The sequence below is a fragment of the Nocardia sp. NPDC059195 genome (assembly GCF_042754695.1).
Classification (GTDB): domain Bacteria; phylum Actinomycetota; class Actinomycetes; order Mycobacteriales; family Mycobacteriaceae; genus Nocardia.
In genome coordinates this window covers 71,778-129,448 of the sequence record NZ_JBHZBG010000002.1, presented here as the reverse complement: position 1 = coordinate 129,448, position 57,671 = coordinate 71,778, and the positions used below count along the sequence as shown (strand labels likewise).

Below are 57,671 nucleotides of genomic sequence, written 5' to 3'. Positions count from 1 at the left end.
CTGTCGCGCCCGATCGAGGCGGCGTCGATCGACGTCGGCTGATAGGCATTGCCCGCGATGACGGCTTGGGTGACCTCGTCGGGGTCGACATCGAGTTCGGCGGCGATCTCCTTGGCGGTGGGGGAGCGCCCCAATCGCTGCGACAGCTGATCCACCGCCGCGCCGATGCGCAGATGCGTTTCCTTGACGCGCCGCGGAACCCGCATCGCCCAGGTGTTGTCACGGAAGTATCGCCGGACCTCACCCATGATCGTCGGCACCGCGAAGGACAGGAAATTCGAGCCGCGGCTCAGATCGAACCGATCCACCGCGTGCACCAGACCGACCCGCGCCACCTGCGACAGATCGTCGAACGGCTCACCGCGCCCGCTGAACTTGCGCGCGATGTGGTCGGCCAGCGGTATGCAGCGGTTGATCAGCGCGTCGCGCGCCACCGCGTGCGCGACGCTGCCCGGCTCGGTCGCCGCGAGGCGCTCGAACAGGGCGCTGACATCGTCGTACCCGGACACCGGTTCGGGTGTTTCGGTCTCCTCCTCGAGAGTTTCCTGCTCGGGGGCTTCCTTCTCCGGTTCAGCGGTCTTGTCCGAATCCGCGGTAGGGGAGTCGGTTTTGCCGGGTTCGCTGAGATCGTGTCGGTCGGGCTTGTTGTCTTCGCCGTGCACTACGCCTTCCCCCGGACCCGTCGGAATCGGACCGTCGTCGGAAACCCGGACACGCCCGCGTCGAAATCCTGCTGCTCGGCAGTCACCTCGTCGCACAGTGTGCGCAGCACATGCCACCCGAAGCTGCGCTGGTCCGGCATGCCCTGCGCCGCCGCGACACCGTCGACGGCCACCTGCAATTCGGTGTCACCGACCAGGAATTCGCAGGTGAGCAGCGAATCCGGGGCGGCGATCGCGATGAGCGTCGAGCACACTTCGTCCACGGCGAGGCGCACATCGGCTACCTCGTCGAGGGTGAAATCGCTGAGTAGTACCAGTGTTTCGGCCAGTCCGCGCACGATTGGCAGCTGCGTCAGCTGTGCTGCCACACGAATCTCCACCGGGGCGCCGAAGGGCCCTTGTTCCGCCGAAAAATTGGTCACCCTGAGAAGGCTACCCATATCCCGGCAGGCCAATCACCATTGCCGTCGCTACACTGGCGCGCTGTGTCCACTCCGACGTTCTCCCGTCCGTCCCAGCCGATGATCGCCCCGTCAATCCTGTCCGCGGACTTCGCGAACCTGGCCGCCGAGGCCGCGGCTGTCGAAGGATGCGACTGGCTCCACGTCGACGTCATGGACGGCCACTTCGTGCCGAACCTCACACTGGGTCTGCCGATCGTGCAGAGCCTGCTCAAGGCCACCGACATCCCGTTCGATTGCCATCTGATGATCGACGATCCGGGCCGCTGGGCCCCGAGCTATGCCGAGGCGGGTGCCTACAACGTCACCATCCACGCCGAGGCGGCCGACGATCCGATCGCGGTGGCGCGCGATATCCGCGCCGCGGGTGGCCGGGCCGGGCTGTCGGTGAAGCCGAACACTCCGATCGAGCCGTACCTGGAAATCCTGCGCGAATTCGACACCCTGCTGGTGATGAGCGTGGAACCGGGTTTCGGCGGGCAGTCGTTCATTCCCAGCGTGCTGGAGAAGGCGCGGATCGTGCGCAACCTGGTCGACTCGGGTGAGCTGCACCTGGTCGTCGAAATCGATGGCGGCATCAACGATGACACCATCGAGCAGGCCGCCGCGGCAGGCATCGATTGTTTCGTTGCCGGGTCGGCCGTCTACAACACCGCCGATCCCGGTGCCGCCGTGCAGAAGCTGCGCAACCTGGCCGCGTCGGTCTGGCTGCCCTAGCTACAGGGAGCGGAGTTTGCGGGTGCCGAGCGCCCGCGCCGCGTCGATGACTGCCTGCACCGGCGGCCGATGGTCGCCGGATACGGGTTCCTGCACCCAGGTGCGATAGCCGGTGCGCTCGTCGTCGGGGGAGGGCAGCACGATCTGGCTACCCGCGCAGGCGACGGTCGCGTAGAGGCGGAACAGTTCGGCCGAGGCGGTCGCGGTGAGGGAATCGGGTCGGCACGGGCCGGTGAGGAACGTCCAACGCCGGGCGCGGGGGTGATCGACGACCGGGCCCGCGATGGCGGCCTCGCGCAATCGGGCCTGCACTCGCTCGCCCAGGTCGCCGGGCATGGTCACCGCGCCGTAGTGCGCGCCGATCTGGAGCAGAATGCGGCGGGAGTCGAAATCGATCTTGGCAGGCAGATGCAACTCTCGCCGATAACGCACGCAGCGCATTTCCAGCGTCGAATCGATCAATGTGCTCACGCGACACCCCCACATATAGCGAACCCGTTGTAACCCACAGTGTTGTCTTCCTGGAGTGGTGGACTATCCCTGGGGCGAACTCCCGGTAGCCGCAGTGCTCCGGGCGATGATGTCGGGAGAACCCGCAGTTCCAGGCCCCGGCATCTGGTTGAACAGCAGGAATCGTTGACGTAACAATATTGCGTCAATGGCGCGGCGGGCGCAAGCATTCCACTCACCGTGTTTCCAGTTCGTAATGGCGGGTAATACCAGGTTAAGACTGCCGGATGAATGCAGGGGGCCGGTTCGTCGAAAATTGGATTGAACGACAACCGCCGGGCTGATTAACGGCGGTGTTTCGTCATGTCGATACACCTTTGCCGTCGAATCGATGCCGCGACGATCGCTTTCGGTGACCCAGTGCTGCCTGTGGTCGGGTTCGGCCCCCGCCCCGGGCTCACCGGCCGCGCTACTAGGCTGTGCGACGAGCTGGGCGGCCGCGCGGGAATAGCGGCCACCCACCTGCTGTTGGGCCCAACGGGTACGAATGACGCGACAAGGGAGTCAGGCATGTTCACAGGGATCGTCGAAGAGCTCGGCGAGATCGTGGCCACCGAAGCGCTGACCGACGCCGCCCGGTTGACGATCCGCGGCAAGCTGGTGACTTCCGATGCCGGACACGGCGATTCGATCGCTGTCAACGGCGTCTGCCTCACCGTCGTCGACGTCGTCGACGGCGACAGCTTCACCGTCGATGTCATGGATGAGACGTTGCAGCGTTCGAGCATCGGCGGCCTGGTCGCCGGTTCGCCGGTCAACCTCGAACGCGCGGCCGCACTGAACAGCCGCCTCGGCGGGCACCTCGTGCAGGGTCACGTCGACGGCACCGGCACCGTCCTGCGCCGCAGCCCGTCGGAGAACTGGGAGGTCGTGCGCATCTCGCTGCCGGATGCCATCGCACGCTATGTAGTGGAGAAGGGCTCGATCACCGTCGACGGTGTCTCCCTCACCGTCTCGGCTCTCGGAATCGAGGACGAGCCGAGCGCGGACGGAACCCGTGATTGGTTCGAGGTCTCCCTGATCCCGACCACCCTCGCCCTGACCGTCCTCGGCACCGCCCCGGTGGGCGCCACCGTCAACCTCGAGGTAGACGTCATCGCGAAGTACGTAGAACGCCTCGCCCAGCGAGGCTGAAACCGATCGGTGGCGGGCCTCACAGAACACCAGAGGACCACGCCGTAATGTAGGAAGTCATTGCCATCCCACGGAGGGTTTCTCGGCCGCCTCGATCTGGACTGACCAGAGGGTGTGACGAAGGAGCACCCGCCGGGAGGGAAGATCGAGGCCTCAGGGCCGAGAACCCAGCGGCCCCGGCCGCCGAAAATACGGAGCTAGCAGACGTGACCAGGTTGGACAGCATCGAGCGCGCGGTCGCCGATATCGCGGCCGGCAAGGCTGTTGTCGTCATCGACGACGAGGACCGGGAGAACGAAGGCGATCTCATCTTCGCGGCCGAGAAGGCCACCCCGGAGCTGGTCGCGTTCATGATCCGCTACACCTCCGGCTACATCTGCGTGCCGCTCACCGCCGACGACTGCGACCGACTCGGTCTCCCGCCGGCGTACGCGATGAACCAGGACAAGCACGGCACCGCCTACACCGTCTCGGTGGACGCGCGCGAGGGCATCACCACCGGCATCTCCGGCGCCGACCGGGCCGTCACCATGCGCTTGCTGGCCAGTGCCCAGGCCAAGGCCGACGAATTCACCCGCCCCGGCCACGTGGTGCCGCTGCGCGCCAAGGACGGCGGCGTGCTGCGCAGGCCCGGCCACACCGAGGCCGCGGTCGACCTGGCCCGGATGGCCGGACTGCGTCCCGCGGGCGTGATCTGCGAGATCGTCAGCCAGAAGGACGACGGGCACATGGCGCGCACCGACGAGCTGCGCGTGTTCGCCGACGAGCACAACCTGGCGATGATCTCGATCGCCGACATGATCGCCTGGCGGCGCAAGCACGAGAAGCATGTCGTGCGGGTGGCCGAGGCCCGTATTCCGACCGCGCACGGCGACTTCAAGGCCGTGGGCTACCAGAGCATCTTCGACGACGCCGAGCATGTCGCCCTGGTGCGCGGCGACATCGGCGACGGCGAGGACGTGCTGGTGCGCGTGCACTCGGAATGCCTGACCGGCGATGTCTTCGGCTCGCTGCGCTGCGATTGCGGCCCGCAGCTGGACGCGGCGCTCGAGATGGTCGATCAGGAGGGTCGCGGCGTAGTCCTCTACATGCGTGGACACGAGGGCCGTGGCATCGGCCTGATGCACAAGCTGCAGGCCTACCAGTTGCAGGACACCGGCCGCGACACCGTCGACGCCAACCTGGATCTCGGTCTGCCCGCCGACGCCCGTGATTACGGCACCGGCGCGCAGATCCTGGTCGATCTCGGTATCCGCTCGATGCGCTTGCTCACCAACAATCCGGCCAAGCGGGTCGGCCTCGACGGCTACGGCCTCGCGATCACCGAGCGTGTCCCGATGCCGTTGCGCGCCAATGCCGAGAATTTGCACTACTTGCGCACCAAGCGGGATCGGATGGGCCACGTCCTGGTCGGCCTCGACGATCTCGACCTGGGCGAAACCGCGCAGTGATCACTACTTCCGAAAGGCGGCAACGATGAGCGGCACGGGTGTTCCGACCTTCGCCTTGGCACAGGCCAAAGACGTCAAACTCGGCATCGTCGCCTCGCGCTGGCACACCGAGATCTGCGACACCCTCGTGGCCAATGCCGAACGGGTGGCCAAGGAAGCCGGCGTCGAACACGTGACCGTGGTGCGCTGCGCCGGCGCGATGGAGCTGCCGGTCGTCGCGCAGGAGCTGGCGCGCACCCACGATGCCGTGGTGGCGCTCGGTGTCGTGATCCGTGGTGGCACACCGCATTTCGAGTACGTCTGTGATGCGGTGACGGCCGGGCTGACCCGGGTGTCGCTGGATGCGGCGACACCCGTCACCAACGGTGTGCTCACCACGAACGACGAGGAGCAGGCGCGCGATCGGGCCGGGCTGCCCGGTTCGGCGGAGGACAAGGGCGAGCAGGCATGTGCCGCCGCCCTCGACGCCGCGCTCACCCTGCGCGCGCTGCGATCGGTGTGACCGTGCCGGTGGTGCGGACATGGCGTCGCAGTGCTCCCGAGCCCGACACGGGTTGGGAGTTCGAGGTGCGGCCGCGCCGGGCGATCCGCACCGCCATCGTGGTCGCCGTCGTCATCGTGGTCGCCTTCACCGCAGGTGGGTTGCTGCTGCGAACCGGGTCGACCGGGGTGAACTTCCGGGTCGCCGATCAGGTCGCGATGATCCTGATCGGGGTGGTCGGTGCGGGTGCGGTGCTGATGCTGACCCGACCACGCGTGCGCGCGGGTAGCCAGGGTGTCGGGGTACGCAACATCCTGGGCGAGCAGGTGTACCCGTGGGCGTACATCCGCGGTGTGTCCTTCCCCGACCGCAAGTCGTGGGCCCGCCTCGAACTGGCCGATGACGACTACGTCCCGATGCTCGCAATCCGTTCCAACGACAAGACCCACGCCGCCGACGCCATCGAGCGCGTCCGCGAACTCGGCGCCCGCTACGCCCCGCAGGACTGAACGTCGCTGACCGTTGGCACTTGGAGCCGACTGATTGCCTGCACCGCAACCGCCTGTGCGCCACCCGGTGGTGACGCACAGGCAGGCGCGTCAGCGGGTGTCGCCGAGGACCGCTCCCTCGCGGCGCGGATCCGCACCGCCGATCCAGCCGTCCTTGCCGTTGTTTTGCAGGGCGCTGAGCCCACTGGACTGCGGCGCAACAGAGACCTGATGACCCATCGCCCGCAGCTTCTCGACCAGCGGATCATGGTCGCCGTTGTCGGTGGCATCGATGTCGGGGTGCTCGCCGCCTACCCCGGTGACCGGGGTGTTGCCTGCGCCGAACGACACCCCGGAGACCGCCTGTTGCGGGTCGAGTCCCCAATCCAGCACGTTGACAAGCGTTTTCACGACGAACTGGATGATCACCGAACCGCCGGGTGAACCCGTGACGAGCTTCAGTTCGCCCCGGTCGCCCTTGTCGTCGCGCTCGAACACCAGGGTCGGGGCCATCGAACTGCGCGGGCGCTTATTGGGCTGGAGGCGGTTGGCCACCGGGGTGCCGTCGGGGTCGAGCGGGTCGGCGGCGAAGTCGGTGAGCTGATTGTTGAGCACGAACCCATCGACGAGATGGAACGAACCGAACGCCGATTCGACCGTGGTGGTCATCGCGGCGGCATTGCCGTACTTGTCGACGACCGAGATGTGGCTGGTGCCGTGCTCGGGCGGCTGCGGGCCGTTGCCGAGCGGGACCGGTCCGAGATTGCCGGGCTTGGCGGTACCCATGCTGCGCTGGGGGTCGATCAGCGTCGACCGCTCCTTCAGGTACTGCGGGTGGACCAGCGAGAGGGCCGAATTGCCCGGCAGTGGAACGAAATCCGGGTCGGCGACGTACTTGTTGCGGTCGGCGTAGGCCAGCCGCTCGGCCTCGGCGATCAGGTGCACGGCCTGCGCGTCGGGGCGCCCGCCGTTGGCATCGATCTCCTGGGGGCGCAACGCGGGGATGTCGAAGTTGGCGAGGATGCCCAGCGTCGCGGCGACGGTGCTGCCACCCGAGGACGGTGCGGGCATGCCGCACAGTTCGTACTTGCGATACCCGGTGCACAGCGCCGTGCGCTTCTTTGCCTCGTAATCGGCCAGGTCGGTGGTGGTCAGCGCACTGGGGGTGCGTCCACCTGCCGTGCTGCCGGCCGCTTCGACGATGTCCTCGGCGATAGCACCGTTGTAGAAGGCTTTCGCGCCGTCGGTCGCGATCGTCGAGAGCGTTTTCGCCAGCGCCGGATTGGTGAGGACGGTCCCGGACTTCTTGGGCGAACCGTCGGGTTCGAGGAAGTAGCCGCGTGCGGCTTCGTCGACGGCCAGGTCCTTCGCGGATTCGGCGATCTGCCCGGCCAGCCGCGGACTGATCTCGAAACCGCTGTCGGACAGGCTGATCGCGGGGTCGAACAGTTCCTTCCAGGCGCTCATCCCGTGCTCGGAATGCGCGAGTTCGAGCATCCGCAGCACTCCGGGAACGCCGATCGAGCGGCCGCTGGCCCGGGTGTTCGGCGCGGGTTCGGTGCGGTCGGTGTCGCTGACCCAGCGCAGATAGTTCTCGGTCGCCGCGGCGGGCGCGGTCTCGCGGCCGTCGTAGGTGTCGACCGTGCGCGACTTCGCGTCGTAGTGCACCAGGAACGCGCCACCGCCGATTCCGGACGCCTGCGGTTCGACCAACCCGAGCACCGCTTGCGCGGTGACCAGCGCGTCGGTCGCGGTGCCACCCGCCCGCAGCACCCGGCACGCGGCCTCGGTGGCGATCGGATTGGCGGTCGACACCGCGTAGGTGCTGGTGCGCACCGCCGTCATATCCGCGCGATACCCCGACGCGATCTCAGGATTGGTGCTGAGATTCTGCGTGGTCGGCGCACCCCCGCCGGTCGCGGGCGCCGCGGACACCGCAGTCCCGTTGGGCGTGCTCGTGCACTCCGCTGCCGTCTTCTCGTCTGTCGAACAACCGGCCAGTACCCCCACCGCGAGCACTGCGGCCGTCGTGGCCCCGATCCACGTCCGTCGCCTTGGCGTCATGTAGGCAGCGTAACTCGCCGGTCCGACACGATTCGATCTTTTTCGGCCCGGCCCGCATGCCATCGACCTGCTCGACGATGTCGACACCCGGATGACGTGTACGCGAATCTTGGGTTCCCCGTCCGATTTCCGCGAGGTGCGCGGTCGCCGTCTGGCTACCCTGGCTGACATGGATATCGATGCGGTGTTATTCGACTACTCGGGTACGGTCTTCCGTTTGGAGGACGACCGGACCTGGGCCGACGAACTCGTCGGCGACGACGGAACGCCGTTCGACATCGCGGCGAAAGCCGAAGTACTGCGTCGGATGACAGCCCCGGTCGAGCAGTTCATGACCTTCGACGCGGCAGGCCAACATGCCTGGGACAACCGCGATCTCGACCCCGCCCTGCACCGTCACGCCTACCTCGAGGTGCTGCGCGGCTCCGGCGTCCCCGACACCCAGGCAACGCGCCTCTACGAACGCCTCATCGACCCACTCACCTGGACGCCGTACCCCGACACTGGCACGGTCCTGAAATCCCTTGCTGCCCAGGGAATCCTGGTCGGCATCGTCAGCAATATCGCCTTCGACATCCGCCCCGCCTTCGCGAAGCACGGCTGGACGGATCTGATCGGTTCGATGACCCTGTCCTATGAAGTAGGCGCCATCAAACCGAGCGCCCAGATCTTCCGCGACGCGACCGATCGCCTCGGCGTCGACCCTGAACGCGTGCTCATGATCGGCGACAGCACCGAAGCCGACGGCGGCGCCACCACCCTCGGCGCCCGCTTCGCCCTCGTCGACGCGGTCCCCACCGTCGATCGCCCTCGCGCCCTCATCGACGCACTCGCCGAACACGGCATCCGGGCAGCCGACTGACCGGCTGCCCACCGTCGGCGCGCCCGCTCGAGCCAGCCGATACGCGGGTCAGCGCTCGCGGGTGAACCAGGTACGGGCCGAGGGGCGAAGCAGGAGACCGGCGACGGCCCCGTTGGCAACAACGCCGACCACGCCGGGCGGCAGTCCGGTGAGAATGCCCGTCGACGACACCAGCAGCGCCAGCACCGCGATCCCGATCGCCACCTTGCGCACCAGGTCACTGCCCTGCCGGAACAGCAGCACCAACGGGACCAGCGCGAAGGACGGCAGATATCCGGCGAGCAGCGCGCCGAGCGAGCCACCGAGCGCCACCGTGATCGCGATCAGCACCACACCCACAGCGGCAGCGACCGCCGCGATCAGCCGTGCTCCGCGCACAGTGCCGGGCATGACCCCGAACGGGGTCACCTCGTCGTCGTACCGGTCATCAACAGTTCGCGGCAGGGCGGCAGCGTTGCTCATCGTCGTCCTTTCGGGCACATCATCCGAACACTCACGCTACACAGGCGGGTATTCGGCCGGTCCCGGCGCGCCGCCGCAGTCCGTCGACCGGCGGACTATCGACGGCGCCTCGGTCCGTGTGACCGCCTCGGGGGGTGCGGACATGTCGGAGGTGGGCGAAACCTCCGGCCGTGCGGACCTGTCGGGGCCCCTCGCTAGGCTTGACAGGTGGCAGATCCCGCGACGTACCGGCCGGCGCCGGGCACGATCCCCGTCGAACCCGGTGTGTACAAGTTCCGGGACGTGCACGGGCGGGTCATCTATGTCGGCAAGGCCAAGAGCCTGCGGAGTCGGCTGAATTCCTACTTCGCGGATGTGTACTCGCTGCATCCGCGCACCAAGCAGATGGTGACCACGGCGGCCGCTGTCGAGTGGACGGTGGTGTCCACCGAGGTGGAGGCGCTGCAGCTCGAGTACAACTGGATCAAGGAATTCGATCCGCGGTTCAATGTGCGTTACCGCGACGACAAGACCTACCCGGTGCTCGCGGTGACCCTCAACGAGGAGTACCCGCGGCTGTTCGTCTATCGCGGTGCCCGCAAGAAGGGCGTGCGCTACTTCGGCCCGTACGCCCACGCCTGGGCGATTCGGGAAACCCTCGACCTGCTGCTGCGGGTGTTCCCGGCGCGCACCTGCTCCAACGGAGTCTTCAAGCGGCACAGCCAGATCGGGCGCCCCTGCCTGCTCGGCTACATCGACAAGTGTTCCGCGCCGTGCGTGGGCCGGGTCGACGCCGACGAACACCGCCAGATCGTCGAGGACTTCTGCGACTTCCTCTCCGGCAAGACCGACAAGATGGTGCGCGCACTCGAACGCCGCATGCACGAGGCCGCCGAAGACCTCGACTTCGAGAACGCCGCCCGTTTGCGCGACGATGTGCAGGCGCTGCGCCGCGCACTCGAGAAGCAGGCCGTGGTGCTCGGCACCGGCACCGATGCCGATGTGATCGCCTTCGCCACCGACGAACTCGAAGCCGCGGTCCAGATCTTCCATGTCCGCGACGGACGCGTGCGCGGCCAGCGCGGCTGGGTCGTCGACAAAGCAGGCGACGCGCTCGACGTCGCGGAATCGGGAACCGAACTCGCCGCGCTGGTCGAACAGTTCCTCACGCAGTTCTACGGCGAACAGGCTTCCGTGGCAGACCAGAACGGCGACGCGGCCATCGTCGTCCCGCGTGAGGTACTGGTGCCCGAGCTGCCCGCCGACGCCGTGGAGATCGGCGAGTGGCTCAGCGAGATGCGCGGCTCCGCGGTCTCGCTGCGCATCCCGCAGCGCGGTGACAAGAAGGCGCTTGCCGAGATGGTGCAGCGCAACGCCGCTGAGGCACTGGCCCAGCACAAGCTCCGCCGCGCCGGTGATCTCACCTCGAGATCGCAAGCGCTGCAAGATATTCAAGACGCTCTCGAACTCGACAGTGCCCCACTGCGGATCGAATGTGTCGACATCAGCCACGTGCAGGGCACCGACGTGGTCGCCTCGCTGGTGGTTTTCGAAGACGGCCTGGCCCGCAAGTCCGACTACCGCCACTACGCGATCAAGGAAGCCGCGGGCGACGGCCGCTCCGACGACGTCGGCAGCATCGCGGAGGTAACCCGCCGCCGGTTCGCCCGGCTTGCCCGCGACCGCGAACAACCTGTCGAGATCGAACCCGACGAGGTCGACGAACCAGCCTCACGCCCCGGCATCGACCCCACCACCGGCCGACCGCGCCGCTTCGCCTACCCGCCCAACCTCTACGTCGTCGACGGCGGTGCACCCCAGGTCGCCGCTGCCGCCGAGGTCCTGGATGACCTCGGCATCACCGATGTCGCGGTGATCGGCCTGGCCAAACGCCTCGAAGAGGTCTGGGTGCCCGGCGAGGCCGACCCGGTGATCATGCCGCGCAACAGTGAGGCACTTTTCCTGCTGCAACGGGTGCGCGACGAGGCCCATCGCTTCGCCATCACCTTCCATCGCAGCAAACGCTCCCGCCGGATGACAGCATCGGCGCTGGACTCGGTGCCGGGCCTCGGCGAGACGAGGCGGACCGCCTTGGTCACCCACTTCGGCTCGGTCGCCAGGATCAAGGACGCGACTGTCGAAGAAATCACCTCGGTGCCCGGAATCGGGGTCTCGACGGCAAAAGCAGTGCTCGCCGCACTCAACAGCCCGTAACCGCACGGCCGGGATCGCAGCACGCAACATTGCGTGTGCCGTACGTTGTGTGTCTGCGCCCGATACCCGAACCGGTGCGGGATGATCGAAAGGCACCCAGAAACGGATCCGGTAGGACATGACACGCGTCGAATCGAATAACAAGGCGGGGGCGGCACCCGAGCAATCCGGGACGGTCACCGACACACAGCAACCAGTCGAAGTGGTTATCGTGACCGGCTTGTCCGGCGCGGGCCGCGGCACTGCCGCGCGCGTGCTGGAGGATCTCGGCTGGTACGTGACCGACAACCTACCGCCCGAACTGATCGGGCGGATGATCGAACTAGGCGCCGCGGCCGATCCACCGATCCGGCGGCTCGCGCTGGTCATGGACGTGCGCAGCCGATTCTTCACCGGCGAGCTGTCCGGTGTCACCGAGCAGTTGCGCGGCGCGGGCATCCGCACCAGGGTGCTGTTTCTCGAGGCGTCCGACGATGTGCTGATCCGGCGCTTCGGCTTCGCCCGGCGTCGTCATCCGCTGCAGAGCGACAGCCCCGACGGGACGCTCTCGGCCGGTCTGACCGCCGAACGCGCCAGGCTCGCCCCGGTCAAGGGCGCCGCCGACCTCGTGATCGACACCACCGAGCTGTCGATCCACCAGCTGCACCGCAAGCTGGAGGAGGCATACGGCGCGGGCGCGCCAGCCGCACTGCAACTGACCGTGCAATCGTTCGGCTTCAAGTACGGTGTTCCCCTCGACGCCGACATGGTGTTGGACGTGCGATTCCTGCCCAACCCGCATTGGATTCCGGAATTGCGGGAACACACCGGACAGGAGTCGGTGGTCAGCGATTACGTGCTGTCCAGGCCGGGTGCGCGGGACTACCTGCAGACCGGCAAACACCTGGTCGACCTGACGACGACCGGATACCGCCAAGAGGGGAAGCGATACATGACCGTGGCAGTGGGGTGCACCGGCGGCAAACATCGCAGCGTCGCTATCGCCGAGGCACTGGGTGAGCGCATCGGTGCCGATACCGGGCACGTGGCGGTGGACGTCGTTCGCGTCGTGCACCGGGATCTGGGGCGCGAATGAGTCGAACCGAAGCCGACCCAGCCGTCGTCGCGCTGGGCGGCGGACATGGGCTGTACGCGACATTGACGGCGGTACGCAGGCTGACCAGGCGGATCACCGCGGTGGTCACTGTCGCCGACGACGGCGGATCCTCCGGGCGGCTACGCGCCGAGCTGGGCATGCTCCCGCCGGGCGATCTGCGGATGGCCCTGGCAGCGCTGTCCGACGACGCCGACGGTGTGTGGACCACGACGGTGCAGCACCGCTTCGGCGGCACCGGCGCCCTTGCCGGGCACTCGGTGGGCAATCTGATCCTGGCCGGGCTCACCGACATCCTCGGTGATCCGGTGGCCGCGCTCGACGAGGTGGGCAGACTGCTGCGGATCACCGGCCGGGTGCTGCCGATGTCGCCGATTCCGCTCGATATCGAGGCCGAAGTGTCGGGCCTGGAATCGGATCCGCGGATCGGCCGGTGCGTGCGTGGTCAGGTTGCGGTGGCGACCACGCCGGGTAAGGTCCGGCGGGTGCGGCTGATTCCGTCCGATCCGCCTGCCAGCCCCGAGGCGACCGCCGCTATCGACGACGCGGATGTTGTTGTGCTGGGACCTGGTTCGTGGTTCACCAGCGTCATTCCGCATGTCCTGGTGCCGCAGTTGCACGCGGCACTGGTACGCACCGGGGCACGTAAAGTATTGGTTCTGAATCTGGCCGCGGAGCCGGGCGAGACCGCCGGCTTTTCCGCGGAGCGACATCTGCATGTATTGTCCCAGCACGCACCGGATTTCGCGGTCGACGACGTGCTCGTCGACTCGGCGTCGGTGCCCGAGGGGCGGCAACGGGAACATGTGGCAAGAGCCGCCGAACAGTTGCGTGCACGGGTAACGTTCTGCGATGTCGCCGAGCCGGGAACGGATCGGCATCATCCTGGAAAACTCGCCGCCGCACTGGATCAGCTGATCCAGTCGCCGCGGCCGCAACTGGCAGGGCTTCGAGTCGAGGGACGGCACAGTGTGGCAGATGTGCGTTCCGGGTCGGTGGGAAAGGAGCGCGTCTCGTGGCGATGACAGCCGAAGTGAAGGACGAGCTGAGCAGGCTCGTGGTATCGCAGGTCAGCTCGCGCAAAGCGGAACTGTCGGCGTTGCTGCGGTTTGCGGGCGGTCTGCACATCGTGGGGGGCAGGGTGATCGTGGAAGCCGAGGTGGACATGGGGTCCATCGCCCGGCGACTGCGTAGAGAGATTTTCGAGCTGTACGGATACGGCTCCGACGTCCATGTGCTCGGCGCGGGTGGACTACGCAAGACCTCCCGCTACGTCGTGCGGGTGTCGAAGGAAGGCGAGGCGCTGGCGCGCCAGACCGGATTGCTCGACGTGCGCGGACGCCCCGTTCGCGGGCTGCCCGCGCAGGTGGTCGGCGGCAGCATCGGTGACGCCGAAGCGGCGTGGCGTGGCGCGTTTCTCGCGCACGGTTCGCTCACCGAGCCAGGTCGTTCCTCGGCGCTCGAGGTGAGCTGCCCAGGTCCGGAGGCGGCACTGGCTCTGGTCGGTGCGGCGCGCAGGCTCGGCATCACCGCGAAGGCGCGGGAGGTGCGCGGCACAGATCGTGTCGTGGTGCGTGACGGTGAGGCGATCGGCGCCCTGCTCACCCGGATGGGCGCGCAGGACACCAGGCTCACCTGGGAAGAACGGCGGATGCGCCGTGAGGTGCGGGCCACCGCCAACCGGCTCGCCAACTTCGACGACGCGAACCTGCGTCGTTCGGCGCGCGCGGCCGTCGCGGCGGCAGCTCGGGTGGAGCGGGCGCTCGAGATCCTCGCCGACGATGTTCCCGAGCATCTCGCCGCGGCGGGCAGGCTGCGGGTGCAGCACCGGCAGGCCTCGCTCGAGGAACTCGGTCAGCTGGCCGAGCCGCCGATGACCAAAGACGCTGTCGCGGGCCGGATCCGGCGCTTGCTGTCGATGGCCGACCGCCGCGCCAAGGACCTCGGTATCCCCGATACCGAGTCCGCGGTGACCGCGGAACTCCTCGACGACGCGTAGTCGGAGAACCGCGACAGACTCCTCGCGCCGAAAGGTGTGGCGAATCCGACGATTAGGGCAGAGCGGTCATGAATGACCGCTCTGCCCTTTATTCTGGTGGCTCCTGGAGGTGTGGGGCCCGGGGGTGCAATAAACCGCAGGTGGCTGTCGGTGGGGTGGTGGTGGCCACTACTGTGGTTGTGGTCGGAATGAATCCGCTTGAAAGCTGAGGAGCGATAACGTGACAGTCCGGGTAGGTATCAACGGCTTCGGTCGTATCGGACGTAATTTCTTCCGTGCGGTGGAGGCGCTGAAGGCCGTCGGCGAAACCGATATCGAGATCGTCGCGGTCAACGACCTCACCGACATCAACACCCTCGCTACCCTGCTGAAGTACGACTCGATCCTGGGTCGTCTGCCGCAGGACGTCTCCGTCGAGGGCGACACCATCGTGGTCGGCGAGCAGCGCATCAAGGCGCTCGCGATCAAGGAAGGCCCCTCCGCACTGCCGTGGGCAGACCTGGGTGTCGACGTCGTCGTCGAGTCGACCGGCATCTTCACCGCCGCCGAGAAGGCCAAGGGCCACCTGTCCGCCGGTGCCAAGAAGGTCATCATCTCCGCGCCTGCCACCGGCGACGACATCACCATCGTGATGGGCGTCAACGACGACAAGTACGACGGCAGCCAGAACATCATCTCCAACGCCTCGTGCACCACCAACTGCCTCGGTCCGATCGCCAAGGTGCTCAACGACTCGTTCGGCATCGTGAACGGTCTGATGACCACCATTCACGCCTACACCCAGGACCAGAACCTGCAGGACGCGCCGCACAAGGATCTGCGTCGCGCCCGCGCCGCGGCCCTGAACATCGTCCCCACCGGCACCGGTGCCGCCAAGGCCATCGGCCTGGTGCTGCCCGAGCTGCAGGGCAAGCTCGACGGCTACGCGCTGCGCGTTCCGGTCCCGACGGGCTCGGTCACCGACCTCACCGCGACCCTGGCGAAGCCGGCCACCATCGAGGAGATCAACGCCGCGATGAAGGCCGCCGCCGAGGGCCCGATGAAGGGCATTCTCAAGTACAACGAGGACCCGATCGTGTCGAGCGACATCGTCACCGACCCGCACTCGTCGATCTACGACGCGCCGCTGACCAAGGTCATCGACAACCAGGTCAAGGTCGTCTCCTGGTACGACAACGAGTGGGGCTACTCGAACCGGCTGGCCAACCTGGTCGATCTCGTCGGCAAGTCGCTCTGACCATGACAGTTCAGACGCTTCGAGATCTCCTGTCCGAGGGTGTCGAGGGTCGCGGCGTGCTCGTGCGCTCCGACCTGAACGTTCCCCTCGACGACAACGGTCAGATCACCGACCCCGGCCGGATCATCGCCTCGGTGCCGACCATTCAGGCACTGGTCGACGCGGGCGCCAAGGTGGTCGTGATGGCTCACCTCGGCCGCCCCAAGGGCGAGCCCGACGCCAAGTTCTCCCTCGCCCCCGTGGCGGCGAAGCTCGCCGAGCTGCTGGGCCGCAATGTCCAGCTGGCCGGTGACGTGGTGGGCTACGACGCGCTCTCGCGCTCGGAAGGCCTCACCGACGGCGACGTGCTGCTGCTCGAGAACGTGCGCTTCGACCCGCGCGAAACCAGCAAAGACGAGTCCGATCGGGCCAAGCTGGCCGCGGCGTTCGTCGAGCTGGTCGGCGACGACGGTGCGTTCGTCTCCGACGGTTTCGGCGTGGTGCACCGCAAGCAGGCGTCGGTCTACGACGTCGCGCAGGTGCTCCCGCATTACGCGGGCACGCTGGTCGCGGCCGAGGTCGAGGTGCTACAGAAGCTCACTCAGGACCCGGCCCGCCCGTACGCGGTGGTGCTCGGTGGCTCCAAGGTCTCGGACAAGCTCGCGGTGATCGAGGCGCTGGCACCGAAGGTCGACACCTTGGTGATCGGCGGCGGCATGTGCTTCACCTTCCTTGCCGCGCAAGGACTTCCGGTCGGTGGCTCGCTGCTGCAGGCCGAGATGATCGACACCTGCAAGTCGTTGCTCGAGCGCTTCGGCGACGTGCTGCACCTGCCCGTCGACATCGTGGTGGCCGACAAGTTCGCGGCCGACGCGGAGTCGAAGACCGTGGCCTCGACCGAGATCCCCGACGGCTGGATGGGGCTGGACATCGGCCCCGAGTCCGTCTCGCGGTTCGCCGCGCTGCTGACCGAGGCCAAGACGGTGTTCTGGAACGGCCCGATGGGCGTGTTCGAGTTCGACGCGTTCGCCGCGGGCACCCGTGGTGTCGCCGAGGCCATCGTGACCGCCACCTCCAAGGGTGCGTTCACGGTCGTCGGCGGCGGTGACTCGGCGGCTGCCGTGCGCAGCCTCGGCCTGCCCGACGACGGCTTCTCGCACATCTCCACCGGTGGTGGCGCTTCTCTGGAATACCTGGAAGGCAAAGAGCTGCCCGGTATTTCGGTGCTGGAGGGCTGAGCGATGGCAACACGTACACCGCTCATCGCGGGCAACTGGAAGATGAACCTCAACCACCTCGAGGCCATTTCGCTGGTGCAGAAGGTGGCGTTCGCGCTGCCCGAGAAGTACTTCGCGAAGGTCGACGTGACGGTGATCCCGCCGTTCACCGATCTGCGCAGTGTGCAGTCGATCGTCGACGGCGACAAGCTGCTGATCACCTACGGTGCGCAGGATGTCTCGGCGCACGACTCCGGTGCATACACCGGCGAGATCAGCGCGCCGATGCTGGCGAAGCTCGGCTGCACCTTCGTGGTGGTCGGGCACTCGGAACGTCGTCAGTACCACCACGAGGACGACGCGACCGTGCTGGCCAAGGCCAAGCAGGCGCTGAAGTACGAGATCACCCCGATCGTCTGCATCGGCGAGGGTCTCGGCGTCCGCGAGGCGGGAACGCACGTCGAGTACAACCTCGAGCAGCTGCGTGGTTCGCTCAAAGGCCTGACGGCGGAACAGATTTCGCAGGTCGTCATCGCCTACGAGCCGGTCTGGGCCATCGGCACCGGCAAGGTCGCCTCGGCGGCCGACGCACAGGAAGTGTGCGGCGCGATCCGTGGCGAGCTGGAGAAGCTGGCATCCCCGGAGATCGCCGCCGGTGTGCGCGTGCTCTACGGCGGCTCGGTGAACGCCAAGAATATCGGCGAGCTGATCCGTCAGCCCGATATCGACGGCGCGCTGGTCGGCGGTGCGTCGCTCAAGGGTGACGAGTTCGCCACCCTGTCGGCGATCGCCGCGGGCGGGCCGCTGCCCTGATCGGGTACTGAACGCCGAAGGGCCGGAAACCACGTGGTTTCCGGCCCTTCGCTTTTTCGTGGTGCTACCGCGCGTGCAGGATGAGGCCGTAGCCGTTGTCATTGCGCAGGGTGAGGGTGTCGGCGTCGATGGTGGCGGTGGTTCGGCCGTCGAGCGCGCGCAGTACGTTCTGCTCGACTTCCATCACCTCCGGCGGGCACATCATCTTGGTGGTGGCGACGGCGAAGGTCACCGCGTCGCCGGGACCGACGCCCGCGGTGCCGGTGATCCGGTTGCAGCCCGCGGTGCCGCTGACGGTGCCACCCTCACCGATGGTCAGATTCGGGCTCACCTGGTCGAGCGTGGCCGAGCGGATCTGCGCGTCCGGGGTGAGCATGGTGGTGACCACCCACGCGGTGCCGGTCAGCGGCTTGTCGGGGCTCACGATCTTCTTGTCGGTGAGATGGATGGTGACGGACTGGCCCGTGAGCGTCAGCCGATCACCGTCGAGGCGCCAGGTGGGGTCGGATTCCAGGAAGTTGTTCTGCCAGGCGTCGACGCCTTCGCGTTCGCCCGGGCACGCCATCAGGGTGCTGGCCAGCGGTGAGGTGTGCAGGACGTGGTTGCTCAGGTCGACGGTGCCGCCCGCGGCGTTGCAGCCGGAGTTCGCCGAGATCCGGCCGTCGCTGAAGGTGAGCGTCATCGGGCCGCCGCCCGGGATCTTGTCGCCAACGACCTCGGTGGAGATGTAGGTGTGGCCCATCGGCGTGGCGGTGTCGTCCGCCGGTTCCTTGTCGGGTGATCCGCAACCGGCCACCGCCGTGCCGACCAGTGCGAGCAGGACGGCCAGAGGACGAGGTGATATCCGCATGGAGCCGATGGTACGGACCGCCCCGCACCCTGCTGGCCGATGTCCGGGGCGGGTCGCGATCCGGTAGGAACTACTTCGCCCATGCAGCTGCCGTCGACGAGCTGGCCGTCGAGGCGCCGGTCGACCAATCGCAGTTCTATCGTCTTGAACCACAAGGTATCCAGCGGGTTGCGAGGATCTTTCGCGACGGTCGTGCCGACGGTGGGCCGCTGTCTCGGCCGGGGAGCGCATACCGGGGGATGACGGTCGCCAGGGATATGCTCGACCGGTGGGTACTGTGGCGGCGGAGCGAATCTCGACCTGGGCGCCGTTGCGTTCACCGGTGTTCCGGGCGCTGTGGATCGCCCAGCTCGTGTCGAATCTCGGCACGTGGATGCAGACGGTCGGCGCGCAGTGGATCCTCGTGGATCAGCCGAACGCGGCGGCGCTGGTGTCGTTCGTGCAGACCGCGCTCGCGCTGCCGGTGATGTTGCTGTCGATCCCGTCCGGCGTGCTGGCCGACCTGGTCGACCGGCGCAGGCTGCTGATCGGCGCGCAGACGGGCATGGCGCTCGCCTCGCTCACCCTCACCGTTTTCACCGCCACCGGCCACACCACACCCGCGGTCCTGCTCAGCCTGCTGTTCCTGCTGGGCTGTGGGCAGGCGCTCACCGCTCCCGCCTGGCAGGCGGTTCAGCCCGAACTGGTGTCGCGCGACCAGATCACGTCGGTGGCGGCGCTGGGCAGCATGAGCGTCAATATCGGTCGAGCCGTCGGTCCCGCGGTGGCGGGTGTGATCGTGTCGATGGCCGGGCCGACCGTGGTGTTCGGGTTCAACACGGTGTCGTTCGTCGGCATCGTCGCGGTGCTGCTGGTGTCGAAGTGGCCGACGCGAACGAGCCCGCTACCCAGCGAACGGCCCCTCGCGGCGTTGCAGGCAGGCACCCGGTTCATTCGAGCCGCGCCCGCGATCAAGCGGGTGCTGTTCCGCGCGATCCTGTTCATCGCCCCCGCCAGCGCGGTGTGGTCGCTGCTGCCGGTGATCGCGCACGATCGACTCGGACTGTCGTCATCGGGCTATGGTCTGCTGCTCGGTGCGCTCGGGCTCGGCGCGGTCTGTGGTGCGCTCGGATTGTCGCGGCTGCGGGTCCTGTTCACCCCCACCCAGCGACTCGCGTTCGCCGCGGTCCTGTTCGGGCTCGGCGCCGTCGCGACCGCGCTGGTCCACCACGTGGTGCTGGTACTCGTGCTGCTGGTGGGGGCAGGGTTGGCGTGGTTGCTGGCGATGTCGACGCTGAACTCGACCATGCAGTTGCTCCTGCCTGCCTGGGTCCGCGCCCGCGGTCTGTCGGTGTACATGCTGGTGTTCATGGGCGGACAGGCGATGGGTTCCCTGCTCTGGGGTCTGGTCGCCGGTGCCTACGGTGCCGTGACGGCGCTGCTGATCGCGGCGGTGATGCTGGCGTGCTGTGCCGTGAGCACCCTGTGGTGGCCGATCCGGCACAACGTCGAGGAGATCGACCTCTCACCGGCGGCGTACTGGCCCGAACCGCAACTCGTGGTCGAGCCCGAGCCCGAGGACGGCCCCGTCCTGGTGATGCGCGGCTACGACGTGCCACCGCACGACGTTGCCGCCTTCACCGAATCGATGGCGATGGTCGGGCGATCCCGGCAGCGCACGGGCGCGATGGAATGGCGGCTCTACCGCGATGTCGGCACCGTCGACCGCTTCGTCGAAGCCTTCGTCGTCCGGTCCTGGGCCGAGCACATGCACCAGCACCAGGTGCGCTTGACCGCCCGTGACCAGGAGATCGAACAGACCGTCGCCCAGTACTCCGCAGGCCCCCACACCGTCTCACATCTGGTCGCCGTCGAGCCTGGTTAGACCAGTCGGTCCTCCACCACCTAGGATGAACCTCATGTCGCTGTTCCTCGATATCCTCCTTGTGATCACCAGCTTGCTGTTGGTGCTGCTGGTGCTGTTGCACCGCGCCAAGGGTGGCGGCTTGTCCAGCCTCTTCGGTGGCGGCGTGCAGTCGAGCCTGTCCGGCTCCACCGTCGTCGAGAAGAACCTCGACCGCATCACCATCTTCGTCGGCATCGTCTGGTTCATCGCGATCCTCGGCATCGGCCTCGAGATCAAATTCGCCTGAGTTCGCCGCTTCCCTCACCTGGGGCGGCCTGCGTGTCTGGTACCGGTAGCGGACCCAGCTGAGATCAGCGCAGAAGACGACCGGCGGCTTCTTCGATATCCGACTCGCTCAGCAAGACAGTGTCGGCGGCGGGACCGAGTGGAACGAAACTGTCCGCACTCGTGACTCGGGCGAGCGCACCGCGATAGCCCGCATCGATCAGCGCCGCATACACCGACTCGGAAACCCCACCGCTGCAACGCGTTTCATCGGCGACCAAGACCCGGCCGGTGGCTTCGGAATGCTGGAGCAGATCGGCGGTCGGTAGGGGATTGAGCCAGCGGAGGTCGAGTACTCGCGTGTGGATCCCTTGGGCGGCAAGGCGGTTCGCGGCGCGCAGGCTCATCGGGACGCCGTTGCCGAAAGTGACGACGGTGACGTCGGTGCCGTCGCCGTAGATGCGCGCGGTGCCGATCGGGATGTGGTCGGTGGTGGGGGAGGCCAGCCAGGATTCGTCGCCTGGATGTAGATCTCTTGTGTGGTACAGCGCTATCGGTTCGACGAACACGCACACTCGGCCATCGACACGGGCCGCTGACACGCAGGTGCGTAGCATCGCGGCCGCGTCGTCGGCGCGCGCCGGTACCGCGACGACGACTCCGGGGATATCGCGCAGCGCCGCCAGCGAATCGTCGTTGTGGAAGTGGCCGCCGAAACCCTTTTGGTAGGCGAGGCCGGCGATGCGCAGGACCATCGGGTTGCGGTACCGGCCGTTCGAGAAGAACTGCAGTGTGGCCGCTTCGCCGCGAATCTGATCGGCCGCGTTGTGGACGTAGGCCAGGTATTGGACCTCGGGGATCGGGATGAATCCGGCTAGTCCGGTGCCGAGCGCGGTGCCGAGGATGGACTGTTCGTCGAGGAGAGTGTCGAAGACGCGTCGTGCGCCGAAGCGTTTTCTGAGGCCCTTCGTGACGCCGTAGACGCCGCCCTTGCGGCCGACATCCTCACCGAATACCAGCACATCAGGGTCTCGGGCGAGCAGTTCGCCGAGCGTGTGATTGATGGCCTGCGCCAGTGTCATCCGGGGAGTGTGATCCGCCATCTTCGATGGCTCAGGCGGTCGGGGCGCGGACTCGCGACGCAGTTCGTCGGCTGGCGCCTGTACCGGGGGAACTCGTGGGCCGGGCCGGGTGACGTCGTCGCGGATCGCGCGGGGGTGAGTCGGCGCGAGCGGCGCGATCACGGCCGCGGCGGAATCGAGCCGAGCCTCGTGAACCACCTCGTCGGCCGTCTCCCGCACGCGGGCACCGATCCGCGTGTACCGCTCGAGCAGGTCGTCCGCATCGGCGATTCCCGCCGACATCAAGTATCGGGCGGTGCCGAGGAGAGGGTCGCGCGCTAGATCGGCGGCGATGTCGGCCGCACCGCGGTAGGCGGACTCCACATCGGACCCGGCGTGGCCACCGAGCCGGACGGTGCGCAGGTGCAGGAAGACCGGCACCCGCCAGGTCCGTGCCAGAGACACCGCGTCTTGGGCCGCACCGAGAACGTCGGGCAGGTCGCAACCGTCGGCGGCGAGGTAGGTGAGTCCCGGCCTGGGACCGTAGGCGCGCTCGATCCAGTCCGGCGCGGTGGGCACGCTGATGCCGAGTCCGTTGTCCTCGCAGACGAACACCAGCGGCATCGGCACACCCTGATGGGCGGCATGCAGGGCGGCGTTGACCGCACCGACTGCCGTCGAATGGTTGGCCGACGCGTCGCCGAAACTGCACACCACCACCGCATCAGCGGGCCACGGACACGAAACCCCTTGCTTCGCAGCCCGATCCAACGCGAAGGCCAACCCCACCGCACGCGGCAGATGCGAAGCGATGGTCGAGGTCTGCGGAATGATCGACGCCGCCGCACTCCCGATCACCTTGTGCCGACCACCGGAGATCGGATCAGCCGCCGCCGCGACAACCCCCAGCAGCACGTCCCGAATCGGATCCGAGCCCGCAATCAGCCGGCACCGCTGCACGAAGAACGCCGCCGACCGATAGTGCAACAACGCCGGATCGTCGACGCGTGACGCGGCCGCCACCGCCGCATTGCCCTCGTGCCCCGAGGACCCGATGCTGTAGAACCCCTGCCGGGCGGCCCCCAACCGCCGCGCCGCCAGATCGAGATGCCTACTGGCGACCTGCGATTCGAACACTTCGAGCCCGAACGCGGCGTCGATGGTATCGATCGGGTCGATCCGGTCGGGCACAGCGAGACCGGCCATCGCGGCCCGAAAAGCCCCATCCAGGTCAAGCGATCCCAGCGCCACCGCAACAACTCCTCGCCCGCAGTCGAGTCGACGTCCGAACCGTCGCCCATGCCGACAAAGTTACTGTGATCCTCGACGAACGACGTGCTATTTCCGTCAGAAGCGCGCAACTGTGTGCTTGTCGGCCGCAGACGACGATCTCGTAGATGGTGCTCGCGCGTGGGGCGGTTCGAGTGGCCGGTAGTGTCCGGTGTTCATATGGGACGGGCGAAGGAGGGGCTATGACTACGCCAGGTGGACCAGGGGGTCCGTGGGGATATCCGCAGCAGTCCGGGCCGTTCGGGGCGCCGCCGCAGCAGCCGTACCCGCAGCAGCAGCACTATCCACCGCAGTACCAGCAGCCACCTGCTCAGTACGGTGCGCCCCAGCCCGATTATGCTGCGCCGCAGCAATCTCCGTCGGCGGGCGCACCGCAGGAGAGCGCGGCGGTGCAGGCCTATCTGGCGGCTGTCGCCCACCACATGAATATGGGCGGTCTCCAGGTGAGCCGGAACTGGGTGGGCCCGGTGCTGTCGCTGATCGGCGTCGGCGCGGTGATCAAGAGTTCACTGAACCCGATCGAACTGGCCGTCTGTGTAGGCCACGCGGGTGAGATCTCACCCGCCACCGTTGCCGGATTCACCAGGCAGGTAGACGAATTCGCCCGCTCGATCCGCCGGCCGAGCGCCTTCGCGGTGAAAGGCGGTGCGTGCGCGATCGCCGCACTGATATCTGATCGAGTTCACCCGGCCAGCTTCGGTGCCGTCACCAACAAAGCGATGAGTTTCGGCACCGTCGTCGTACCCGCCGTCATCGACCTCGGTAACCGCCAGATGATGATCGCCCAGAATACGCCCGTGATGGGATTCGCCATGTGGAGCACCGTGCGCGGCAAAGCCGGCATGTACCTCCCGGATCCGCGCGCGGTTTTGGGCTGACAGCCCGCAATTGGGCACCGATTTTCGGCTGTTCGCTCGAATGGTGTAGGGGCGTGGCGAGTACCGGGAGTGAGTGACGACACAGTCGGCCTTGTGCGCCTGCATGATGGGTGATGATTCCGCTGGTGGCAGGGCATTGTGGAATCGAACTCCGGTATTACTCGGTGATTGTCAACCCGCACCCAGGTTTTGACGGCGCCATATTGGTCATGTTTAGTGTGGCGCGTCCGGCACCGTGACGGTGCCGTATGTCGACATGATCAGAAGCGGGGAGTTCGAAATGGCCGGCAAGCACCGAAGAATCAAAGCAGGAGTGATCGCGAGGCGCGCGGCACCAGCATTAGGGATCCTTCCCGTCATGTTCGCTGTCGCCTGCACCAACACCGGCACCGATGTCGCGAGTTCGACATCGACCAGCCTGGCACCCAGCGACACGCAGGCGCCCAAAACCACCACGGCAACGCCGAACCCGGCGAAACCGGAACCGGGAACAGCCACCCCGCCGCTGCCCGGCGAGCGCGGCGGCGCGACACCCGTGGTCGGGCCGGGACGTACCACCACCGTGCAGCCTGGCGTCACCGCGCCGGGCGACGATCCGAACGCCGCGTTCGGGCCGCGCACCACCCCGCGTCAGCCGGGCGTCACCGTGCCGCGCGAGGCCAAGCCCGGCCCGTTCGGTGACTACGCTGTCCCGCCGGGCCACCGGACGGTGCCGAGCAATGAAAGTGCGCCGCCGGTCAACCTCGGTGCGCTGCACGCACCACAAGCGGTGGAGCCGGTTGCTCCCATCGCCCCACCGGACCGCACGCTGCGTCTGGGCGACTTCACCTCGCCGGTGCCCGACGCGGTGCCGGAAGACCTTCTCGACGGAGTGAACTCGGCTGCCGCCAACACCGAAGCCGCGATCGCCACCGGCGGAAAGTCGATCGGTATCGACCCGAGTCGCTCGGACAAGATCGCCGCGGGTGCCCTGGCGGGTGCGGCGGTGGGCGGTGTGCCGGCAGCGGTCGTGTGCGGCGTGGCGGGTGGGTTGATCACGTCTGCCACCCTCGCCCCTGCTGCCGCGGTAGCCGCTGGTACCGCTGCGGGCGCGGCAACGGCTGGTGTCATGGCTGCTCCGGCCGCGGGCGCGGCATTCGCGGCGACGGTCGCCGCCGGTTCGGCTGTCGGCGCTGTCGCCTGCGGCGTCCCAGCGGCCATTGTCGGCGGCGTCATCGGCGGCGCCGTGGGAAGCACGATCTGACGCTGCCTACATCGCTTCATCCATTTGTCTGAACGACGGTGCCCTCCAAGCCGAATCGGCTTGGAGGGCACGTCGTTCAGTGGGCCCGACCGTGTCCGGTCCGAATCTCACTGTCCCCGTTCGCGAATCGTCGCGATCATCGTTCGCCCGTCGCGGACGGTGGTGGTGATGAGCTGGGTGTAGAGCAGGTCGTCGGCTGATGTGCCGCCCGGACGACGTTCGGTCAGGTCGAGTTCGTAACTGTCCGGACCGATCTGGTTGATCTGGGCGCAGTAGGTGGTGCCGAGCGGCACGTACTTGTCGATGCCGTCCTGGATGATCGGGGCCGAACCGACGGTGTCGGCTTCGGGGGCCACATACGACCGTGCCTTCTCGCCGTTGCGGTCGGTGTAGAACGCGTACTCGAAGCCGAGGATCACCCCGGGGCCGGAGTTGTTGTCACCGTGACCGCGGCCGATGGTCAGGGTGCCGCGCTGTTCGTCGGCGCAGGCGAGTGGCCCTGCCGTCTTTCTCGTCGTGGTCGGCGGGCTGGTCGCGGCGACGACGACCGTCTCTTCCGGTTCGCTGTTCTGGCCGCGCACGACGACGTAGGTCATCGCCGCGGCCACGCCGACCGCGATCGTGGCCACCGAACCGAGCAGGATGACTCCCACCTTGCCGCGGCCCGATTTCGACGACGGATCGGTGGGCGTGGTGTTCGTCCGGCTGTCGTTGTAGAGGTCATCGAAAAGGTCGGCTTCATCCCACGAGGACTGCGACTGCTGGCGACCAGATACCTTGCCCGGCTTGAAGATCGCGGCCATCGGGTCGTCATCCCACGACGACGGAGGCTCGCGAAGTCGATCTTCCCGACTGGGCGGTGAGGGTTCGCGATTCGGTTCCTGCTGAATGGACGGCAGAGGCTCGTGATCCCGCTGACGGGGCGGTGGGGGCCGGCCATGTTGATCCCGCTGACTATGCGGCGGGGGTTCGCGATGCTGTTCGCGCTGACTCGGCGGCGGAGGTTCACGCCGATCCTGCTGAATCGGCCGTGAGGGTGCCGGGGCCGACCAGTCCGGCAGCCCATCGGCTCCGGCGGTGCGCATCGGCTCATTCCCCGCCGGGGCCCGGAACTGGGGCGGTGGCGCCGGGATCATCGGTTCCGGGGCAGGCTCCGGACCAGCGGGTCGCCACGAAGTCGGAGCCTGCTCGTGCAAACCCGCGACTGCGGCAGGATCAGGCCCGAGCGCATCCAGCGGAGGACCGAAGGGTGACCCCGAACTCTCGTCCTCCCATGAATCTGTGGAACCCACCCATCACCCTTTCCCTTCCCATGCCGGCACCTCGCACCCGGCCCAAGCGCAACTCAGCGCACGGGGCACGACACCACCGAGGCAGGCAACCCGTGGCGTTCCCGGTTCGGCGAACTCGCGTCCCCCGCCATACCGATCGCCCGACATTTTACCCGGTGCACCCCGGTGCGGGACCGGACGGGGATGGGCGGACAGGGGATTCGATCGACGGCTGTGCGATTGATCATGATCTGCCGGAAATAGGTTTGAACGACTCGAATGCGGCGTGAGTCGCCGCGCGAGCCGGTCGTCGAGAGTGACCGCATGTTTCCGAAAGCGCAGTGGTGGCCGCGGCTGTCAGGGTAGCTCTACATCGCCGGGAGACGGGTGGTGCGCGAGCGCCAGGAGGCAGATCATGCGAGGCAGAGTTCCTGTTCGGATGCGGGTGTTGGCCGCAGTGAAGCGTGGGCCGGATTGGGATTCGATCACCCCGGCAGAGGTCGTCGAGGGGCGTGGGGCGCAGGAGAAGTTGCGTCGGTCCGCTCTCGGGACGTTCATCACCGGTCGGTCGGATCGCGGTGCGCTCAGTACTGCCCACATTCTCGAACTGCCCGGTCGCATGCTGAATGTTCGGGTGCATCGGCCGGTGCACGGGGGTTCGGGGCTCCCGTTGATCGTTGCGTTTCACGGTGGTGGGTTCATCAGCGGGGTGCCCGAGCAGGACGATTGGCTGCTGAGTCACCTGGCGGCCGAGTGTCCGGCCGTGGTGGCGTCGGTGGACTATCGGCTCGCGCCGGAGCATCCGATTCCGGCGGCCGTCGAGGATGCCCGGGATGCGGTGCGGGTACTCGTCACGCGGGCGGGGGAGTGGGGTGCGGACGGGACTCGGCTCGCGCTGCTCGGTAGCAGTGCGGGGGCTTCCCTCGCGGCGTTGACCGCCTTCGAGACTCGTGAGTTGCGGACGCAGGTACTGATCAACCCCCAACTCGATTGGACCGACGGGGTATTCGAGTATCCCTCGTTCACCGAGAACGCGGACAGCCCCACCGCGACGCCCGCCAATTGCCGTGCGGTGCAACGCATCGCGCTGCCCGAAGGTTTCGACGCGCGCGCGATATCGCCGATGTTCCACGACGACCTCGCCGGTTCCGCACCCACGCTCATCCAGTCCGCGGGGCTGGATCCGCTCGAGGATCAATCGTCTGCCTACGCCGATCGTCTACGGCAGGCCGGCGCCGAGGTGACGCTGACCCGCTATCCCGAAGCGACACACGGCTTTCTGAGCATGTCGGGGCTGATCCCTGCCGCCCGACCGGCTCGCGCGGAGATTCTCGATCATCTACGCAGCCACCTGGCTGTGCGTTCGGGAGCCCGTCGATGACCACCATCGGCGAACAGGCTCCGGCAACGAGCCTGACAAGGCTGCTCCGGCCGTATCTCGGCAGTTTCAGCGCTGTGGTGATCCTTCAGGTCGTCGGCGCCGTCGCGGGGCTGACCCCCTTGCTGGCCGTAGTCGAGCTGGGTCGGACCTTGTTGTCGCCCGGCGAGGTCGATCGCGCTCACGTGTGGCTCGTCGTGCTGACCGGAGCGGCGGGCCTGCTGGTCCGATTGCTGTGTACCGCAGCCTCTTCGGCGATCGGGCACCTGCTCGACGATCGAGTCCAGCTGTCGTTCCGGCGGCAGCTGGCCGATCAGCTGGCGCGGGTGCCGATCGGCTGGTTCGCGCGGCGTCGCACCGGTGAGCTGGCGAAGATCGTGGGCGACGATGTGAGCGCCGTCCACCCGTTCATCGCCCACGCGCCCGGCGAACTGGTGTCCGCGTTCGTGGTGCCGTTGGTATCGCTGGCCTATCTGCTCACCGTCGACTGGCGGCTCACCCTCATCACCCTGATCCCGGTCGTGCTGGCCATCGCGCTCGTTCCCTTGATGATGACCCCCACCCGGCTGCGCGAACAGCGGGATTTCGATACCGCCATGGGTGGTATCGCCAGCTCGGTCGTCGAGTTCGTGCAGGGCATCGCGGTGGTGAAGGCGTTCGGTGGGTCCGAGCGTGCCCATCGCAGATTCCGCACGGCCACTGACGATTTCGCCGACATCTTCCTGCGGATGGTGCGTGGGCTGGCGGGGATCGCGGCGGGCATGCAGGTGGCGCTGTCGCCGCCGTTCGTGCTGTTGGTCGTGCTGATCGGCGGTGCGGTGCTGATCACGAACGGTGCGATGGCCCCGGCTGATCTGCTGCCGTTCCTGCTGCTCGGCATCGGCCTGACCGCACCTGTGGCGGCGCTCGGGCACGGTTTCGACGATCTCCAGGCTGCCCGGCGCGCGGCAGGCCGGATTCGCGATGTTCTCGACGAGGCGCCGCTGCCCGAGCCGACCCGGCCGAGGGCACCGCAGGGGCATCGGGTGGAGCTGCGTGGGGTGCGGTTCGGTTACGACGCCGAACACGAAGTGCTGCGCGGGATAGACCTGGTGCTCGAGCCCGGCACCGTCACGGCACTCGTCGGGCCATCGGGCAGCGGCAAATCCACCCTGGTTCAGCTGCTGCCGCGGTTCTTCGACCCGACCCACGGCACGGTCTCCCTCGGCGGAGTCGACCTGCGCGAACTCGGTAGTCGCGAGCTCTACCGGACGGTGTCGTTCGTATTCCAGGATGTGCGACTCCTGCGCGCGACGGTCGCGGACAATATCGCCCTCGCTGTCCCACACGCGGACCGTGACACCGTGATTCGCGCCGCTCGCCTGGCGAATATCCACGATCGCATCCTGGAGTTGCCGCGCGGCTACGACACGGTGGTCGGCGACGACGCGGCCTTGTCCGGTGGTGAGGCGCAACGGATCTCGCTGGCGCGGGCCCTGCTCTCCGACGCGCCGGTGCTGGTTCTGGACGAGGCGACCGCCTTCGCCGACCCACAGACCGAACAGGCGGTGCGGCAGGCCTTGGCGTCGCTCGGTCGCGACCGGACCATCCTCGTGATCGCCCATCGGCTGGAGACGATCGCCGACGCCGACACGGTCGTGATGCTCGACAACGGCACGATCGTCGAACGCGGCCGACCCGCCGATCTGCTCGACCGGCGAGGAAAGTTCGCCGATTTCTGGCACTCGCACCGAGCGGTGACCGCGGAACTACAGGGAGACCCACGATGATTCGCATGTTGTTGCGCGTGCTCGGACCCGAGTACGCAGGACCGGTCCGGCGCACCGTCGCGTTGATGACCGTGACCGCGGTCGCCGAGGGATTGTCCTATGCGCTACTGGTTCCCGTGCTGCGAGCGCTGTTCGGTGACGATCCCGCCGACGCCCGGCCCTGGCTGATCGCGCTGGGTGGTGCCGTCGCTCTCTACGCGGCACTGCGATACCGCAGCGATCTGTCCGGTTTCCGCGTCGGGACCACACTGCTGCGTGGTGTGTACTACCGACTCGGTGATCACCTCGCCCGACTGCCCATCGGCTGGTACACGGCAGGTCGGGTGGGTGAGGTGTCCGTGCTGGCCAGTCGTGGTGTCCTGCAAGCGTTGAGCGTGATCGCGCATTTGATGTCGCCGCTCATCTCCGCCGCCGTGACGCCGCTGACGATCATCGTCGTGATGTTCGCGTTCAACTGGCAGCTGGGGTTGGCAGCGGCCGCCGCCGTGCCGATCGTCGCCGCGATTCAGCTCTGGTCGGGGCGCGCGATGGCAGTCGGTGACGCGCAGCGGCACGAACGTGACCACGACACCGCGCACCGTGTCATCGAATATCTGCAGGCCCAGCCGGTTCTGCGGGCTGGAGGGCGGACCGCGCAACGGTTCGACCTGCTCGACGATTCGCTACAGGAAGTCGCGCGCCTGTCGCGCCGCCGAGCATTCACGGCCCTGCCCGGAATCCTCGGCCTCTCGCTGGCGGTGCAAGCGGTGTTCACCGTGCTACTGGCACTCGGCACGTACCTCGCCCTCGGCGGAGATATCGGTGCGGCGGAGTTTTCGGCGATCCTGATCCTCGCCGCTCGCTGCGCCGACCCGCTGCTCTCACTCGCTGATATCGGCGGCCAACTCCGCAGCGCTCGATCCGAACTGGTGCGTCTGGATGCGCTCCTGCGGACTGAGACCTTGCCGGAACCCAGCACCCCGCTCCAGCCGCAAGCCCACGACCTGACCTTCGACGCCGTCACCTTCCGGCACGGCACTCGCGCGGTGCTCGACGAAGTATCGCTGACAGTTCCCCAAGGACAACGCCTGGCTGTGGTCGGACCGTCCGGAGCGGGTAAAACCTCTCTTCTGCAACTGATCGCCCGCTTCTACGACGTCGACGCGGGCACGGTTCGCATCGGCGGCGTCGACGTGCGCTCCATCAGCAGCGAAACGCTGATGGCCCAGTTCGCCATCGTCTTCCAGGACGTCTACCTCTTCGACGGCACGATCGAAGACAACATCCGCCTCGGACGCCCCGACGCCACCGACGAACAGGTGCGAACAGCCGCGAGCGCGGCCCGCCTCGACGAGGTGATCGCCCGTCTCCCCGGCGGCTGGGCAACGAACGTCGGCGAAGGCGGCACCGCACTGTCCGGCGGTGAGCGCCAACGTGTGTCGATCGCCCGAGCCCTGCTGAAGGACGCCCCGATCGTCCTGCTCGACGAGGTGACCTCCGCCCTCGACCCCGTGAACGAGGCCGCCGTCCACGCGGGAATCGAACGCCTGATGGCAGGCCGAACCGTGGTGATGGTGGCCCACCGCCTACGCACCGTCCGCCGCGCCGACCGCATCGTCTTCCTCGACCACGCCCACATCGCGGAAGACGGCACCCACGACGAACTCCTCAGTCGGGCGGGCCGCTACGCCGGCTTCTGGGCGAGCTCCCTGACCCCGGTCACCTGACAGACGAAGCCCGGGCCCGATCATCGGGTCCGGGCTTGCTCAGCGTGCTAATCCTCGTCGAGCAGCAGACCCGTCGCCGCGGGTTCATCGATCACCCAGGTGGTCGACTCGATGCCGACCGCGCCTGCCGACGGGATGTCGTCGGGGGAGGCGCCGCCTACCGCGGCGGCTACCGCGGCGGCTTTGGCTTCGCCGCTGACCACGAGCATCACGTGGCGGGAGCGGTGGATCGCGGGCAGGGTCATCGTGACCCTGGTCGGCGGGGGTTTCGGGCAATTGTGAACGGCGACAACGTAATCCGTTGTCTCCTGCACCGCGGGGGAGTGCGGGAACAAGGAGTCGATGTGGCCTTCGGGGCCCATGCCGAGGACCGTGAGGTCGAACTCGCCGCGTTCGTCGAGTTCGGTGTGCACGAGCTGGGCGTAGGCGGCGGCGGCTTCCTCCGGGGTGCTGTAGGGGCCGTCGGAGGGGCCTATCGGGAAGACGTGGGCCGGGTTCAGCGGGACGAAGTCCAGGAGCGCCTCGCGGGCCTGGAGTTCGTTGCGGTCCTTGTCGCCGACGGGGACGAAACGCTCGTCGCCCCAGTAGACGTACAGGGTGGACCAGTCGATGTCGCCGGGGGACTGGCGGACACGTTGGAGCAGGCGGATGCCGTCGCTGCCGCCGGTGAGCGAGACCGAGGCGTTGCCGCGTTCGGCCTGGGCGGCGACGATCACGTCGACGAAGCGTTCGGCGGCCGCGTCGGCGAGCAGGTCGGCGTCGTCGTGGATCTCGATGGTGTTGGCGGGGAATTCGGCACCGAGGTCGTCGTGGCTGTCGATATGCTCACTCATAGGTCACCTTCTCGATTCCGGCGAGCGCCTCGGCGTAGATCTCGTCGGCGTCGAGCCGGCGCAGTTCTTCGGCGAGGCAATCGCGAGTTTCCCGGCGTGCCAGCGCGATCCGCTGGTCGGGTTCGCCGGTGCGGGTCAGCGTTGCCGTCCTTCCTAATTGCGGGCGTTCGATGGCGATCGAATCGGTGGCGCGCTGGATCAGGACCTTCAACTCTCCGGTCTTGCGGATCACCGGGCAGTGCAGACGCGAGGCCAGCCAGCCGGCCAGGGTGTCGAGTGCGGGTTCGGAGGCCAGGCCCGACACGGTCACCGAGGTGACCGGTTCGAACGGTGGCTCGTCGAGCGCCGCGGCCAGCAGGGCCCGCCAGTAGGTGATGCGGCTCCATGCCAGATCGGTGTCACCGGCCGCGTAGGAGAAGCGGCGCTTCTTGATCGCGACCTGGGGATCGGGGGCGTAGGTGGCGTCGGTGATGCGGCGTTTGGCCAGCTTGCCCACCGAGTCCATCGACGGGTACTCCGGCGCGCCACGCGGCCACCACGCCACCACCGGGGTGTCGGGCAGCAGGAAGGGGGTCACGACGCTGCTCTCGTGGTTCACCAGCGCGCCCTGCAGGCGCAGCACGATCACCTCGGCCGCACCGGCGTCACCACCGACGCGGATCTGGGCGTCGAGGCGGGTCTCGGCGTCGCGGTCACCGCGGGCCAACACGATCACCCGGCAGGGATGTTCGCGGCTGGCGTCGTTGGCGGCGTCGATCGCGTCCTCGGCCTCGGAGGAGTCCAAGGTGCAGACCACCAGGGTGAGCACTCTGCCCTGGGTGATCACGCCGTTGGTCTCGCGCAACTGCACCATTCGCTTACCGACATCGACGGTGTTGGTGTCGGGCATGTCGACGATCACGGACGCCGCCATTCCCGCCCGCTGCGCGCGAGCATCTCATCGGCCGAGGTGGGACCCCAGGTACCGGCCTCGTAGGGTTCGGGTTTGCCGCCCGCGGCCCAGTGTGCGAGCACGGGATCGAGGATGCGCCAGGACAATTCGACCTCCGCGTTCACCGGGAACAGTGACGGCACGCCGAGCAGCACGTCGAGGATCAGCCGTTCGTAGGCCTCGGGGGAGGACTCGGTGAACGCCTCGCCGTAGCTGAAGTCCATGTTCACGTCGCGTACTTCCATGCCCGAGCCCGGGACTTTCGAGCCGAAGCGCAAGGTGATGCCCTCGTCCGGCTGCACCCGGATGACCAGCGCGTTCTGGCCGAGTTCCTCGGTCATGGTCTGGTCGAAGGGCAGGTGCGGCGCGCGCTTGAACACCACCGCGATCTCGGTCACCCTGCGGCCCAAGCGTTTTCCGGTGCGCAGATAGAACGGCACACCCGCCCAGCGCCGGTTCTCCACATGCAGGGTGAGCGCGGCGTAGGTCTCGGTCCGCGACTGCGGATCGAAGCCTTCTTCCTGATGCAGGCCCACCACGTGCTCGCTGCCCTGCCAGCCCTCGGTGTACTGCCCGCGCGCGGTCGTCTCATCCAGCGGCGCAACGAGTTTGGTGGCCGAGAGGGCCTTGATCTTCTCGGTGGTGAGCTGCATCGGCTCGAAGGAAGTGGGCTCCTCCATCGCGGTCAGCGCGAGCAGCTGCAACAGGTGATTCTGGATGACATCCCGCGCGGCGCCGATGCCGTCGTAATAGCCTGCGCGGCCACCCAATCCGATGTCCTCGGCCATGGTGATCTGCACGCTGTCGACATAGTTGGCGTTCCAGATCGGCTCGAACAACTCGTTGGCGAAGCGCAGCGCCAGAATGTTCTGGACCGTCTCCTTGCCGAGGTAGTGGTCGATGCGAAAGACCTGCTCCTCCGGAAAGACCCGGTTGACCAGGGCATTGAGCTCCTTGGCGCTGGTCAGGTCGTGGCCGAACGGCTTCTCGATCACCACGCGCCGCCACGGGGTGTACCCGTCGGGCTCGGGTTTGGCCTGGGCCAGATGGTGTTCGGAGAGCTGATCGAGCACCACGGGGAACATATTCGGCGGAATCGACAGGTAGAACGCGTAATTGCCGCCGGTGCCCCGGGTTTCGTCGAGGTTGGCCAAGGTATCGGCGAGCGTCGCGAAGGCCGCGTCGTCGTCGAAACTGCCCTGCACGAAGCGCACACCCTCGGCCAGGTGGTCCCAGACCTCCTGGCGGAAGGGGGTGCGCGCGTGCTTCTTCACGGCCTCGAGTACCACCGAGGCGAAGTCTTCGTCGGCGTAATTGCGCCGGGCGAAGCCGACCAGGGCGAAACCAGGGGGCAACAGCCCCTGGTTCGCCAGGTCATAGATGGCCGGCATCAGCTTCTTGCGGGACAGATCTCCGGTGACACCGAAGATCACCAGGCAGCACGGGCCCGCGATGAAGGGAACACGTTTGTCGCGTTCGTCGCGCAGCGGGTTGTGCCACAGCCCCGCCGCCTGATCCGTCGATGCTGTGCCGGCCATCGTGTCAGTTGCCCTCCGCCGCGACGCCGAGCGCGCCGGTGGTGGCCTCGATCAACTCTTCCCACGCGCTCTCGAACTTGTCGACGCCTTCGCGCTCGAGCAGCGCGAACACATCGTCGAGATCGATACCGGCCGCTGCCAGATCGGCGAAGACCTGGGCGCCCTCGGCACCACGGCCGCTGAGCGTGTCGCCGAGCACCTCACCGTGATCGGCGAACGCCTGCAGCGTCTTCTCCGGCAGGGTGTTGACGGTGTTCGGGCCGACGAGTTCGGTGACGTAGAGGGTGTCGGGGTAGTCGGGGTTCTTCACCCCGGTCGACGCCCACAGCGGCCGCTGCCGGTTGCCACCCTGCGAGGCCAGGTGGTTGTAGGTGGAGGTATGCGCGCCACCGTCGAACACGTCCTGGTACTCGGCGTAGGCCAAGCGAGCGTTGGCCACACCGGCCTTGCCGCGCAGGGCAAGGGCTTCCGGGGTGCCGAGCGCCTCGAGGCGCTTGTCGATCTCGGTATCCACCCGGGAGACGAAGAACGACGCGACCGAGTGGATCTTGGCCAGGTCGTGGCCGGAGATCTTGGCGTTGCGCAGACCGTCGAGGTAGGCGCCCATCACCGCGCGGTAGCGCGGCACCGAGAAGATCAGCGTCACGTTCACGCTGATGCCCTCGCCGATCACCGAGGTGATCGCGGGCAGGCCCGCCTCGGTGGCCGGGATCTTGATGAACAGGTTCTTGCGGTCGACGATCTTCCACAGCTCGATCGCCTGGGCGACGGTCTTGTCGGCGTCGAAGGCGAATCGCGGGTCGACCTCGATCGACACACGCCCGTCCACGCCACCGGTCGATTCGAACACCGGCGCGAGCACGTCGCAGGCGGCGCGCACATCGTCGGTGGTCATCGTGCGGATCGCCGCGTCGGCGTCGGCGCCTTGGGACGCAAGGTCTTTCAGCTGCGCTTCGTAGGCGTGGCCCACACTCAGCGCGGCCTGGAAGATGCTCGGGTTGGTGGTGACACCGACGACGCTGCGGGTCGCGATCAGTTCGGCGAGATTGCCGGACTGGATGCGATCACGCGAGAGATCGTCGAGCCACACCGAGACGCCCGCGGCCGAGAGCGCGGCGAGATTCTCGTTCTGTGCCATGGTCTTACCCCTTCACCTTGTCGGTGGAACGCAGTGCCGCGCGGACGACGGCATCGGGGGTGATACCGAATTCGCGGTACAGAGTCTTGTAGTCGGCCGACGCGCCGAAGTGATCGATGGACACGATCTCGCCCGCGTCACCGACGAATCGGTACCACGGCATCGCGATACCGGCCTCGACCGCGACCCTGGCCCGCACCGACGGGGGCAGCACCTCGTCGCGGTATCCCTGATCCTGCGCGTCGAACCACTCCACACACGGCATCGAGACCACGCGGGTCGGGATGCCCTGCTCTTCCAGCGTAGTGCGCGCGGCGACCGCGAGGTGGACCTCGGAGCCGGTGCTGATGAGGATCACTTCCGGGGTGCCGGTGGATGCCTCGGCCAGCACGTAGCCGCCCTTCTTGACACCCTCGTAGCTGGTGCCCTCCAGGGTCGGCACGTCCTGGCGGGTCAGTGCCAGCGCGGACGGGCCGTCCTGATGGGGCGACTCGTGCACCGAGAAGTGCGAGGTGTGCTCGTCGGAGTCACGCTCGAGCACGGTGCGCCAGGCGTGGACGGTCTCGTTGGCGTCGGCCGGGCGCACCACGTTGAGGCCGGGGATCGCGCGCAGCGCGGCCAGGTGCTCGATCGGCTGGTGGGTGGGACCGTCCTCGCCGAGGCCGATGGAGTCGTGCGTCCACACGTAGATGGCGGGCACTCGCATCAGCGCGGCCAGGCGCACGGCCGGGCGCATGTAGTCGCTGAACACGAGGAAGGTGCCGCCGTAGGGGCGGGTCGGGCCGTGCAGTGCGATGCCGTTGAGGATCGAGCCCATCGCGTGCTCACGGATACCGAAGTGCAGGGTGCGCCCGTACGGGTTGGCCTTCCACGCGCCGGTGGAGATCGACTCGGGGCCGAAGCTCGCCTGACCGGGCATCGTGGTGTTGTTGGACTCGGCCAGGTCGGCCGAACCGCCCCACAGCTCGGGCAGCTCGTCGGCGACCGCGGCGAGGAACTTGCCCGACGCCTTGCGGGTGGCCATGCCCTTGGGATCGACCTCGAAGCTCGGCAGTGCTTCGGTCCAGCCCTTGGGCAGCGAGCGGGTCTGCAGGCGGTCGAAGAGTTCCTTGTTCGACGGGTTGGCCTCGGCCCACTGGTCGAAGCTCTGCTGCCACTTCGCCTGTGCTTCGGCGCCGCGGGCCAGTGCCTTGCGGGTGTGCTCGATGACGGCCGGGTCGACGTCGAAGGACTTCTCCGGGTCGAAGCCGAGCGCCTTCTTCACCGCGGCGACCTCGTCGGGGCCGAGCGCGGCGCCGTGCGCGCCACCGGTGTTCATCTTGTTCGGGGCGGGGAAGCCGATGATGGTGCGCAGGATGATGATCGAGGGCTTGGACGTTTCGGCCCTGGCCGCGTCGAGGGCCTTCTCGATGGCCACCACATCTTCGCCGCCTTCGACGATCTGCACCTGCCAGCCGTAGGCCTCGTAGCGCTTGGCCACGTCTTCGGTGAAGGCGATGTCGGTGTCGTCCTCGATGGAGATCTCGTTGTCGTCGTAGATCACCACGAGGTTGCCCAGCTGCTGGGTGCCCGCGATCGAGGAGGCCTCGGCGGTGACGCCCTCCTGCAGGTCGCCGTCGGAGGCGATCGTGTAGATGAAGTGGTCGAACGGGCTGGTGCCCTCGGGGGCGTCCGGATCGAACAGCCCGCGCTCACGTCGCGCGGCCATCGCCATGCCGACCGCCGAGGCCAGACCCTGACCCAGCGGGCCGGTGGTGATCTCGACGCCGTCGGTGTGGCGGAATTCGGGGTGACCCGGGGTGAGCGAGTCCCACTGGCGCAGCTGCTCGAGATCGGTCAGCTCCAGGCCGAAACCGGCCAGGTAGAGCTCGATGTAGAGGGTGAGGCTGGAATGCCCACAGGACAGCACGAACCGGTCGCGACCCACCCAGCGCGGCTCTGCCGGGTTATGGCGCATCGTGCGCTGGAAGAGGGTGTAGGCGACCGGCGCGAGGCTCATCGCGGTGCCGGGGTGCCCGTTGCCCGCCTTCTGCACGGCGTCGGCAGCGAGTACCCGGGCGGTGTCGACGGCCTTGGTGTCGATGTCCGTCCAGTCGCTGGGGTAGTTCCGCTGAGTGAGGGCGCGAATGTCGTCTGTGACTGGCACGACCGTGGTTCTCCTGACCTAGGTTTCGTCGACGGCGATAGCTTGGCAGCGGCGATGATGATCGAAGCGGGTCGCACGCGGCCGGGATGCGTACCGATGTTCACCGAATACCCTAGTGGTGCCGCTACACCGGATTGGCGCGAACCCTGGCGATGAGTCTAGTTCGGATCCCCGCGTACCGGCGGTGTGCGGTATCGACCATCGCCGCGGCGCGCGCGATGGGCGTTCACCTGCGCGTCGGTGCGGGTTCACCGCCACGTGGGCCCGCGATGAGCAGTGGCCGGGCGTAGTGACCGCGCCCACGGTGGCGGGGGTCTGGCGTGGAGCGGCAGGTGAGTGGGTCTACCATCCTCTGTAGTAGTGGCCGCGCCGCAGCCGCGCGCTGCTCGTTCCATTACCGGATGCGAAGCGAAGCGAAGCACAGCGTGCGAGGAGAAACAGTGCGGATCGGTCACGAGCCGGGTAATAGCGGTGCGCACGGAACTTCGTCGACGGCGCTGGCCGACCGCATCGCGGGCGACAGTCTCGCCGCGCGGATAGTGCGCAAGCCCCTTGCCTACATCGCGCTCACCAAGCCACGCGTCATCGAGCTGCTGCTCGTCGCGACCATTCCGACGATGCTGCTGGCGGACCGTGGCACCGTCGATATCCGGCTCATCCTGGTCACCCTGTTCGGTGGCTGGATGGGCGCGGCCAGTGCCAACACCCTCAACTGTGTCGCCGACGCCGACATCGACAAGGTGATGAAGCGGACCGCACGGCGGCCACTCGCCCGCGACGCGGTGCCCACCTCGCACGCGCTCGTATTCGGCGTCGTGCTCGGCGCGATCTCCTTCGCCTGGTTGTGGTGGCAGGCCAACCTGCTCAGCGGCGCGCTCGTCGTCGCGACGATCCTGTTCTACGTTTTCGTCTACACCAAGGGCCTCAAGCGCCGGACCTCGCAGAACGTGGTGTGGGGCGGCGCGGCCGGGTGTATGCCCGCATTGGTCGGCTGGTCCGCGGTGACCGGCGATATCGGCTGGCCCGCCCTGGTGCTGTTCGCGGTGATCTTCTTCTGGACGCCGCCGCACACCTGGGCGCTGGCCATGCGCTACAAGGAGGACTACCGCGCGGCCGGTGTGCCGATGCTGCCGGTGGTCGCTACCGAGCAGGTGGTGACCAAGCAGATCGTCATCTACACCTGGTTGACGGTGCTCGCCACGATGGCGTTGGTGCCCGCGACGGGAGCCATCTACGCGGCGGTCGCGCTGGTGGCCGGTGCCTGGTTCCTGCTGATGGCGCACCAGCTCTACGCCGGGGTGCGCCGTGGTGAGCCGGTGAAGCCGCTGAAGTTGTTCCTGCAGTCGAACAACTACCTCGCGGTGGTGTTCTGTGGTCTGGCTGTCGACTCGGTGCTCGGCTGGGACACGGTGGGCAGCCTCATCGGGCTGTAAGACATTCGCGAACAGTGGCCGGGCAGTGATTGCCCGGCCACTGTTGTTTCCGGACCAGGCCCGCAGGCCGGGCACCAGAGTGCCCGGCCTCCGCCGGCTAGGGCAGCAGGACGATCGAGCCGGTGGTCTTGCGGTCGGCCAAGTCGCGATGCGCCTGGGCCGCGTCGGTCAACGGATAGGTGGCGCCGATGCGAAGGTTCACTGTTCCTGCGGCGATCCAGTCGAAGACATCCGTTGCGCGCCAGAGGAATTCGGTGCGGTCGCGGGTGTATGCGCCCAGGGACGGGCGAGTCAGCCACAGCGAACCGGCGGGGTTGAGGCGCTGGGGGTCGAAGGGTGGGACCGGGCCGCTGGCCGCGCCGAAGAGGGCGAGGGTGCCGCGGATGCGGAGCGAGGCGAGGCTCGCTTCGAAGGTGCTGGCGCCGACGCCGTCGTAGACCGCGGCGACGCCGATGCCGTCGGTGAGGTCGCGGACTCGGGCCGCGAGGTCGTCGCCGTAGTGCAGGACGTCGGTGGCGCCTGCTTCGCGGGAGAGTTTCTCCTTGGCGTCGGTGGAGACCGTGGTGATCACCCTGGCGCCCTTCGCGACGGCCATCTGAGTGAGCAGCAGGCCGACGCCGCCCGCGCCCGCGTGGATGAGCACCGGGTCGCCGGGTTCGGGGGAGAACACCGATTCGGTCAGGTAGTGCGCGGTCATGCCCTGGAGCAGGGCGGCCGCCGCGACGGCGGGGTCGACGTCGTCGGGCACCTTCACCGCGACGGCCTCGTCGACCGCGACCATGTCGGCGTAGCTGCCGGGCGCCGACGCCCAGGCGACTCGGTCGCCGATCGAGAACTCGGTGACGTCCGAGCCGATCGCCACCACGATGCCGGTGCCCTCGGAGCCGGGAAGGTAGGGCGTCGCCTGCGGGTACTGGCCGGTGCGGAAGTAGATGTCGATGTAGTTGACACCCACACCCTGGGTCTCGACCAGCAGCTGACCCGGTCCGGCCTGCGGGTCTGCCACCTCGACGTACTGCAGGACCTCGGGACCACCGTGCTCGGAAACCTGAATCGCGCGCATGAGTTCTCTTTCTACACCTCGTGTTCCAGACCACTCGGGGCTGGACTGGAAACTACCGGCCGGTAAACTCGCCTCCATGAGTACAACCGCCGCCCCCGAGGCCGTGAAGGTGCCGGCCGAGGTCGAGAAGTCCATCGTGAAGTTCGTCGCCGAGCACGGTGGTTCGGGCACGGCCGTGCTGCAGTACATGGGCAAGCAGGGCGTGCGGATCACCCTGGTCGGTGCCGACGGCATCCTCGGCGACCGGGTAGTCGGCGATATGGCGATCGCGAAGGCGATTGTCGAGCGCGTCGACGGTCTCGCCGAGACCGACGAGTGGAACCGCGAGCTGGTCTCGGTCGTTACCCCGGCCGCGTCGCACTGGGCCAAGATGGCCGGCTGGGTCGCCCGTCAGACCAAGTTCCCCAAGGCGCGCAACTCGAAGTTGTTCGCAGGCGCCTGACGACCACTGACGAGAAAGCCCGCGAATCGCACTGCGACGCGGGCTTTTTCGTTGTCCGAGGTGTCAGGCCTCAGCGCGCGGAAGTCTGTGACAAGGCGGGCGCGTCGATCGTCTCGCGGGTACGCAGCGATGCCCACAGTGCGGCGGTCGCCGCGGTGCAGGCCGCGGCTCCACCGACGTGGATCGCGACGAGCGCGGCAGGTACGTCGGTGAAGTACTGGACGATGCCGACGAGCGCCTGCGCCAGTACCAGCCCGAGCAGCACGAACAAGCGCTTGCGGATGGCCGCCGACATACCGACGGCGTACAGGCCGAAGGCGAGCCCGATCAGCAGCGCCAGGTAGCCGATCAGCAACTGCGAGTGCAGGTGCACGAGCGTGACGATCTCGACCTCGAGTCGCTCGACCTGCCGCTCGATACTCTTGTCGCCGGCATGCGGCCCGGCCGCGGTGACCAGTGTGCCCGCGATGAGCACACCCGCGAGCGCCACGCCGGACAGCGCGGTGAGCCAGCGCAGGGGAGCGGGCACCTGGACGGTCTCGATGCCGTCGTCGGGTTCGCTGATCTTCGCGTACAGCACCACCGCGAGCCACACCATCACCATCGAGACGAGCAGGTGCACGGCCACGGTCCACCACAGCAGCCCGGTGCGCACGGTGATCCCGCCGATGATCGCCTGCACCACGGTGCCGCCGGGCATCAGCCAGGCGTAGACCAGAACTTCCTTGCGCCTGCGCGCCCGGACGACGGCCAGCACGATCAACGCGGCGCACAGCGTCACCGCGAAGGTGAGCAGCCGGTTGCCGAACTCCACGGTCTGGTGCAGGACCGGTACTTCCGAGACCCCGATCGGGGTGAAGCTGCCGGGGAAGCACTGCGGCCAGGTCGGGCAGCCGAGGCCGGAGGCGGTGACGCGAACGATCGCGCCGGTCACCGAGATTCCCGCCTGGCTGAGGATCACCGCGATGGCGATGAGCCGCTGCACCCGCAGCGAGGGGAGCGGCAGCCGGTCGACGAGGCCAACGAAGGCGCGATACAGCACGTCAGGAATGGTACCGGCCGGGAATTCGGCGCTGATACCAGGGCTACTACAGTGCGTCGTTGGTCACGTCAGCTGAAGCGGAACAGCCGGGTCGCGAGCCACCCGCACACCACGCCCCACGCCGCGAGCACCGCCACCCCGAACCAGTCGATCGATCCCGACAGGGCCGTGTCCAGCGCGTAAGCCAGCGCGCCGGACGGGATGAGCCGCGCGATCACGGTCAGCGCGGTGGGCAGGGTGTCGCCGACGAGCACCAGGCTGGCGATGCCGAGCATGATGAACCACAAGATATTGGCCAGCGCGAGCACGACCTCGGCCTTGAGCGTCCCGCCCAGCAGCAGCCCCATCGCCGCGAAGGTGGCCGTGCCGAGGGCGATCACCAGCGCGCCGAGGGCGAGTCCGCCGATGCCCGGCCGCCACCCCAGCGCGACGCCGATCGCACCCAGCAGCATCGCCTGCAGCACCACCACGATCAGCACGGCCGCGCACTTGCCCGCGATCACGCCCCAGCGGGGCAGCGGTGTTGCGCCGAGCCGTTTGAGGGCGCCGTAGCGACGGTCGAAGCCGACGGCGATGGCCTGGCCGGTGAACGCGGTCGACATCACCGCGGTCATCATCACCATCGGCACGATCCGGTCGACCCGGTGCTCGCCGAGGTCGCCGAACGGCAGCAGGGTGAGCCCGATGAGCAGGGTGATCGGGATGAACATGGTGAGCAGCAGCTGTTCGCCGTTGCGCAGCAACAGTTTCAGCTCGAGCCCGGTCTGCGCTGTGAGCATCGCGGTACGCGTGGCGGGACGCGGGTCGGGCGTGAAGGTGCCGGGCAGGAAACGGCTGGTGGTCTCGCTCATCCGCGCAGGTCCCGTCCGGTCAGTTCGAGGAAGACGTCTTCGAGGCGACGCTGGTCGATGCGGATGTCGGTGGCCAGCACGTCCATCCTGGCGCACCAGGCGGTGACGGTGGCCAGCACCTGCGGGTTGATCTCACCCTCGACGAGATAGGTGCCCGGCGTCGTCTCGCGTGGCGAAAAGCCTTCCGGCAGAGCCGATGTGAGCAGTTTCAGGTCGAGTTTCGGCGGTGCGCAGAACCTCAGCTGGCCTGCCGCGCCGTGGGCGGTGACCTCGGCGGGGGTGCCCTGGGCGACGATCTGCCCGTGATCGATGATGACGAGCTGGTCGGCGAGCTGTTCGGCCTCGTCCATCATGTGCGTGGTGAGCACGACGCTCACGCCGTCGCGGCGCAGGGCGTCGATGAGTTCCCAGACGATCAGCCTGGCCTGGGCGTCCAGCCCGGCGGTTGGTTCGTCGAGGAACACGATCTCGGGCTTGCCGACGAGCGCGCAAGCCAAGGCGAGCCGCTGTTGCTGGCCACCGGACAGGCGACGATAGGGGGTGCGGCGATTGTCCTGCAGGCCCAGCGTCGACAGCAGCCAGTCGGGGTCGATGGGATCGGCGGAGTAGGCCGCGACCAGGTCGAGCATCTCGCCCGCGCGGGCACCGGGATAGGCGCCGCCGCCCTGGAGCATCACGCCGATGCGTGGGCGCAGCTGTTCGGAGTCGGCGATCGGGTCGAGGCCGAGGACGCGGACGGTGCCCGCGTCCGGGCGCACGAAGCCTTCGCACATCTCGACGGTGGTGGTCTTGCCCGCGCCGTTGGGACCGAGCAGAGCGAACACCTGGGCGGGCTCTACGTCGAACCGGAGACCGTCTACTGCGGTGGTCTCGCCATAGCGCTTGACCACACCGTCGACGCTCACGGCGGGTCCAGGGCGACTTGTCACGACCGCGCCTGCCTGACACTCGGCTCCGTCGCGCCAAAAGGTGCTGTGCCCTTGGTTCGCTCGCTGCGCTCCCTCACGTTGTCACACGGTAAGGCGTGGCCTCCTGTGACGGAGCCGACACCCCCGACTGTGCCCGCCAGGGCAGGGTGTGGCGGGTGAGCGCGAAGAACAGCGCGAAGCACACCACGGCCGCCAGTGCGGCGCCGACGATCTGGAAAACCTGGAACTCCGCGCCGCGCGGCATCGTCAGCATCGAGGGTATCGCCGAGAACGCGACGGCGGGGACTCTGAACGCGGGTTGAGTCGCCCACGCGGCCAGCGGCACGATCGCCCACAGCAGGTACCAGGGTTGGACCACCGGGAACAGCAGCACGATCGCCGCGAGGGAGACACCGAGCGCGCCGACCGGATGGAGTCGGCCCAGGCCGGTGGCGACGAGCATGCGGACGGTGATGAAGGCCGCCACCGCCCCCGCGATCGGGCGGGTGATCGACAGCAGTGCGGTCGTATGGTCGCCCAGGCCGAGCAGTACGCCGCCAAATCCTGTGACGATCCCGACAATGGTCGGCAGTGACATCCAACTGCGCACCGCGCCCGCGACTCCCAGGGTATGGACCCAGCCGAAGCCGAGCCCGCTGATGAATCCGATGAAAAGCGTTGTCGCCACAGCAATGACGCCCAACATCGCCGCAGACTTGACGACGGCCGTGAAGGTGCCGCCCCAACGCCTGGCCAGCGCCATCCCGACGAAGCCGAGCGCGATGATCGAGGTGAGTTTGAACGAGGACGACAGGGTGATCACTATGGCGCCACAGATCAGCAGGCCGTAGGCGCGGGCGTCGAAAGGTGGTCGATTCGTTGCCATCAGCGGGTCGGGTCTGCCTCCTTCGCCGTAGATCGCGCGCAGCGTCAACTCGACACCGGCGAGCATCAAGCCGAGCATCATCGCGTCGTTGTGCACGCCGCCGACCAGGTGGAGCAGCACCAGCGGGTTGGCCGCACCGAGCCACAACGCACTTACCGGCGCCACCCCGCACCGCACCGACAACCGCGGCAGCGCCCACACGATCAAGGCCACCCCCGCCAACGCCAGCAACCGGTGTGCCCATACGCCGGCGATGATGTTCTCTCCGGTCAGTTCCGCGATCCCGCGGCCGATCCACAGGAAAAGCGGACCGTACGGCGCGGGCGTATCACGCCAGATCGTCGGCACATTGTTGGTCAGCACATTGTCGATCCCGAGTCCGGCGACCGGCCCTTCGGAATACGGATCGATCCCGCGGGCGGCGATCTCGCTCTGCGCCAGATAGGAATAGACGTCGTTGCTGAACATCGGTGGAGCCACGGACAGCGGGATGATCCACAGCAGCAGGGTGCGATCCAGTTGCGAGCGGGTCAGCCGGTGCAACGGTGATCCCGCGAGGCCACCGATCGCGAACCGCCCCAGCAGCAACCACGCCCCGATCACCAGCGCGGTGCCGAACATGCACATCGCGAGTGACCCGGTGTGCGCTCGCGCGAAGATACCGAGCACCCGCACACCCGAGACCGGGTTCTGATGCACCGGTTGGGCGCCGATCCCGAGGGCCGCGATCGCCATGAGCACCGTGCCGGTCGCGCCCATCAGCCGGATCCGGTCCAATTGCGCGCGTTCGCGCTTGTCGAGCCCGGGGACCTCGGTCTCGTCGCGATGCAGCACCGCGACGGTGTGATCGGGCGTCGACACGTCGAGCCCGAGAGCTCGCCGCCCGAACGCCAGTGTCTTGCGCGCCGCGCCCTCCAGTACCGCCACGAAGTCAGAGCCTAGTGTGCGCGGACCCGGCAGGGTTCATTCGCGCACAGCGGGAGCGAAGGTGAAGGTGCGCCCAATGGGTGCAGGGCGACAGCGCTCGTCGGCCGGTTACGCACGGTCGCAGCGAACTACCTTGGTGCTTCGACGGGCGTCGGCGCGGTCACGGCAGGTGGTCCGACGAATACCGGCTGTGAGCGCAGCGACAGTACGGCGGCGATGATCACGGCCACGCAGATCACCGCGACCGTGCCCAATGTCGCCCAGCCGATGCGCTGGGCGGACTGCTGATCGCGGGCCGACAGCCAGCCGGGCACGAACAGGATGCCGAGCGCGCTCAACGTGCCCGCGGCCAGACCGCCGAGGTGGCCCCACAGCGAGATCCCCGGGATCGAGAAACTGATCAGCACATTCACACCGATGACCACCAACATCGGCGTCGGGCTCTGCCGCAACCGGATCAGCGTCACCGTGACAGCGCCGAACAGGCCGTATACCGCGCCGGAGGCACCGGCCGTCGCCGTCACCGAGTCCGACAGCGCCATCACCGCCGCCGACCCACCGAGCAGCGAAACCAGATAGACGCACCCATACCTGACCCGGCCGAGCACCTGCTCGAGGTCGCGACCGACGACATAGAGGGCGAACATGTTGACCAGCAGATGGATCGCGCCGTAATGCAGGAACCCCGATCCGAGCAGTCGCCACCACTCGCCGTCGGCCACCAGCAGCGGGACCAGGACGAACTCGCGGAACACCGACGATCCGCGATAGTTGTCCATCGGACTTCCGGCCTGCGCCGCGGTGATCACATAGACCAGCACATTGACCGCGATCAACCCGTAGCTCACATAGGGCACGGCCCCGCCTTGGCGTGCCCCGCTGACGGTCCGTACCGGCCGCACGTCCCGCTGCCCCTGCCGCACACAGTCGACACAGTGCTGCCCGACCGAAGCCGGGCGCAGGCATTCCGGACAGGCGGGCCGCCCGCATCGCGTACACGCGAGTCCGGTAGGCCGATCAGGATGACGGACACACGTTGGTGTGAGCGGGTTCGACACCCTGCCATCGTGCCAGACCACGGCCCCCGACCGCCTCGTTCGCCACCGCGCACCCGGACCGCCGATCGCTACGATGTGGTGCGAAGATCGCTCGCGAGCAACGCCGTGAGAGCGTGGTGACGCGCTGTCCGGCGCCGGGCGCGGCGGTGCCTGCCGCCAGGCGGTCGCGGTGGAAGACCTGTGCGATGGGTCACCTGGCTGAGCGTCGGCGATCGGCTCGAAAGGGCCGCACCTGGGGTTTTATCGGGTGAGGGGGCGTCCCGATGATCTTCATCGCAGGTCAGGGCACCCTTTGTCAGGTGACCCTTATTAGATTTAGGGAAGCAATTCCGCCACACTGGTGTTGTGAAAACCGTGGGTTTGCGGACAGACGTGGAAAGTGACGGTCGTAAGACGACCGGCACTCGGTCGTCTGCTGTCCCCGCGGCGACCGCACACGAAGGGCAGACCAGGGCGGCTATCGTCCAGTTGCTGCTGGAGCAGGGGCCGATCACCGCGACGGCGATCGGCACCGAACTCGGTCTCGCGCCCGCCGGGGTGCGCAGGCACCTCGACGCGCTCATCGACGCGGGCCAGGCTCGGGCGAACCGCTCGGCGCCGTGGCAGCAGAAAGGGCGCGGCAGGCCGGCCAAGCAGTACCAGCTCACCGCGGCGGGCCGGGGCAATCTCGGCCACGCCTACGACGATCTGGCCGGTGCGGCGATTCGCCAGCTCGGCGAGATCGGTGGCGACGCCGCGATCGCCGAATTCGCGCGCAAGCGGGTTCGCGTGATCGTCGACGGCATCGAGCCCGTCGCCGACCACACCGCACCGGTGATCGAAGCCAAGGTGGAGGAGATCGCGGAAGCGTTCGCCGAGGCCGGTTTCGCCGCCACCACCCGTCAGGTCGGCGCCGGTGTGCAGATCTGTCAGCACCACTGCCCGGTGGCCCACGTCGCCGAGGAGTTCCCGCAGCTGTGCGCCGCCGAATTGGACGCTTTCCGCGACCTGCTCGGCACCCACGTGCAGCGACTTGCGACCATCGCCAACGGCGATTGCGCCTGCACCACCCACGTACCGCTGGTCGCGGTGCCGAAGATCCCATCCGCTGCACAGCCCGCAGCGGGACGAACGAACGACTCCGGAAGGAGTGCCGAATGACGACCTCTACCGACCAGGTGCAACCGCTCACCCAGGACGAAACCATCGCCTCGCTGGGCACCTACGGTTACGGCTGGTCCGACTCCGATGTGGCAGGCGCCAGTGCGCAACGTGGCCTGTCGGAGGCCGTCGTCCGCGACATCTCGGCGAAGAAGAGCGAAGAGGAGTGGATGCTCGACGTGCGCCTCAAGGCGCTGCGCATCTTCGACCGCAAGCCCATGCCGAACTGGGGTTCGGACCTCGGCGGCATCGACTTCGACAACATCAAGTACTTCGTGCGCTCGAGCGAGAAGCAGGCCGAGAGCTGGGAAGACCTGCCCGAGGACATCAAGAACACCTACGACAAGCTGGGCATCCCGGAAGCGGAGAAGCAGCGTCTGGTGTCCGGTGTCGCGGCGCAGTACGAGTCCGAGGTCGTCTACCACTCCATCCGCGAGGACCTGGAGAAGCAGGGCGTCATCTTCCTCGACACCGATACGGCGTTGAAGGAGCACCCGGAGATCTTCCACCAGTACTTCGGTTCGGTCATCCCCGCCGGTGACAACAAGTTCTCCGCGCTCAACACCGCCGTCTGGTCGGGTGGCTCGTTCATCTACGTGCCGCCGGGCGTGCACGTCGACATCCCGCTGCAGGCCTACTTCCGGATCAACACCGAGAACATGGGCCAGTTCGAGCGGACGCTGATCATCGTCGACGAGGACGCCTACGTCCACTACGTCGAGGGTTGTACAGCCCCGATCTACAAGTCCGACTCGCTGCACTCCGCGGTCGTGGAGATCATCGTGAAGAAGGGCGGCCGCTGCCGCTACACGACCATCCAGAACTGGTCGAACAACGTGTACAACCTGGTCACCAAGCGGGCCAAGGCCGAGGCGGGCGCCACCATGGAGTGGGTCGACGGCAACATCGGCTCCAAGGTCACCATGAAGTACCCGGCGGTCTGGATGACCGGCGAGCACGCGCACGGCGAGGTCCTCTCGGTCGCGTTCGCGGGCCCCGGCCAGCACCAGGACACCGGCGCCAAGATGCTGCACCTGGCCCCGCACACCTCCTCGACCATCGTGTCGAAGTCGGTGGCGCGTGGCGGCGGTCGCGCGTCGTACCGCGGTCTGGTCCAGATCAACAAGGGCGCCAACGGGTCGAAGTCGACCGTGAAGTGTGACGCGCTGCTGGTCGACACCATCAGCCGCTCCGACACCTACCCCTACGTCGACATCCGCGAGGACGACGTGACGATGGGTCACGAGGCGACCGTCTCGAAGGTCTCCGAGGAGCAGCTGTTCTACCTGATGAGCCGCGGCCTCACCGAGGACGAGGCGATGGCGATGGTGGTGCGCGGCTTCGTGGAGCCGATCGCCAAGGAATTGCCGATGGAATACGCATTGGAACTGAACCGGCTCATCGAGCTGCAGATGGAAGGGGCCGTGGGCTGATGTCGACGCTCGAGACGCCGACCCAGAACCCTGGCGCGGGCGCCGCGGTCAACAAGGGCGAGGTCTTCACCTCGTTCGACGTCGACCAGTTCGAGATCCCGTCGGGTCGCGACGAGGCGTGGCGGTTCACCCCGCTGCGCCGCCTGCGCGGCCTGCACGACGGCACCGCCGTTGCCGATGGTGTAGCCACCGTCGAGGTGAGCGAGGTCGCCGGAGTCACCGTGGAAACGGTGGGTCGCACCGACTCTCGTCTCGGACAGGCCGGTACCCCCGCGGATCGTGTTGCCGCCCAAGCCTATTCGGGCTTCGAATCGGCGACCGTGATCACCGTCGGCCCGGAAACCGAGGTCTCGGACCCGGTCACCGTCACCATCACCGGTCCCGGTGAGGGCAAGACCGCCTACGGTCACCTGCAGGTGCGCCTGGACAACTTCGCCGTCGCCACCGTGGTCATCGACCAGCGCGGCAGCGGAACCTTCGCCGAGAACGTCGAATTCGTGCTCGGTGACAGCGCCAAGCTCACCGTCGTCGCGGTCCAGGAATGGAACGAAGACGCCGTGCACGTCACCGCGCATCACCTGAAGCTGGGCCGTGACGCGAACCTGCGCCACGTGTCGGCGACCCTCGGCGGTGACCTGGTTCGCCTGTCCGGCACCGTGCGCTACGCCGGTCCCGGTGGTGAAGCGGAGCTGTTCGGCCTGTACTTCGCCGACGCGGGCCAGCATTTCGAGCAGCGTCTGCTGGTCGATCACGCCGAGCCCAACTGCAAGTCCAATGTGCTGTACAAGGGTGCGCTGCAGGGCGATCCGGCCTCGGCCAAGGGCGACGCTCGCACTGTCTGGATCGGCGACGTGCTGATCCGCGCGGCCGCCGAGGGCACCGACACCTACGAGGCGAACCGCAACCTGGTGCTCACCGACGGCGCGCGCGCCGACTCGGTGCCGAACCTGGAGATCGAGACCGGCGAGATCGCCGGTGCCGGACACGCGAGCGCCACCGGCCGTTTCGACGACGAGCAGCTGTTCTACCTGCGCGCTCGCGGCATTCCCGAAGACGTCGCCCGCCGCCTGGTGGTGCGTGGCTTCTTCTTCGAGATCATCCAGAAGGTCACGGTCCCCGAGGTCCGGGAGCGGCTCGAGGCGGCCATCGAGGCCGAACTCGCCACTGTCGGTATCTGACTCACCTACTTCCCACGAAGGATTCGAATTCGATGACCACCTTGGAAATCAAGGACCTGCACGCCGAGATCACCACCCCCGAGGGTGAGTCCAAGCAGATCCTCAACGGCGTCAACCTGACTGTGAAGTCGGGCGAGACGCACGCCATCATGGGCCCCAACGGCTCGGGCAAGTCCACGCTGTCCTACGTGATCGCGGGCCACCCGAAGTACACCGTCACCCAGGGCACCATCACCCTCGACGGTGAGAACGTGCTCGACATGTCGGTCGACGAGCGCGCCCGCGCCGGCCTGTTCCTGGCCATGCAGTACCCGGTCGAGGTCCCCGGCGTCTCGATGTCGAACTTCCTTCGCACCGCCGCCACCGCCGTGCGCGGCGAGGCCCCCAAGCTGCGCACCTGGGTCAAGGAGGTGAAGGAGTCGATGAAGGAGCTCGATATCGACGCGGCCTTCGCCGACCGTTCGGTGAACGAGGGCTTCTCCGGTGGCGAGAAGAAGCGCCACGAGGTCCTGCAGCTGGGTCTGCTCAAGCCGAAGATCGCGATCCTCGACGAGACCGACTCCGGCCTCGACGTCGACGCGCTGCGCATCGTCTCCGAAGGCGTCAACCGCTACAAGGAGCGCGAAGAGGGCGGCGTGCTGCTGATCACGCACTACACCCGCATCCTGCGCTACATCAAGCCCGACTTCGTGCACGTGTTCGTCAACGGCAAGATCGTCGCCGAAGGTGGCTCCGAGCTGGCCGAGGAACTCGACGCGAACGGCTACGAGCGTTTTACGTCCGCGACCGCTGGAGCCTGACATGACCGCTACGGTGCCAGCCCTCGACGTGGCCCGGATCAGGGCCGACTTCCCGATCCTGCACCGCACGGTGCGGGACGGGAAACCGTTGGTGTACCTGGATTCCGGTGCCACCTCGCAGCGTCCGCTGCAGGTGCTGGACGCCGAGCGCGAGTTCTTGCTCACCCGGAACTCCGCCGTGCACCGCGGTGCGCATCAGCTGGCGGAGGAGGCGACCGACTCCTACGAGGAAGCACGCGCCGATATCGCCCGCTTCGTCGGCGCGGATCCCGGCGAGATCGTGTTCACCAAGAACGCGACCGAGTCGCTGAACCTGGTGGCCAACGCGTTCGGTGACGCCCGGTTCCCCTACAAGGTGGGCCCCGGCGACGAGATCGTCATCACCGAGCTCGAACACCACGCGAATCTCGTTCCGTGGCAGGAGCTCGCGCGTCGCACCGGTGCCACGCTCACGTGGTACGGCATCACCGACGACGGCCGCATCGACCTGGATTCGCTCGAACTGTCGCCCGCGACAAAGGTTCTCGCGTTCAGCCACCAGTCGAATGTGACCGGCGCGGTGGCTCCGGTGGACGAATTGGTCCGTCGGGCAAAGGCAGTCGGCGCGCTCGTCGTGCTCGACGCCTGCCAGTCGGTGCCGCACATGGCGGTGGACTTCCACGCACTCGGTGTCGACTTCGCCGCGTTCTCCGGCCACAAGATGCTCGGCCCGATGGGCGTGGGCGGACTGTACGGCCGACGTGCGCTCCTGGAAGAGACGCCGCCGTTCATCACCGGTGGGTCGATGATCGAGACCGTCACCATGGAGAAGACCACCTACGCGCCGCCGCCGCAGCGCTTCGAGGCGGGCACGCCGATGACCTCGCAGGTGGTCGGGCTGGCCGCCGCGGTGCGGTATCTCGAAGACCTCGGCATGGACGCCGTCGCGGCCCACGAGCACGCGCTCACCGGTGCCGCGCTCGATGGTCTGTCCGGCATCGACGGTGTGCGGATCATCGGGCCCACCGAGAACGTCGATCGCGGTGGCGCGGTGTCGTTCGTGGTCGACGGGATCCACGCCCACGACGTGGGCCAGATCCTCGACGACCAGGGTGTCGCCATCCGGGTCGGACACCACTGCGCCTGGCCGCTGCACCGCAAGTTCGGTATCGCCGCCACCGCGCGTGCCTCGTTCGCCGTCTACAACACACTCGACGAGGTCGACGCACTGGTTGCCGCCGTGCGGAAGGCCAAGAGCTTCTTCGGGGTTGCATAGAACATGCGTATGGAGCAGATGTACCAGGAAGTGATCCTGGATCACTACAAGCACCCGCACCACCGCGGGCTGCGGGAACCGTTCGGTGCGCAGGTGCATCACGTGAACCCGACCTGCGGTGACGAAGTGACGATGCGCGTGCAGATCGACGACGCCGGTGAGGTCGCCGACGTCTCCTACGACGGGCAGGGCTGCTCGATCAGCCAGGCCGCCACTTCGATCCTCACCGATCAGGTGATCGGGCTGCCGGTGCAGCAGGCGCTGAAGGTGGTCGACTCGTTCAGCGAGATGATCTCCAGCCGCGGCACCGTCGAAGGCGACGAGGACATGATCGGCGACGGCATCGCCCTCGCCGGTGTGAGCAAGTACCCGGCGCGGGTCAAGTGCGCGCTGCTCGGGTGGATGGCGTTCAAAGACGCTGTCGTGCAGATCAGTTCGGCCGAGGAAACCAAGGCACCGATGGGAAATGGGGAGTCTGCCACATGAGTGAGAGCACCGATACCGCACAGATCCCGGAAGCCGCCGAGGCAGGCACAGCCGTCGCGGCTGTCGAGGTCGAGTTGACGGCCGAACAGATCCAGCACATCGAAGACCTCGAAGAGGCGATGCGCGACGTCGTCGACCCCGAACTCGGCATCAATGTCGTCGACCTCGGCCTGGTCTACGGCCTGTCGGTCGACGAGGAGAACATCTGCACCCTCGACATGACGCTCACCTCGGCGGCCTGTCCGCTGACCGACGTGATCGAGGACCAGTCCCGCAACGCGCTGGTGCGCAGCGGTCTGGTCGAGGACCTGAAGATCAACTGGGTCTGGATGCCCCCGTGGGGCCCGGACAAGATCACCGACGACGGCCGCGAACAGCTGCGCGCCCTCGGCTTCACGGTCTAGCACCGCACATCTCGGGCCCGGATCCTGCATGGATCCGGGCCCGTTTTGTTGCAGTTATGTGTCGAGGGGTCTCGGTGTGATGTTCGACGCTCTGGTCGGCAATCGCCGGGCGATCGGTGATGATCTTGAAGGTTCTGGGCTTGCCGGAACAGCTTTCACGAGGAGATCTTTCGAATGAACTTCATGAGTAAGGCCGGCCTCGCCGTTGCGGCGCTCGGTCTTGCGGCCGGGTCGCTGCTGGGCGCCGGTTCGGCGAATGCGGCGGGCGACCAGTGGGGCGCGATGGCCATCGACAGTAACTGGACGAATCTCGGTCGGTCGATCAACTATCCGACGCGTGCCGAGGCCGAGGCCGCTGCGCTGGAAGAGTGCGCCGCGGATGGTTGCTTCGTGGAGGTCACCTGGTCGAACGGGTGCCTGTCCTTGGTGGACAACGATCAGTTCATCGCCTGGGGCAAGGGACCGACCCGCGCCGACGCGGAGCGGGAGGCCTACCTCGCGCTGACCGAGGGCACCCCGCAGAACCTGCTCGTCAACGTCGGCTCGTCGCAGCTGGCCGGCGGTCGCGTGATCAACACGCTCTGCACCGACAACGCGAGCTGATCCGCACGGTAACTGCGCAAGCCCGGACCGCACATCGGTCCGGGCTTGCGTCGTCTTCGCCTCGGGCGCTGAGCACTGTCCGGATATTGCGGTTATGTGTCGACTGTTGCCGGTGTGACGTTTCCGGGTCCGGTTGGCTATCACCGGGCGATCGGTGATGATCTTGAAGGTTCCGGACTTCCGGAACAGCTTTCACGAGGAGATCTTTCGAATGAGTTTCATGGGTAAGGCCGGTTTCGCCGTGGCGGCGTTGGGTCTTGCGGCCGGGTCGGTGTTCGGTGCCGGTTCGGCGAGTGCGCAGAGCCTGCACGCGTCGATCGCGGTGAGCAGCGACGAGTGGGTCTACGGCGTGAGTGTCGACCAGGCGAACTACGCCGATGCCGAGGCCAAGGCCATCGAGGCCTGCGGTGCGGCCGACTGCGAGGTGTTTCTCTCGTGGGCCAACGGTTGTGGGGTGCTTGTCGAGAGCAACGAGGGCATCGCGGTAGCCTCCGCGGCGACCAGGGCCGAGGCCGAGCGCCTTGCCTACGACCGGCTCTCGGAGATGACCCCGACCGCGCGTCTGGCCAACTTCGGTTCGTCCAACTTCAGTGGCGCCGAGACCGTCAAGGTGATCTGCACGGCGAACGCGCGCTGATCGTCGCGTAGCGAACGGCCCGGATCCTCACGCAGGATCCGGGCCTTTGTCGTTGTGCGCTAAGCATTTTCGGCTGCCGCGACCGTGTCGATCCAGGCGCTGATCATGTCGGCGGTGCCGGCGATGATGGCTTCGAGCTCGACGTCATCGAGTTCGACCGAACGCAACGCGGTGGCGAAGCCGGCGTTGAGTACGACAAAGGCCATGACGTCGATGTCGACATGTTTGATCGGGCCGATGAACTGGAGGATGTAGAGCTTGATGAGCATCCGCAGCCGGGGTTCGAATTCGGGGATGCCGCTGCCGTGGAACTGCAGATCGGCGACGAGGGCGCGCACGAGGGGCCCGTTCGCGACGAGGATGTCGACGGCGGAGCGGATCAGATCGACCACGGCATCGCGGGCGGATTGGCCTGAGCTAGCGGTGAGCAGCTGGCCGTAGCGCTCCTCTACCTGCAGGAACAGGCTGTCGTTGAGTTCTTTGACGATCTCGTCGCGGTCGTTGAAGTACCGGTACAGGGTGCCGATGCTCATGCCCGCTTCGGTGGCGATCCGGTTGGTCGAGGTATTGCCGATGCCGCGGCTGCCGAAAAGATGAGCGGACACCGTGAGAATGCGGGTCCTGGTCTCTTTCGCCCGGTCCTGCTTGGGGCGTTTGCGCTGCTTATCGGCTTGCGGGGGCATCTATGGACCTCGGCGGAAAGAAGAGTAGAAGGTGAGCGGTCGCTCACCCTACAGTCATGATCACGGAGAAACCGAAGTGTAGGCCATCACATCGGCCGGCATCACGCCAAGCGCGACCACTACCGGCGGTGCCGGGGTGTAGAGGAGGAGTCGACGATGACGATCCCACTGGACGAGACGGCCCTGTGGCAGCCGCTGCGCGACGTCCGGACGATGACCAGCCGATTGGTAGGCCATTTCGTCGACAATGTCGCGACTTGCCGGACGCTACCCGGCGATGCGATCGCCGGCGACGTCACCTCGGTCACCCGGATGTGTCTGGAGATCGTCGGCGGAATGCTGGACGGCCGCGACGAGGAGGTGAAACTGAACCGGCTCGCGGTGTCGGCGGCGGGCTGGGCGCGCGAAGGCGTGCCGATCGACACGATCCTGCACGCATTCCATGAGGGTTTCCGGCTCTCCTTCGACGCGGTCTGCGACGAGGTGGCCGACGCCGACCGCGCGGGCCTGATCCACGGCTTCCGCCGGGTCGTCGAGATCTCGGACCTGTTGTGTACCACCGTGACTCGTTCCTATGTCCGCGAGCACCGCGAGGCCGTCGGCGAACATCACACGGCCGTGCACACCCTCACCTCGGCGCTGCTGGCCGGACAGTCGACCGTCACCATGGCGCGCGAGGTCGGCATCACCGTCGCCGACGCGTATTCGGTGCTCGCCCTGTCGATCGGCGCGCATCCCGACGAGCGCGATCCGCGTGTGAACGGTGCGGTGGTGGCCAGGCGCAAGCTGCGCCGGGTGCAAACGTCGTTGGCGCACAGGTGCGGTGAGCTGGTGCTGTCGCTGCTGTCGGTCGACGGCGGCACCCTGCTGATCCCGGCTGATCTGCTGGTCGACGAGCAGCTCGACGCACTGGTCGAGGCGCTGGCGCGGGCCGCCCACGTCGACATCACGGCAGCTCTGGTGCCCGCCACCACCGAGGAGATCCCCGACGCGGCCCAGCGTGCCCACGAACTCCTCGACATGGTGGAGCGTCTCGAAAGCGCCCCCGGGCTCTACCGTTTCGGCGACCTGGCCTTGGAATACCAGCTCACCCGCCCCGGCCCCGGCCGCGCCCGGCTGGGCGAACTGCTCGCCCCCCTCGACAACCACCCCGAGCTCTACGAAACCCTGCGCGTGCACATCGCCAACAACATGAACCGCCAGCGCACCGCGCGCCTGCTCCACATCCACACCAACACCGTCGACTACCGCCTGCGCCGGGTAGCCCAACTCACCGGCCTCGACCCAGCCCAATCCTCGGGCCTGTGGCAACTGCGCTCCTCGATGATCGCCCGCAGCTTCCACACCGGCCCCGCCCCCCGAACCACCACCACCAGAATCCCGCGCCACCCCTACCTCGACCTGGACAGTATCCGCTCGGCCTGACCCGACAACCCGCACCTCCGGCCCCGGCACCGCACCCCCGAACAGCCGCGGTGCCGGGGCCTTCGATCGCGATTCCACAGTCCGCCAGGTGAATACCGGAGGTCGCGTCGCACAGCGGATCGAGCCTGGTTCCCATCCTCGGGGTCGGCCTTCCGAACCAGGTGGATTGCTGGGCGCCGCTACTTGTCGGAGGGTGTTGTTAGTCTGTGGCGGACGGGCGGTTCGGGAGGAATCGGGCGTTACTACCTGCGAGAACTGTTGTTGCCGGGGATGTCTCGGCGATCTGATGGGGCTCGTCGAGTGGTCGTCGTGGCGATTCCGGAAAGCTATTTCCGGGGGAGTGGGCGGCCGTTCGTGATTGGTCGGCTTCGAGGCGCGGAGTCGGTATTTCGACGGGGAGAATCTCTGATGTCTGTTGTGGGCAAATATGCCCTTGGTGTGGCTGCCATGTCCGCGGTGGCGGCATTCACCGTGGTGAACGCTGGGCCTGCTGCCGCGGGGGCCAGTGGTGTGGCCATCGCTGAGGTGCCGGGGTACACCGCTGTGTCGCGCGACGGTGGATTCCAGGCCGCGGCGGGTGATCTCTATGGGGCGCTGGCATTGTCGGCGGGTCAGGCCGTGGTGGCCTCGGCGGTGAATTACGGCAGCTGGGCGGCGGCGAGTCAGGCCGCGCTCGATGAGTGCGGTGTGCGGGACTGCCAGGTCGTCGTCGAGTTCCGCAATGCCTGCGGTGCGGTGGCGCAGGGCGCGGACTACCGCTTCGGCTGGGCGTGGGATCACTCCCTGGCCGCGGCCGAGCGCTCCGCGGTGGATGTGCTCGGCATCAGCGCGGCACCGTTTCCTGATCCGGGTTCGGCGTCGCCGCGTGCGGCGAGCGTCATCCTGGCGGCTTGCACTGCGAACATCTAGACAAATCCAGTAGTGGGGCGGGGGGGCTTTTACCCGGGCCCAACAGGGTTGAGCGGGGGCGCCCTATACATGGGCGCCAAATACCGCAGAAAAAAACACCCACCCCACCCCCGCAGATTTAAAGAACCCCCCCCCAACGTAAC

Annotated in this window: 53 protein-coding genes (1 of these 53 only partly in view); 33 read left to right on the top strand and 20 right to left on the bottom strand. The window is 67.5% G+C overall.

What is annotated here, in order from left to right; all coding sequences use genetic code 11:
• Positions 1–662: the 5' portion of an RNA polymerase sigma factor SigF gene (locus tag ACFXKN_RS03305; protein WP_378945665.1), read on the bottom strand. It extends 247 nt beyond the left edge of the window; the window shows 662 of its 909 coding nt (coding positions 1–662); it begins with the start codon at positions 660–662; its stop codon lies off the left edge, out of view.
• Complete coding sequence (locus ACFXKN_RS03300; protein WP_378945668.1) at positions 662–1,084, bottom strand: ATP-binding protein; 423 nt, start codon at positions 1,082–1,084, stop codon at positions 662–664. Before ACFXKN_RS03300 ends, ACFXKN_RS03305 begins: the two co-directional genes overlap by 1 nt.
• Positions 1,085–1,183: 99 nt before the next feature.
• Between ACFXKN_RS03300 and rpe the strand changes: the two genes are divergently transcribed.
• The gene (rpe, locus tag ACFXKN_RS03295; protein ID WP_378946253.1) at positions 1,184–1,840 is read left to right on the top strand and encodes a ribulose-phosphate 3-epimerase; all 657 of its coding nucleotides are present in this window, start codon (positions 1,184–1,186) and stop codon (positions 1,838–1,840) included.
• On the opposite strand, the gene ACFXKN_RS03290 is transcribed toward rpe, so the two are convergent.
• On the bottom strand, positions 1,841–2,311 hold the full coding sequence (locus ACFXKN_RS03290) for a hypothetical protein (protein ID WP_378945672.1): 471 nt from the start codon (positions 2,309–2,311) through the stop codon (positions 1,841–1,843). It abuts the gene before it with no gap.
• A 549-nt stretch (positions 2,312–2,860) separates the two neighbouring features.
• On the opposite strand from ACFXKN_RS03290, the gene ACFXKN_RS03285 reads away from it, so the two are divergent.
• The 4 genes from ACFXKN_RS03285 (at position 2,861) to ACFXKN_RS03270 (ending at position 5,925) form a co-directional block, all read left to right on the top strand.
• Complete coding sequence (locus ACFXKN_RS03285) at positions 2,861–3,484, top strand: riboflavin synthase (RefSeq protein ID WP_378945675.1); 624 nt, start codon at positions 2,861–2,863, stop codon at positions 3,482–3,484.
• A gap of 206 nt (positions 3,485–3,690) precedes the next feature.
• On the top strand, positions 3,691–4,935 hold the full coding sequence (locus ACFXKN_RS03280) for a bifunctional 3,4-dihydroxy-2-butanone-4-phosphate synthase/GTP cyclohydrolase II (RefSeq protein ID WP_378945680.1): 1,245 nt from the start codon (positions 3,691–3,693) through the stop codon (positions 4,933–4,935).
• Positions 4,936–4,960: 25 nt separating this feature from the next.
• A complete protein-coding gene (ribH, locus tag ACFXKN_RS03275; RefSeq protein ID WP_378929156.1) occupies positions 4,961–5,437 on the top strand; it encodes a 6,7-dimethyl-8-ribityllumazine synthase in 477 nt (158 codons plus the stop codon).
• Between the two features lie 2 nt (positions 5,438–5,439).
• Entirely contained in the window at positions 5,440–5,925 is a 486-nt protein-coding gene (locus ACFXKN_RS03270; protein ID WP_378946257.1) for a PH domain-containing protein, read from the top strand.
• A 90-nt stretch (positions 5,926–6,015) separates the two neighbouring features.
• Here ACFXKN_RS03270 and ggt read toward each other — a convergent pair whose 3' ends face one another.
• Entirely contained in the window at positions 6,016–7,968 is a 1,953-nt protein-coding gene (gene ggt / locus ACFXKN_RS03265; protein WP_378945687.1) for a gamma-glutamyltransferase, read from the bottom strand.
• A gap of 169 nt (positions 7,969–8,137) precedes the next feature.
• Between ggt and ACFXKN_RS03260 the strand changes: the two genes are divergently transcribed.
• Positions 8,138–8,830, top strand: a complete 693-nt coding sequence (locus ACFXKN_RS03260) for an HAD family hydrolase (protein WP_378945692.1) — start codon at positions 8,138–8,140, stop codon at positions 8,828–8,830.
• Positions 8,831–8,878: 48 nt separating this feature from the next.
• Here ACFXKN_RS03260 and ACFXKN_RS03255 read toward each other — a convergent pair whose 3' ends face one another.
• Entirely contained in the window at positions 8,879–9,292 is a 414-nt protein-coding gene (locus ACFXKN_RS03255) for a hypothetical protein (protein WP_378945695.1), read from the bottom strand.
• 207 nt (positions 9,293–9,499) lie between these two features.
• Here ACFXKN_RS03255 and uvrC point away from each other — a divergent pair, with 207 nt between their 5' ends.
• The 7 genes from uvrC (at position 9,500) to tpiA (ending at position 17,823) form a co-directional block, all read left to right on the top strand.
• Complete coding sequence (gene uvrC, locus ACFXKN_RS03250) at positions 9,500–11,485, top strand: excinuclease ABC subunit UvrC (RefSeq protein WP_378945698.1); 1,986 nt, start codon at positions 9,500–9,502, stop codon at positions 11,483–11,485.
• Between the two features lie 118 nt (positions 11,486–11,603).
• Positions 11,604–12,560, top strand: a complete 957-nt coding sequence (rapZ, locus tag ACFXKN_RS03245) for an RNase adapter RapZ (protein ID WP_378945703.1) — start codon at positions 11,604–11,606, stop codon at positions 12,558–12,560.
• Complete coding sequence (gene yvcK / locus ACFXKN_RS03240; protein WP_378945706.1) at positions 12,557–13,603, top strand: uridine diphosphate-N-acetylglucosamine-binding protein YvcK; 1,047 nt, start codon at positions 12,557–12,559, stop codon at positions 13,601–13,603. The genes rapZ and yvcK overlap by 4 nt, the downstream gene beginning before the upstream one ends.
• On the top strand, positions 13,594–14,577 hold the full coding sequence (gene whiA / locus ACFXKN_RS03235; RefSeq protein ID WP_056810477.1) for a DNA-binding protein WhiA: 984 nt from the start codon (positions 13,594–13,596) through the stop codon (positions 14,575–14,577). Before yvcK ends, whiA begins: the two co-directional genes overlap by 10 nt.
• A gap of 220 nt (positions 14,578–14,797) precedes the next feature.
• Positions 14,798–15,814, top strand: coding sequence for a type I glyceraldehyde-3-phosphate dehydrogenase (gap, locus tag ACFXKN_RS03230; protein ID WP_379432280.1), 1,017 nt, complete (start codon positions 14,798–14,800; stop codon positions 15,812–15,814).
• Between the two features lie 2 nt (positions 15,815–15,816).
• The gene (locus ACFXKN_RS03225; RefSeq protein ID WP_378945718.1) at positions 15,817–17,031 is read left to right on the top strand and encodes a phosphoglycerate kinase; all 1,215 of its coding nucleotides are present in this window, start codon (positions 15,817–15,819) and stop codon (positions 17,029–17,031) included.
• Positions 17,032–17,034: 3 nt separating this feature from the next.
• Positions 17,035–17,823: a triose-phosphate isomerase gene (tpiA, locus tag ACFXKN_RS03220; protein WP_379432279.1), complete on the top strand. Its 789-nt coding sequence runs from the start codon at positions 17,035–17,037 to the stop codon at positions 17,821–17,823.
• A 64-nt stretch (positions 17,824–17,887) separates the two neighbouring features.
• On the opposite strand, the gene ACFXKN_RS03215 is transcribed toward tpiA, so the two are convergent.
• Positions 17,888–18,673, bottom strand: coding sequence for an META domain-containing protein (locus ACFXKN_RS03215; protein ID WP_378945726.1), 786 nt, complete (start codon positions 18,671–18,673; stop codon positions 17,888–17,890).
• A 268-nt stretch (positions 18,674–18,941) separates the two neighbouring features.
• On the opposite strand from ACFXKN_RS03215, the gene ACFXKN_RS03210 reads away from it, so the two are divergent.
• Together ACFXKN_RS03210 and secG are read left to right on the top strand one after the other, a co-directional pair.
• Positions 18,942–20,537 (top strand): MFS transporter, encoded by a 1,596-nt coding sequence (locus tag ACFXKN_RS03210; protein ID WP_378945731.1) that lies wholly within the window; start codon positions 18,942–18,944, stop codon positions 20,535–20,537.
• Positions 20,538–20,571: 34 nt separating this feature from the next.
• On the top strand, positions 20,572–20,805 hold the full coding sequence (gene secG / locus ACFXKN_RS03205) for a preprotein translocase subunit SecG (protein WP_101468684.1): 234 nt from the start codon (positions 20,572–20,574) through the stop codon (positions 20,803–20,805).
• 64 nt (positions 20,806–20,869) lie between these two features.
• Here secG and ACFXKN_RS03200 read toward each other — a convergent pair whose 3' ends face one another.
• On the bottom strand, positions 20,870–23,050 hold the full coding sequence (locus ACFXKN_RS03200; protein WP_378946260.1) for a thiamine pyrophosphate-dependent enzyme: 2,181 nt from the start codon (positions 23,048–23,050) through the stop codon (positions 20,870–20,872).
• Between the two features lie 266 nt (positions 23,051–23,316).
• Between ACFXKN_RS03200 and ACFXKN_RS03195 the strand changes: the two genes are divergently transcribed.
• A complete protein-coding gene (locus ACFXKN_RS03195; RefSeq protein WP_378945736.1) occupies positions 23,317–24,012 on the top strand; it encodes a hypothetical protein in 696 nt (231 codons plus the stop codon).
• Between the two features lie 358 nt (positions 24,013–24,370).
• Positions 24,371–25,255 carry a hypothetical protein gene (locus ACFXKN_RS03190; RefSeq protein WP_378945739.1) on the top strand — a complete coding sequence of 295 codons (885 nt, stop codon included), beginning with the start codon at positions 24,371–24,373 and terminating at the stop codon, positions 25,253–25,255.
• 107 nt (positions 25,256–25,362) lie between these two features.
• Here ACFXKN_RS03190 and ACFXKN_RS03185 read toward each other — a convergent pair whose 3' ends face one another.
• Positions 25,363–26,058 (bottom strand): hypothetical protein, encoded by a 696-nt coding sequence (locus ACFXKN_RS03185; protein WP_378945744.1) that lies wholly within the window; start codon positions 26,056–26,058, stop codon positions 25,363–25,365.
• Between the two features lie 883 nt (positions 26,059–26,941).
• Between ACFXKN_RS03185 and ACFXKN_RS03180 the strand changes: the two genes are divergently transcribed.
• Genes ACFXKN_RS03180 through ACFXKN_RS03170 form a run of 3 tightly spaced genes read left to right on the top strand, consistent with a single transcriptional unit; the run spans position 26,942 to position 31,379 of the window.
• On the top strand, positions 26,942–27,907 hold the full coding sequence (locus tag ACFXKN_RS03180; RefSeq protein WP_379432278.1) for an alpha/beta hydrolase: 966 nt from the start codon (positions 26,942–26,944) through the stop codon (positions 27,905–27,907).
• Complete coding sequence (locus tag ACFXKN_RS03175) at positions 27,904–29,673, top strand: ABC transporter ATP-binding protein (RefSeq protein WP_379432277.1); 1,770 nt, start codon at positions 27,904–27,906, stop codon at positions 29,671–29,673. The genes ACFXKN_RS03180 and ACFXKN_RS03175 overlap by 4 nt, the downstream gene beginning before the upstream one ends.
• A complete protein-coding gene (locus ACFXKN_RS03170) occupies positions 29,670–31,379 on the top strand; it encodes an ABC transporter ATP-binding protein (RefSeq protein ID WP_379432276.1) in 1,710 nt (569 codons plus the stop codon). The genes ACFXKN_RS03175 and ACFXKN_RS03170 overlap by 4 nt, the downstream gene beginning before the upstream one ends.
• A 47-nt stretch (positions 31,380–31,426) precedes the next feature.
• Here the strand turns inward: ACFXKN_RS03170 and pgl are convergent, their stop codons facing one another.
• From pgl to tkt, 5 genes are read right to left on the bottom strand one after another with little or no spacing between them, the layout of a single operon-like run.
• Complete coding sequence (gene pgl, locus ACFXKN_RS03165; protein ID WP_379432275.1) at positions 31,427–32,212, bottom strand: 6-phosphogluconolactonase; 786 nt, start codon at positions 32,210–32,212, stop codon at positions 31,427–31,429.
• The gene (gene opcA / locus ACFXKN_RS03160) at positions 32,205–33,113 is read right to left on the bottom strand and encodes a glucose-6-phosphate dehydrogenase assembly protein OpcA (RefSeq protein ID WP_378946263.1); all 909 of its coding nucleotides are present in this window, start codon (positions 33,111–33,113) and stop codon (positions 32,205–32,207) included. Before opcA ends, pgl begins: the two co-directional genes overlap by 8 nt.
• Positions 33,110–34,681, bottom strand: coding sequence for a glucose-6-phosphate dehydrogenase (zwf, locus tag ACFXKN_RS03155; RefSeq protein WP_378945766.1), 1,572 nt, complete (start codon positions 34,679–34,681; stop codon positions 33,110–33,112). The genes opcA and zwf overlap by 4 nt, the downstream gene beginning before the upstream one ends.
• Positions 34,682–34,685: 4 nt before the next feature.
• A complete protein-coding gene (tal, locus tag ACFXKN_RS03150) occupies positions 34,686–35,819 on the bottom strand; it encodes a transaldolase (RefSeq protein ID WP_379432274.1) in 1,134 nt (377 codons plus the stop codon).
• Positions 35,820–35,823: 4 nt separating this feature from the next.
• A complete protein-coding gene (gene tkt / locus ACFXKN_RS03145; RefSeq protein ID WP_378945772.1) occupies positions 35,824–37,965 on the bottom strand; it encodes a transketolase in 2,142 nt (713 codons plus the stop codon).
• Positions 37,966–38,405: 440 nt separating this feature from the next.
• Here tkt and ACFXKN_RS03140 point away from each other — a divergent pair, with 440 nt between their 5' ends.
• Entirely contained in the window at positions 38,406–39,398 is a 993-nt protein-coding gene (locus ACFXKN_RS03140; protein WP_378945776.1) for a heme o synthase, read from the top strand.
• 97 nt (positions 39,399–39,495) lie between these two features.
• On the opposite strand, the gene ACFXKN_RS03135 is transcribed toward ACFXKN_RS03140, so the two are convergent.
• Positions 39,496–40,461, bottom strand: coding sequence for a quinone oxidoreductase family protein (locus ACFXKN_RS03135; protein ID WP_378945779.1), 966 nt, complete (start codon positions 40,459–40,461; stop codon positions 39,496–39,498).
• Between the two features lie 76 nt (positions 40,462–40,537).
• On the opposite strand from ACFXKN_RS03135, the gene ACFXKN_RS03130 reads away from it, so the two are divergent.
• Positions 40,538–40,903, top strand: coding sequence for a hypothetical protein (locus tag ACFXKN_RS03130; protein ID WP_378945782.1), 366 nt, complete (start codon positions 40,538–40,540; stop codon positions 40,901–40,903).
• Positions 40,904–40,973: 70 nt separating this feature from the next.
• Here ACFXKN_RS03130 and ACFXKN_RS03125 read toward each other — a convergent pair whose 3' ends face one another.
• The 5 genes from ACFXKN_RS03125 to ACFXKN_RS03105 form a co-directional block, all read right to left on the bottom strand.
• Entirely contained in the window at positions 40,974–41,945 is a 972-nt protein-coding gene (locus tag ACFXKN_RS03125) for a heme A synthase (protein WP_378945785.1), read from the bottom strand.
• 68 nt (positions 41,946–42,013) lie between these two features.
• Entirely contained in the window at positions 42,014–42,796 is a 783-nt protein-coding gene (locus ACFXKN_RS03120; protein WP_378945788.1) for an ABC transporter permease, read from the bottom strand.
• Positions 42,793–43,725, bottom strand: a complete 933-nt coding sequence (locus tag ACFXKN_RS03115) for an ABC transporter ATP-binding protein (protein ID WP_378945791.1) — start codon at positions 43,723–43,725, stop codon at positions 42,793–42,795. The genes ACFXKN_RS03120 and ACFXKN_RS03115 overlap by 4 nt, the downstream gene beginning before the upstream one ends.
• A 73-nt stretch (positions 43,726–43,798) precedes the next feature.
• Positions 43,799–45,517 (bottom strand): polyprenol phosphomannose-dependent alpha 1,6 mannosyltransferase MptB, encoded by a 1,719-nt coding sequence (mptB, locus tag ACFXKN_RS03110; protein WP_378945794.1) that lies wholly within the window; start codon positions 45,515–45,517, stop codon positions 43,799–43,801.
• Positions 45,518–45,645: 128 nt separating this feature from the next.
• Positions 45,646–46,596 (bottom strand): rhomboid family intramembrane serine protease, encoded by a 951-nt coding sequence (locus ACFXKN_RS03105; RefSeq protein WP_379432273.1) that lies wholly within the window; start codon positions 46,594–46,596, stop codon positions 45,646–45,648.
• A gap of 324 nt (positions 46,597–46,920) precedes the next feature.
• On the opposite strand from ACFXKN_RS03105, the gene ACFXKN_RS03100 reads away from it, so the two are divergent.
• From ACFXKN_RS03100 to ACFXKN_RS03060, 9 genes are all read left to right on the top strand, one after another.
• Positions 46,921–47,715 (top strand): helix-turn-helix transcriptional regulator, encoded by a 795-nt coding sequence (locus ACFXKN_RS03100; protein WP_378945801.1) that lies wholly within the window; start codon positions 46,921–46,923, stop codon positions 47,713–47,715.
• The gene (sufB, locus tag ACFXKN_RS03095) at positions 47,712–49,148 is read left to right on the top strand and encodes a Fe-S cluster assembly protein SufB (protein WP_378945804.1); all 1,437 of its coding nucleotides are present in this window, start codon (positions 47,712–47,714) and stop codon (positions 49,146–49,148) included. The genes ACFXKN_RS03100 and sufB overlap by 4 nt, the downstream gene beginning before the upstream one ends.
• Entirely contained in the window at positions 49,148–50,326 is a 1,179-nt protein-coding gene (gene sufD / locus ACFXKN_RS03090) for a Fe-S cluster assembly protein SufD (protein ID WP_378945807.1), read from the top strand. Before sufB ends, sufD begins: the two co-directional genes overlap by 1 nt.
• Positions 50,327–50,358: 32 nt before the next feature.
• Positions 50,359–51,126, top strand: coding sequence for a Fe-S cluster assembly ATPase SufC (gene sufC, locus ACFXKN_RS03085; RefSeq protein ID WP_378945810.1), 768 nt, complete (start codon positions 50,359–50,361; stop codon positions 51,124–51,126).
• Position 51,127: 1 nt separating this feature from the next.
• A complete protein-coding gene (locus tag ACFXKN_RS03080; RefSeq protein ID WP_378945813.1) occupies positions 51,128–52,381 on the top strand; it encodes a cysteine desulfurase in 1,254 nt (417 codons plus the stop codon).
• Positions 52,382–52,384: 3 nt separating this feature from the next.
• The gene (gene sufU / locus ACFXKN_RS03075) at positions 52,385–52,867 is read left to right on the top strand and encodes a Fe-S cluster assembly sulfur transfer protein SufU (RefSeq protein ID WP_056810385.1); all 483 of its coding nucleotides are present in this window, start codon (positions 52,385–52,387) and stop codon (positions 52,865–52,867) included.
• Entirely contained in the window at positions 52,864–53,271 is a 408-nt protein-coding gene (locus ACFXKN_RS03070) for a metal-sulfur cluster assembly factor (protein WP_378945816.1), read from the top strand. Before sufU ends, ACFXKN_RS03070 begins: the two co-directional genes overlap by 4 nt.
• 174 nt (positions 53,272–53,445) lie before the next feature.
• Positions 53,446–53,874, top strand: coding sequence for a DUF4189 domain-containing protein (locus tag ACFXKN_RS03065; protein WP_378945820.1), 429 nt, complete (start codon positions 53,446–53,448; stop codon positions 53,872–53,874).
• A 211-nt stretch (positions 53,875–54,085) separates the two neighbouring features.
• Positions 54,086–54,511: a DUF4189 domain-containing protein gene (locus tag ACFXKN_RS03060; protein WP_378945825.1), complete on the top strand. Its 426-nt coding sequence runs from the start codon at positions 54,086–54,088 to the stop codon at positions 54,509–54,511.
• 59 nt (positions 54,512–54,570) lie between these two features.
• On the opposite strand, the gene ACFXKN_RS03055 is transcribed toward ACFXKN_RS03060, so the two are convergent.
• Positions 54,571–55,194 (bottom strand): TetR/AcrR family transcriptional regulator, encoded by a 624-nt coding sequence (locus ACFXKN_RS03055; RefSeq protein WP_378945830.1) that lies wholly within the window; start codon positions 55,192–55,194, stop codon positions 54,571–54,573.
• 156 nt (positions 55,195–55,350) lie between these two features.
• On the opposite strand from ACFXKN_RS03055, the gene ACFXKN_RS03050 reads away from it, so the two are divergent.
• Positions 55,351–56,619 carry a PucR family transcriptional regulator gene (locus tag ACFXKN_RS03050; RefSeq protein WP_378945833.1) on the top strand — a complete coding sequence of 423 codons (1,269 nt, stop codon included), beginning with the start codon at positions 55,351–55,353 and terminating at the stop codon, positions 56,617–56,619.
• A gap of 408 nt (positions 56,620–57,027) precedes the next feature.
• Entirely contained in the window at positions 57,028–57,528 is a 501-nt protein-coding gene (locus ACFXKN_RS03045; protein WP_378945836.1) for a DUF4189 domain-containing protein, read from the top strand.
• Positions 57,529–57,671: the final 143 nt, after the last annotated feature.

Bases quoted from the DNA above. Each gene is read 5' to 3' on its own strand.
- ACFXKN_RS03225 (WP_378945718.1), top strand. From the start codon at position 15,817: ATGACAGTTCAGACGCTTCGAGATCTCCTGTCCGAGGGTGTCGAGGGT.
- ribH (WP_378929156.1), top strand. From the start codon at position 4,961: ATGAGCGGCACGGGTGTTCCGACCTTCGCCTTGGCACAGGCCAAAGAC.
- ACFXKN_RS03060 (WP_378945825.1), top strand. From the start codon at position 54,086: ATGAGTTTCATGGGTAAGGCCGGTTTCGCCGTGGCGGCGTTGGGTCTT.
- rpe (WP_378946253.1), top strand. From the start codon at position 1,184: ATGATCGCCCCGTCAATCCTGTCCGCGGACTTCGCGAACCTGGCCGCC.
- secG (WP_101468684.1), top strand. From the start codon at position 20,572: ATGTCGCTGTTCCTCGATATCCTCCTTGTGATCACCAGCTTGCTGTTG.
- ACFXKN_RS03195 (WP_378945736.1), top strand. From the start codon at position 23,317: ATGACTACGCCAGGTGGACCAGGGGGTCCGTGGGGATATCCGCAGCAG.
- pgl (WP_379432275.1), bottom strand. From the start codon at position 32,212: ATGAGTGAGCATATCGACAGCCACGACGACCTCGGTGCCGAATTCCCC.
- ACFXKN_RS03120 (WP_378945788.1), bottom strand. From the start codon at position 42,796: ATGAGCGAGACCACCAGCCGTTTCCTGCCCGGCACCTTCACGCCCGAC.
- sufB (WP_378945804.1), top strand. From the start codon at position 47,712: ATGACGACCTCTACCGACCAGGTGCAACCGCTCACCCAGGACGAAACC.
- ACFXKN_RS03135 (WP_378945779.1), bottom strand. From the start codon at position 40,461: ATGCGCGCGATTCAGGTTTCCGAGCACGGTGGTCCCGAGGTCCTGCAG.
- ACFXKN_RS03170 (WP_379432276.1), top strand. From the start codon at position 29,670: ATGATTCGCATGTTGTTGCGCGTGCTCGGACCCGAGTACGCAGGACCG.
- tpiA (WP_379432279.1), top strand. From the start codon at position 17,035: ATGGCAACACGTACACCGCTCATCGCGGGCAACTGGAAGATGAACCTC.
- ACFXKN_RS03055 (WP_378945830.1), bottom strand. From the start codon at position 55,194: ATGCCCCCGCAAGCCGATAAGCAGCGCAAACGCCCCAAGCAGGACCGG.
- ggt (WP_378945687.1), bottom strand. From the start codon at position 7,968: ATGACGCCAAGGCGACGGACGTGGATCGGGGCCACGACGGCCGCAGTG.
- ACFXKN_RS03215 (WP_378945726.1), bottom strand. From the start codon at position 18,673: ATGCGGATATCACCTCGTCCTCTGGCCGTCCTGCTCGCACTGGTCGGC.
- ACFXKN_RS03070 (WP_378945816.1), top strand. From the start codon at position 52,864: ATGAGTGAGAGCACCGATACCGCACAGATCCCGGAAGCCGCCGAGGCA.
- sufC (WP_378945810.1), top strand. From the start codon at position 50,359: ATGACCACCTTGGAAATCAAGGACCTGCACGCCGAGATCACCACCCCC.
- ACFXKN_RS03190 (WP_378945739.1), top strand. From the start codon at position 24,371: ATGTTCGCTGTCGCCTGCACCAACACCGGCACCGATGTCGCGAGTTCG.
- ACFXKN_RS03285 (WP_378945675.1), top strand. From the start codon at position 2,861: ATGTTCACAGGGATCGTCGAAGAGCTCGGCGAGATCGTGGCCACCGAA.
- ACFXKN_RS03050 (WP_378945833.1), top strand. From the start codon at position 55,351: ATGACGATCCCACTGGACGAGACGGCCCTGTGGCAGCCGCTGCGCGAC.
- ACFXKN_RS03175 (WP_379432277.1), top strand. From the start codon at position 27,904: ATGACCACCATCGGCGAACAGGCTCCGGCAACGAGCCTGACAAGGCTG.
- tal (WP_379432274.1), bottom strand. From the start codon at position 35,819: ATGGCACAGAACGAGAATCTCGCCGCGCTCTCGGCCGCGGGCGTCTCG.
- rapZ (WP_378945703.1), top strand. From the start codon at position 11,604: ATGACACGCGTCGAATCGAATAACAAGGCGGGGGCGGCACCCGAGCAA.
- yvcK (WP_378945706.1), top strand. From the start codon at position 12,557: ATGAGTCGAACCGAAGCCGACCCAGCCGTCGTCGCGCTGGGCGGCGGA.
- ACFXKN_RS03065 (WP_378945820.1), top strand. From the start codon at position 53,446: ATGAACTTCATGAGTAAGGCCGGCCTCGCCGTTGCGGCGCTCGGTCTT.
- ACFXKN_RS03080 (WP_378945813.1), top strand. From the start codon at position 51,128: ATGACCGCTACGGTGCCAGCCCTCGACGTGGCCCGGATCAGGGCCGAC.
- ACFXKN_RS03185 (WP_378945744.1), bottom strand. From the start codon at position 26,058: ATGGCCGCGATCTTCAAGCCGGGCAAGGTATCTGGTCGCCAGCAGTCG.
- sufD (WP_378945807.1), top strand. From the start codon at position 49,148: ATGTCGACGCTCGAGACGCCGACCCAGAACCCTGGCGCGGGCGCCGCG.
- ACFXKN_RS03045 (WP_378945836.1), top strand. From the start codon at position 57,028: ATGTCTGTTGTGGGCAAATATGCCCTTGGTGTGGCTGCCATGTCCGCG.
- sufU (WP_056810385.1), top strand. From the start codon at position 52,385: ATGCGTATGGAGCAGATGTACCAGGAAGTGATCCTGGATCACTACAAG.
- ACFXKN_RS03255 (WP_378945695.1), bottom strand. From the start codon at position 9,292: ATGAGCAACGCTGCCGCCCTGCCGCGAACTGTTGATGACCGGTACGAC.
- ACFXKN_RS03200 (WP_378946260.1), bottom strand. From the start codon at position 23,050: ATGGCCGGTCTCGCTGTGCCCGACCGGATCGACCCGATCGATACCATC.
- ACFXKN_RS03180 (WP_379432278.1), top strand. From the start codon at position 26,942: ATGCGAGGCAGAGTTCCTGTTCGGATGCGGGTGTTGGCCGCAGTGAAG.
- zwf (WP_378945766.1), bottom strand. From the start codon at position 34,681: ATGGCCGGCACAGCATCGACGGATCAGGCGGCGGGGCTGTGGCACAAC.
- ACFXKN_RS03260 (WP_378945692.1), top strand. From the start codon at position 8,138: ATGGATATCGATGCGGTGTTATTCGACTACTCGGGTACGGTCTTCCGT.
- ACFXKN_RS03130 (WP_378945782.1), top strand. From the start codon at position 40,538: ATGAGTACAACCGCCGCCCCCGAGGCCGTGAAGGTGCCGGCCGAGGTC.